Origin of the sequence: Paenibacillus residui (genome assembly GCF_042677205.1) — a bacterium.
Taxonomy (GTDB): Bacteria; Bacillota; Bacilli; order Paenibacillales; family NBRC-103111; genus Paenibacillus_L; species Paenibacillus_L residui.
The window spans coordinates 57,672-101,126 of sequence record NZ_JBHTIU010000106.1 but is presented as its reverse complement, the minus strand read 5'-3'; the positions used below and the strand labels follow the sequence as shown (position 1 = coordinate 101,126).

The 43,455-nt window shown below is 50.5% G+C and carries 41 protein-coding genes, 1 pseudogene and 1 other annotated feature (1 of these 43 cut by a window edge); of the genes and pseudogenes, 31 read left to right on the top strand and 11 right to left on the bottom strand.

What is annotated here, in order from left to right; all coding sequences use genetic code 11:
- Nucleotides 1-226 precede the first annotated feature (226 nt).
- Entirely contained in the window at nucleotides 227-1,231 is a 1,005-nt protein-coding gene (locus ACFQ03_RS24765) for a quinone oxidoreductase family protein (RefSeq protein ID WP_379291667.1), read from the top strand.
- 123 nt (nucleotides 1,232-1,354) lie between these two features.
- Here the strand turns inward: ACFQ03_RS24765 and ACFQ03_RS24760 are convergent, their stop codons facing one another.
- Entirely contained in the window at nucleotides 1,355-2,287 is a 933-nt protein-coding gene (locus ACFQ03_RS24760; protein ID WP_379291665.1) for a helix-turn-helix transcriptional regulator, read from the bottom strand.
- 203 nt (nucleotides 2,288-2,490) lie between these two features.
- Between ACFQ03_RS24760 and ACFQ03_RS24755 the strand changes: the two genes are divergently transcribed.
- Together ACFQ03_RS24755 and ACFQ03_RS24750 are read left to right on the top strand one after the other, a co-directional pair.
- On the top strand, nucleotides 2,491-4,458 hold the full coding sequence (locus ACFQ03_RS24755; protein ID WP_379291663.1) for an ATP-binding cassette domain-containing protein: 1,968 nt from the start codon (nucleotides 2,491-2,493) through the stop codon (nucleotides 4,456-4,458).
- Between the two features lie 51 nt (nucleotides 4,459-4,509).
- A complete protein-coding gene (locus ACFQ03_RS24750; RefSeq protein ID WP_379291661.1) occupies nucleotides 4,510-6,450 on the top strand; it encodes a TOMM precursor leader peptide-binding protein in 1,941 nt (646 codons plus the stop codon).
- 140 nt (nucleotides 6,451-6,590) lie between these two features.
- Here the strand turns inward: ACFQ03_RS24750 and ACFQ03_RS24745 are convergent, their stop codons facing one another.
- Nucleotides 6,591-6,698, bottom strand: coding sequence for a sporulation protein YjcZ (locus ACFQ03_RS24745; RefSeq protein WP_144933403.1), 108 nt, complete (start codon nucleotides 6,696-6,698; stop codon nucleotides 6,591-6,593).
- Nucleotides 6,699-6,990: 292 nt separating this feature from the next.
- Here ACFQ03_RS24745 and ACFQ03_RS24740 point away from each other — a divergent pair, with 292 nt between their 5' ends.
- The 16 genes from ACFQ03_RS24740 to ACFQ03_RS24665 all read left to right on the top strand — a co-directional run bounded on the left by ACFQ03_RS24740 (nucleotide 6,991) and on the right by ACFQ03_RS24665 (nucleotide 24,840).
- Nucleotides 6,991-7,935 carry an aminoglycoside phosphotransferase family protein gene (locus ACFQ03_RS24740; protein WP_379291659.1) on the top strand — a complete coding sequence of 315 codons (945 nt, stop codon included), beginning with the start codon at nucleotides 6,991-6,993 and terminating at the stop codon, nucleotides 7,933-7,935.
- Between the two features lie 281 nt (nucleotides 7,936-8,216).
- Nucleotides 8,217-9,119: an aminoglycoside 6-adenylyltransferase gene (locus ACFQ03_RS24735; RefSeq protein WP_144933510.1), complete on the top strand. Its 903-nt coding sequence runs from the start codon at nucleotides 8,217-8,219 to the stop codon at nucleotides 9,117-9,119.
- A 603-nt stretch (nucleotides 9,120-9,722) separates the two neighbouring features.
- Entirely contained in the window at nucleotides 9,723-10,712 is a 990-nt protein-coding gene (locus ACFQ03_RS24730) for an N-acetylglucosamine kinase (RefSeq protein ID WP_144933405.1), read from the top strand.
- On the top strand, nucleotides 10,702-12,021 hold the full coding sequence (locus ACFQ03_RS24725; RefSeq protein ID WP_144933406.1) for a 6-phospho-beta-glucosidase: 1,320 nt from the start codon (nucleotides 10,702-10,704) through the stop codon (nucleotides 12,019-12,021). Before ACFQ03_RS24730 ends, ACFQ03_RS24725 begins: the two co-directional genes overlap by 11 nt.
- Before the next feature lie 207 nt (nucleotides 12,022-12,228).
- A complete protein-coding gene (locus ACFQ03_RS24720; RefSeq protein WP_144933407.1) occupies nucleotides 12,229-12,699 on the top strand; it encodes a RidA family protein in 471 nt (156 codons plus the stop codon).
- Between the two features lie 40 nt (nucleotides 12,700-12,739).
- Nucleotides 12,740-14,041, top strand: coding sequence for an ABC transporter substrate-binding protein (locus ACFQ03_RS24715; protein WP_379291656.1), 1,302 nt, complete (start codon nucleotides 12,740-12,742; stop codon nucleotides 14,039-14,041).
- 97 nt (nucleotides 14,042-14,138) lie between these two features.
- The gene (locus tag ACFQ03_RS24710) at nucleotides 14,139-15,023 is read left to right on the top strand and encodes a carbohydrate ABC transporter permease (RefSeq protein ID WP_144933409.1); all 885 of its coding nucleotides are present in this window, start codon (nucleotides 14,139-14,141) and stop codon (nucleotides 15,021-15,023) included.
- A gap of 3 nt (nucleotides 15,024-15,026) precedes the next feature.
- A complete protein-coding gene (locus tag ACFQ03_RS24705; protein WP_144933410.1) occupies nucleotides 15,027-15,872 on the top strand; it encodes a carbohydrate ABC transporter permease in 846 nt (281 codons plus the stop codon).
- Nucleotides 15,873-15,906: 34 nt separating this feature from the next.
- Nucleotides 15,907-17,487, top strand: a complete 1,581-nt coding sequence (locus tag ACFQ03_RS24700) for an N-acyl-D-amino-acid deacylase family protein (protein ID WP_379291652.1) — start codon at nucleotides 15,907-15,909, stop codon at nucleotides 17,485-17,487.
- A gap of 18 nt (nucleotides 17,488-17,505) precedes the next feature.
- The gene (locus ACFQ03_RS24695) at nucleotides 17,506-18,714 is read left to right on the top strand and encodes an aminotransferase class V-fold PLP-dependent enzyme (RefSeq protein WP_379291650.1); all 1,209 of its coding nucleotides are present in this window, start codon (nucleotides 17,506-17,508) and stop codon (nucleotides 18,712-18,714) included.
- Nucleotides 18,695-19,714 carry a Gfo/Idh/MocA family protein gene (locus tag ACFQ03_RS24690; protein ID WP_379291648.1) on the top strand — a complete coding sequence of 340 codons (1,020 nt, stop codon included), beginning with the start codon at nucleotides 18,695-18,697 and terminating at the stop codon, nucleotides 19,712-19,714. The genes ACFQ03_RS24695 and ACFQ03_RS24690 overlap by 20 nt, the downstream gene beginning before the upstream one ends.
- Before the next feature lie 57 nt (nucleotides 19,715-19,771).
- On the top strand, nucleotides 19,772-20,788 hold the full coding sequence (locus tag ACFQ03_RS24685; protein WP_379291646.1) for a Gfo/Idh/MocA family protein: 1,017 nt from the start codon (nucleotides 19,772-19,774) through the stop codon (nucleotides 20,786-20,788).
- Entirely contained in the window at nucleotides 20,785-21,747 is a 963-nt protein-coding gene (locus ACFQ03_RS24680) for a Gfo/Idh/MocA family protein (RefSeq protein WP_379291644.1), read from the top strand. The genes ACFQ03_RS24685 and ACFQ03_RS24680 overlap by 4 nt, the downstream gene beginning before the upstream one ends.
- Before the next feature lie 30 nt (nucleotides 21,748-21,777).
- On the top strand, nucleotides 21,778-22,956 hold the full coding sequence (locus tag ACFQ03_RS24675) for a hypothetical protein (protein WP_379291642.1): 1,179 nt from the start codon (nucleotides 21,778-21,780) through the stop codon (nucleotides 22,954-22,956).
- Between the two features lie 12 nt (nucleotides 22,957-22,968).
- On the top strand, nucleotides 22,969-24,204 hold the full coding sequence (locus ACFQ03_RS24670) for an ROK family transcriptional regulator (protein ID WP_379291640.1): 1,236 nt from the start codon (nucleotides 22,969-22,971) through the stop codon (nucleotides 24,202-24,204).
- A 186-nt stretch (nucleotides 24,205-24,390) separates the two neighbouring features.
- A complete protein-coding gene (locus tag ACFQ03_RS24665) occupies nucleotides 24,391-24,840 on the top strand; it encodes a GlcG/HbpS family heme-binding protein (protein WP_144933418.1) in 450 nt (149 codons plus the stop codon).
- 249 nt (nucleotides 24,841-25,089) lie between these two features.
- Here the strand turns inward: ACFQ03_RS24665 and ACFQ03_RS24660 are convergent, their stop codons facing one another.
- On the bottom strand, nucleotides 25,090-25,707 hold the full coding sequence (locus ACFQ03_RS24660; protein WP_379291638.1) for a histidine phosphatase family protein: 618 nt from the start codon (nucleotides 25,705-25,707) through the stop codon (nucleotides 25,090-25,092).
- Nucleotides 25,708-26,280: 573 nt separating this feature from the next.
- Between ACFQ03_RS24660 and ACFQ03_RS24655 the strand changes: the two genes are divergently transcribed.
- Nucleotides 26,281-27,246, top strand: a complete 966-nt coding sequence (locus ACFQ03_RS24655) for a carbon-nitrogen hydrolase family protein (protein WP_144933420.1) — start codon at nucleotides 26,281-26,283, stop codon at nucleotides 27,244-27,246.
- An 81-nt stretch (nucleotides 27,247-27,327) separates the two neighbouring features.
- Here ACFQ03_RS24655 and ACFQ03_RS24650 read toward each other — a convergent pair.
- Together ACFQ03_RS24650 and ACFQ03_RS24645 are read right to left on the bottom strand one after the other, a co-directional pair.
- Nucleotides 27,328-27,678: pseudogene (locus ACFQ03_RS24650) on the bottom strand (aminotransferase class I/II-fold pyridoxal phosphate-dependent enzyme); the annotation flags it as partial.
- Nucleotides 27,654-27,836: a hypothetical protein gene (locus ACFQ03_RS24645; protein WP_379291635.1), complete on the bottom strand. Its 183-nt coding sequence runs from the start codon at nucleotides 27,834-27,836 to the stop codon at nucleotides 27,654-27,656. The gene ACFQ03_RS24645 and the pseudogene ACFQ03_RS24650, both read right to left, overlap by 25 nt.
- A 457-nt stretch (nucleotides 27,837-28,293) precedes the next feature.
- Between ACFQ03_RS24645 and ACFQ03_RS24640 the strand changes: the two genes are divergently transcribed.
- The 4 genes from ACFQ03_RS24640 to ACFQ03_RS24625 all read left to right on the top strand — a co-directional run bounded on the left by ACFQ03_RS24640 (nucleotide 28,294) and on the right by ACFQ03_RS24625 (nucleotide 29,674).
- Nucleotides 28,294-28,560, top strand: a complete 267-nt coding sequence (locus ACFQ03_RS24640; RefSeq protein ID WP_379291633.1) for a cytochrome o ubiquinol oxidase subunit IV — start codon at nucleotides 28,294-28,296, stop codon at nucleotides 28,558-28,560.
- A 47-nt stretch (nucleotides 28,561-28,607) separates the two neighbouring features.
- Nucleotides 28,608-28,748: a hypothetical protein gene (locus ACFQ03_RS24635; RefSeq protein ID WP_186328200.1), complete on the top strand. Its 141-nt coding sequence runs from the start codon at nucleotides 28,608-28,610 to the stop codon at nucleotides 28,746-28,748.
- Nucleotides 28,749-28,773: 25 nt separating this feature from the next.
- Nucleotides 28,774-29,172 carry a FixH family protein gene (locus tag ACFQ03_RS24630; protein ID WP_144933422.1) on the top strand — a complete coding sequence of 133 codons (399 nt, stop codon included), beginning with the start codon at nucleotides 28,774-28,776 and terminating at the stop codon, nucleotides 29,170-29,172.
- Between the two features lie 115 nt (nucleotides 29,173-29,287).
- Complete coding sequence (locus tag ACFQ03_RS24625; RefSeq protein ID WP_379291631.1) at nucleotides 29,288-29,674, top strand: VOC family protein; 387 nt, start codon at nucleotides 29,288-29,290, stop codon at nucleotides 29,672-29,674.
- 119 nt (nucleotides 29,675-29,793) lie between these two features.
- Here ACFQ03_RS24625 and pdxR read toward each other — a convergent pair whose 3' ends face one another.
- Both pdxR and ACFQ03_RS24615 read right to left on the bottom strand, forming a co-directional pair.
- The gene (gene pdxR, locus ACFQ03_RS24620; protein WP_379291629.1) at nucleotides 29,794-31,230 is read right to left on the bottom strand and encodes a MocR-like pyridoxine biosynthesis transcription factor PdxR; all 1,437 of its coding nucleotides are present in this window, start codon (nucleotides 31,228-31,230) and stop codon (nucleotides 29,794-29,796) included.
- 306 nt (nucleotides 31,231-31,536) lie between these two features.
- Nucleotides 31,537-31,977, bottom strand: coding sequence for a GNAT family N-acetyltransferase (locus tag ACFQ03_RS24615; protein WP_379291627.1), 441 nt, complete (start codon nucleotides 31,975-31,977; stop codon nucleotides 31,537-31,539).
- A gap of 1,083 nt (nucleotides 31,978-33,060) precedes the next feature.
- Here ACFQ03_RS24615 and ACFQ03_RS24610 point away from each other — a divergent pair.
- From ACFQ03_RS24610 to ACFQ03_RS24580, 7 genes are all read left to right on the top strand, one after another.
- Entirely contained in the window at nucleotides 33,061-34,101 is a 1,041-nt protein-coding gene (locus ACFQ03_RS24610; protein WP_144933426.1) for a sugar phosphate nucleotidyltransferase, read from the top strand.
- The gene (locus ACFQ03_RS24605) at nucleotides 34,098-35,249 is read left to right on the top strand and encodes a glycosyltransferase (RefSeq protein ID WP_144933427.1); all 1,152 of its coding nucleotides are present in this window, start codon (nucleotides 34,098-34,100) and stop codon (nucleotides 35,247-35,249) included. Before ACFQ03_RS24610 ends, ACFQ03_RS24605 begins: the two co-directional genes overlap by 4 nt.
- On the top strand, nucleotides 35,233-36,318 hold the full coding sequence (locus tag ACFQ03_RS24600) for a glycosyl transferase (protein WP_379291624.1): 1,086 nt from the start codon (nucleotides 35,233-35,235) through the stop codon (nucleotides 36,316-36,318). The genes ACFQ03_RS24605 and ACFQ03_RS24600 overlap by 17 nt, the downstream gene beginning before the upstream one ends.
- A gap of 103 nt (nucleotides 36,319-36,421) precedes the next feature.
- Nucleotides 36,422-36,650, top strand: a binding site (T-box leader).
- A gap of 94 nt (nucleotides 36,651-36,744) precedes the next feature.
- Nucleotides 36,745-38,295 carry a 2-isopropylmalate synthase gene (locus tag ACFQ03_RS24595; RefSeq protein WP_379291622.1) on the top strand — a complete coding sequence of 517 codons (1,551 nt, stop codon included), beginning with the start codon at nucleotides 36,745-36,747 and terminating at the stop codon, nucleotides 38,293-38,295.
- A 31-nt stretch (nucleotides 38,296-38,326) separates the two neighbouring features.
- Nucleotides 38,327-38,593, top strand: coding sequence for a hypothetical protein (locus ACFQ03_RS24590; protein WP_379291620.1), 267 nt, complete (start codon nucleotides 38,327-38,329; stop codon nucleotides 38,591-38,593).
- Nucleotides 38,594-38,742: 149 nt separating this feature from the next.
- The gene (locus ACFQ03_RS24585) at nucleotides 38,743-39,453 is read left to right on the top strand and encodes an alanyl-tRNA editing protein (RefSeq protein ID WP_379291618.1); all 711 of its coding nucleotides are present in this window, start codon (nucleotides 38,743-38,745) and stop codon (nucleotides 39,451-39,453) included.
- A 90-nt stretch (nucleotides 39,454-39,543) separates the two neighbouring features.
- Complete coding sequence (locus tag ACFQ03_RS24580; RefSeq protein ID WP_379291616.1) at nucleotides 39,544-39,681, top strand: hypothetical protein; 138 nt, start codon at nucleotides 39,544-39,546, stop codon at nucleotides 39,679-39,681.
- A gap of 304 nt (nucleotides 39,682-39,985) precedes the next feature.
- On the opposite strand, the gene ACFQ03_RS24575 is transcribed toward ACFQ03_RS24580, so the two are convergent.
- The 4 genes from ACFQ03_RS24575 to ACFQ03_RS24560 form a co-directional block, all read right to left on the bottom strand.
- Nucleotides 39,986-40,627, bottom strand: a complete 642-nt coding sequence (locus ACFQ03_RS24575; RefSeq protein ID WP_379291674.1) for a transcriptional regulator — start codon at nucleotides 40,625-40,627, stop codon at nucleotides 39,986-39,988.
- 398 nt (nucleotides 40,628-41,025) lie between these two features.
- On the bottom strand, nucleotides 41,026-41,760 hold the full coding sequence (locus ACFQ03_RS24570) for an ABC transporter permease (protein ID WP_379291614.1): 735 nt from the start codon (nucleotides 41,758-41,760) through the stop codon (nucleotides 41,026-41,028).
- Nucleotides 41,757-42,692 carry an ABC transporter ATP-binding protein gene (locus tag ACFQ03_RS24565; RefSeq protein WP_379291612.1) on the bottom strand — a complete coding sequence of 312 codons (936 nt, stop codon included), beginning with the start codon at nucleotides 42,690-42,692 and terminating at the stop codon, nucleotides 41,757-41,759. Before ACFQ03_RS24565 ends, ACFQ03_RS24570 begins: the two co-directional genes overlap by 4 nt.
- A 46-nt stretch (nucleotides 42,693-42,738) precedes the next feature.
- On the bottom strand, nucleotides 42,739-43,455 hold the 3' portion of the coding sequence (locus ACFQ03_RS24560; protein WP_379291610.1) for a MerR family transcriptional regulator. The gene runs 45 nt beyond the window's last position; the window shows 717 of its 762 coding nt (coding positions 46-762); the start codon falls outside the window, past its right edge; its stop codon occupies nucleotides 42,739-42,741.

Sequence of the window (43,455 nt, the reverse complement as noted above, 5' to 3'; positions counted from 1 at the left end):
GTACCAGAGGCGCTCCTTTTCATTCAAAGGCTATTTCTTAGCACCAACAGGAATTTTTAGTTTTCAAATTTCAGCCTTCGGGGTTATTTTCAGAATCGAAATTTTCTCATATTAAGTATAGCAAGAAATGGATCGATTACAATGTTTCCAGGAAACATTATTGACAAAGGTTGAAAGGATTGTTAATATTGTTTCCCGGAAACTATTTTGAAGGTGAGGGGAAGAGATGATGAAAATGAAGGCGATTCGTATACATTCCTACGGAGGCCCTGAAGTTATGCAATTGGAAGAGCTCCCCATGCCGGTGCCGGGTCCCGGCCGGGCGCTTGTGCGCGTCCAGGCGGCGAGCGTTAACTTCCTGGATGTTCAGCATCGACGTGGCGATCTTGTGAATCAGGCATTTTACAAAAAGGAAGGGGCCGTGGAATATAAGCTTCCGGCCACTATAGGGAGTCAATGCGTGGGGATTGTGGAGTCGCTGGGCCCTGGTGACAGTCCTGTTCAGGTTGGAGATAGGGTCATCTGCGGAGGAGGCAGCGGAACGTACGCCACCCATGTGATAGCCCCGGTTCAGCGGCTCATTCCCGTCCCGGACGAACTCCGCCTGGAACATGCCGCGGCAGGATTAACCCAGGGCTTTCTCGCTTATGCGCTAACCCATGCCGCGTATCCCGTCAAGCCGGGGGATTGGTGCCTGATCCATGCCGCAGCCGGGGGAATTGGACTGCTGCTGTGCCAAATGGCCAAGCTGCGCGGAGGGAAGGTTATTGGAGTCACCTCGAGCGAGGACAAAGCTCATTCGGTCAGAGAGGCGGGGGCGGGTGAAGTGATTATTTCCACCCAAGCCGATATCGCCAAGGAAGCCCGCCGAATAACGGGGGGCCGAGGGGTGAACGTCGTTTATGACGGGGTGGGCAGGGATACCTTCGAGGCCAGCCTCGACAGTCTTGCCCCCCGGGGATATCTGGAGATTTTCGGGCAGGCAAGCGGGTTCATTCCGCCGTTTGATCTCATGCTCCTTCAAGAGAAAGGTTCGCTTTATATCAACCGTTTTTCCGGGCTATATTTTATGAAGGAATGGCATTCGTATCTCCCGAAATTTTTAGATTGGATCCGGGAAGGCCGTCTTTCGGTCAAAGTAGGGCGCACATATTCGCTGGCCGATGCCGTCAAAGCTCATATTGCTTTTGAACAGAGGCAGGTTACAGGCCGGGTGCTGCTTATTCCGTAATCTTATCCACAGTCCAAAGCATAGAAGAAGATAATATTTTCATAGTGCTCCAGGATAAATCATTCGCAACCCTCGCGATGAGCGTCGAGGGTTCTTTGTCGTGTTTGCGAGTTAGGCTGCGGACTAGCGATATTGATCGAGCAGGCGGGAAGCCTGCTTTTTGATGAGCTCTACAATTTCCTGCGGTTCGATCACTTGGGCCTCCGTCCCTAGCTGGATGAAATAGGAGGACAGAAATTCGACCTCGCTGTAATCAATCATCGTATCGATATACCCGGAATCCTCATCCACAGATACGATATGCGGTTCGAACCAGGGCTTGCTTTGACACTGTCTCATCCCTTCTCTGGTCAGCTTAACATACAGACGGACCGGTGTATGGATCGTATACCCGTCTAACCAATCGGGCAAATTCATTTTCAGCTCGCAGGTTCTTTTGGAATTTTCCAAAGACAGGATTCTGTCCGCCCTGAACAGCCGCACCTTGTCTTTTTCCATGTCCCAGGCCGGCATATACCAGAATCCGTCATTAGCATATAAACCGATGGGTACGACTTCTCTCTTTTTACGGTTGGATTTGGAACGGTATTCGATAATGAGTACGTGATGGTCTAATGCCGCTTCTATAATCTCTTTCAGAAAGGGAGAGGAAACCCTTCTCTTCGGATTCCAAAAAGACAGGACGGATTCCAGGCGGTCTATTTTCTTCTTAATGTCATCGGGAAGGCTGAAATACAATTTTCTGGAGGCGGAGTCCATATCCGTATCAAAGGGCAGGGATGGATAGTATCTCAAGGACTGGAAAGCGAAGAAAATCGCCAGCGCCTCGTGCTCATCCAATAACACGGGCGGAAGAATCCGGTTGTGCAGGATACGGTATCCTCCGTTTCTCCCCTGCTCCGTATACAAAGGAACCCCCATTTCACTAATTTCCATCAGGTACCGATGGGCGGTCCGGACGGATACGTGAAATTCATCGGCAATCTCTTGGGCGGTAAAGCTTCTCTTCGAGTTGACATACATGATCAAGTCGAATAACAGCTTGGCTTTCGACATAAATTTCTCCTCACTTCCGAAGACAGTGATTAAACTGGACAACATTTGGCATGTTTAGAGTGTATCTTATGTAGGAAAGGTCGTCAAAGCCAAATCATTGGATAGACTGAAACTGAAATAGCAGGGGACTGCACGCGGAATTTATGCAGGTTATATGACTTGATTCCGCCTGCGAACTCCGTTAAGGAAGGAGAATGACAGCTATGAGAGAAGAATTTCGGGGAAATCCTATACAGGTTATTGGAGCCAGGGAAAAAAACTTGAAAGGGATAAGTGTGACGATCCCCAAGAAGCAGATCACAGTATTTGCAGGCGTATCCGGTTCCGGGAAATCGGCCCTTGTCTTTGATACCATTGCAGCGGAGTCGCAGCGCCAATTGAACGAAACGTATTCCAGCTTTATCCGCCATCGCCTCCCCCATTACGGACAGCCGGATGCGGACACGTTGAACAATCTTTCCGTGGCGGTGGTCATTAATCAGAAGAGGATAGGGGGAAACGCAAGATCGACCGTTGGAACGATTACGGATATCTACTCCTTGCTGCGCTTGTTATATTCCCGAAACGGTCGGCCCTTCGTCGGATCTATGGACATGTTTTCATTTAACAATCCTCAGGGCATGTGTCCCGAATGCAAGGGATTGGGAAGTGTACAGACGATAAATATAGACCGGCTGATCGACCGGCAGAAATCCCTCAATGAAGGGGCGATCCGCTTCCCTACCTTCCGGCCGGGAGAATATCGTTGGAAGCGGTATGTTTGCACAGGGCTGTTTGACAATGATAAAAAGCTGAAGGATTACACGGATGAGGAATGGGACACGCTCTTGTACAAATCGGGCTTCAAGCCTCCCCATCCGACGGAGGGCTGGCCTCCTACTTCCAAATACGAGGGAATCATTCCGAGGATGGAACGCTCCTTCCTGAGCAAGGAATCGAGGGATGTGAAGCTGTACAAAGAGGCGATTGATTACGTGGTGACCCAGGGGAAATGCCCATTGTGCCGGGGGGCTCGGCTGAATGCCAAAGTGCTGGAGTGCAAAATCAACGGTCAATCGATTGCAGACTGCACGCATATGCAGGTCAGTGATCTGATCGGCTTTGTCCGGACGATCCGGGAGCCTTCGGCCCGTACGGTAGTCGATGCCATCGTCCATCGCCTGGAGCATCTGATCTCCGTAGGATTAGGCTATTTAAGCTTGAATCGGGAGACATCGACCTTGTCCGGCGGCGAATCTCAACGAATTAAAATGGTCCGCCAATTGGGCAGCAGCTTGACGGAGCTGACTTATATTTTTGACGAGCCCAGTATAGGGCTCCATCCTCACGATGTCAGCAGGATCAACCGCCTGCTGCGGCAGTTGCGGGACAAGGGCAATACCGTGCTGATCGTGGAGCATGACCCGGATGTTATTCAAATCGCCGATCATATTATCGAAATGGGGCCTCGGGCCGGGACCGAAGGCGGCAAAGTCGTATATGAGGGGGATTTGCAGGGGCTGGTCCGGGCCGGGACGCTGACCGGACAATTTCTGAATCGCCGGCCGGCTTTGAAGAAAGAACCAAGACAGCCTACCGGCTGGCTCTCGATCAAACATGCGTCCCTTCACAATTTGAAGGACGTTAGCGCCGATATCCCGAAAGGGGTCATGACCGCAGTTACGGGCGTTGCCGGATCGGGGAAGAGCACTCTTATCCGCCAGGTGCTGCCGCAATATTATCCGGAAGCGATTTTCATCGATCAAGGAGCGATTCAGGCCTCCAACCGTTCGAATATGGCCACTTTTATCGGCATTTTCGATTTCATCCGAAGCTTGTTTGCGAGGGAGAACCGGGCCGACGCCTCTCTCTTCAGCTTTAATTCGAAAGGGGCCTGTCCGGAATGCAAAGGCTCCGGGATGATGAATATCGATCTCGCTTTTATGGATACGATTACCAGTATTTGCGATGCCTGCCAGGGGCGCCGATTTAAAGAGGAGGTTCTCGGGTTCACCCTGCGCGGGAGTACGATCAGCGAAGTGCTGGAGATGACGGTGGACGAGGCTGTGGAATTTTTCCGGGAACCGGAAATAAGGCCTGCTCTGCTGCGGTTACAGGACGTAGGAATCGGCGAATTGCATGCCTTCGCTGATGGCGTCATAGAGCTAAGAGCGGCGACATACTTTAAATAATGATTATTAATTGGACCCTATGTCAAGAGTTCCCGGAGAGGAGGAAGCTCCTTGAATCCTGTCGTTATTGTCGGAAATGGGAGGCTTGCAGATGCGGTATGCAAGCAATTATCCGGGCTCCCCATAGTGCACAGACCGGATTTTGGCGATAGCGTACCGGCTGCGGGGCTCGTATGGGTGGTGCAGGATCAGTCTGATTCCGCTCTGAATGTGGAAGCGGAGAAGCTTCTGCGGCCGCGCGGGCTTCCCTGGTCACGGGCCTGCTTATCCAGAGAAGAGGGGGAAGGGAGGATAGGGCCGTTGGTCCTTCCGGGAAAGCCCGGCTGCTTCCAATGTGCGGAGACCCGGCTATCCTTGGCGGGTGGCGGGCGCGAAGAACCGGACGATTCGCTTATGAAACTAATTTCTCCAGATGCGATCGCTCCTTCTCCCCTGGAAGTTCCGCCGGCAGCATTTCGTCATATGGCGCTTATCGTCTCATTGGAAACGGCAAGGCTGCTGCGGGGGGAAATAACGGATTCGGAAGGCCGCATCCATTTAATCAACTTAAGAAGCTTGACCAGCACCGTTCACTACATTCTGCCGGACGGGCTCTGTCCGGTCTGCGGCGAGCTGCCGGACGATTCCCCGGAGGCGGCGGCCATATCCCTGGAGCCGTGCAAGAAGCTCAACAACAGTTACCGCTGCCGTTCAATGGGCGACCTGCGGAAGGTTCTGGCCAAGGATTATCTGGATAACCGGACCGGGCTCATGAACGGCAAGCGGCCGGACCTCGCATCCGCCTTCGCCGGGGTAGCTATGAATCTACCTTTAGGACTGTATAATGAGGTGGTTGGGGGCCATTCGAATTCTTATGCAGATAGCGAAATGGCCGCAATACTGGAGGGGTTGGAACGATTTTGCGGGCTTGCTCCCCGGGGCAAACGAACGATCGTATCCGACAGCTATTCCCGCCTTAAGGAGGTGGCGCTGGACCCTGCTAAGGTAGGCTTTCATGCTAAAGAACTGTTGGAACAACCGGATTTTCCTTTCCAGTCATTCGATCCCGATACTCCGATGGATTGGGTGTGGGGATATTCGTTCCTGCAGGAGCGGCCCATTCTCGTTCCCGAACGATTGGCCTATTACAGCTTGGGCTATGGCGGGGGATTTGTCTATGAAACCTCCAATGGGTGCGCCATAGGGGGCAGCCTTGAGGAGGCGATCCTGCATGGAATTTTCGAGGTTGTCGAGAGGGATTCTTTCCTGATGACCTGGTACACCAGGCTGCCGGTTCCGCAGCTCGATCCCGGCTCAGCGGAGGATCAGGAGCTCTTGTTAATGATTCATCGCTTAAGGGCGGTTACAGGATACGAGGTATGCTTGTACAATACAACGATGGAGAACGGGATTCCGAGCATCTGGGCATTGGCGAAGGGAGGGAAAAAGCCTGGAGTAAATCTGCTCTGTGCCGCCGGAGCTCATCTCGACCCCGTCCGTACGGCCAAGAGCGCCATACACGAGCTGGCGAACATGATCCCGATGGCCGAAGCCCGCTATAAGGAACGCAGGCCGGAGGCCGAGTCGATGTTCAAGGATTCGTTCCTGGTGGAGAGCATGGAGGATCACGCCTTGCTGTACAGCTTGCCGCAGGCGGAGGAAAGACTCCGGTTTTTGCTCGACGAACGGCGTCCCCTGCGTACATTCGCCGAAGAGTTTCAGGCTGCATCGATGAATGATGATCTAACGGAAGATTTGAAACAGGTCCTTCGAACGTTTCGCAGTCTTCGGTTGGATGTTATTGTTATCGATCAATCGTCCGGCGAGACGCTCCGCAACGGCCTGCGCTGTGTGAAAGTGCTGATTCCGGGAATGCTGCCTATGACGTTCGGACACCGGTTTGCCCGGTTGACGGGCCTTGACAGGGTCTTCGAGGTCCCGATGAAGCTGGGTTATGCAGAGCACAAGCTGACACCGGAGGAGCTTAATCCATACCCGCATCCCTTTCCGTAGCCGGGATAGAATGTCAAAAAAAAGAGCGAGGTTAACGGTGCTGGTTCCACCGACACACTCGCTCTTTCTCTTTCGTTGCAGGGACGGCCAGAATCCCTATAGCTTGCTAATCATGCGATAACGTAAAGTATCCCTAGAAATTAGACAAGCCAAGCACGGGAAACAATTACAAGCAGAATGAAAAGAACAAGAATAACCCCTGTAGATGTAAACAATCCGCCACAGCTACCTGCTCCACCAAATCCCATAACGACATCCTCCCTTCTATTTTTTCTGTATTATATGTGTCTGAACGGCCGGAAGATTGGACGCCATGGAAAATGTGCCGTTATAAAGGAAACAAGCGCCTATTTCCTTGAATGGGGAAGGAGGATGGGTTTTCGGACTCCCGTTAAGGAATGACATTCGAAGATCCCGGACTATACTGGAATGAGAGAGTATTCTTTTATTCTTTTTTTACTGCCTATTATGGGTAGAGTTTTAATATACTTATTGTATTAGTAATGTAAGCCGCTTTCCCAAAACGGTCAGGAGGATGTAATGAACAAGCTGAAAACCATTTTGAAGGAGCATTATAGCTTAGAGATCAAGGGAATTTTACCGCAGCAGGGAGGCTGGGCGGCACTCGCTTATAAAGTGTCCGGTGACAGTGGCACCTACTTTTTGAAGGCGTATGAAAAAAGCAGAGCGTCCACCCCCAAGTGGACAGCTCTTATTGACAAGTATGTGCCTATCACCATTTGGCTTCTGCAAAATAGCTACTTGAAAGGCAAACTTCCCGTGCCGCTCGTAACAAAGCAAGGGGAATATAAATGTGAGGACGAGGAAGGAATCTATCTGCTCTATGAGTATATCGATGGCGAAACGATAGGAGACCGAGATTTATCCGGGGAGCAGGTTCGCCAGCTTTCGGAAATGATAGCGGAGCTTCATTCATATGGGGAAGAAATACCGCCGGACACCGATGCCATTAAGGAAGATTTCTGCATCCCGTTTATGCAGCGGCTGAGGAGTACGTTGGGCGGGGAGTATTCCCGTGTTCCTGCCGAAATCAGAGAAGTGACGGACCCTTATCTTGAGCAGGTTAAAGGGTTGATGGACACTGTGGACAAGCTGTCCGCCGGTTTGAAATGCCGTTCGTTAAGGATGGCCCTGTGCCACACAGATATTCATCATTGGAATCTGATGCAAGCCGGACAACAACTGATGTTGCTGGATTGGGAAGGATTGAAATTGGCCCCCGTTGAAGCGGATATCATGTTTATGACAGACAAGCCCTACTATGAAGACTTTGTAAGCATCTACAAGCAGGTTCACAGCGATTATACCGTTGATCCCGATGTTCTGCTCTTTTATCAGGGAAGGCGTAAATTGGAAGATATTTGGGAATGGATGGAACAGCTTCTATTCGATCGGCAAAATGCAAAAGAAAGGGCCGCCTCCATCCAATATTTGGCGAACGAACTGAAAACGATAGGCGGATAATTGTTTGACACAGGTACCGGATGGTTCGGCCCGAAGGAATAATTGTGTTTTCCCTTACGGTTATGTTACTGTAATAACAAATTGTTTTGCATAAAATGGAAATTCCCCTGTTTCCTATTAGAATGTGATCCATTTTTTTGAAAGGAGTACCGTTCATGGGAAAGCTGGATAAGTGGTAACCCCTTCATCTTGTTATTGGCCGGGAAAATCGAATTCGCGGACCGCCTGCCTTTATAGTAAGCAGGAAATCCAATCAAAAATAGGGAGGCCGTGAAACGATGATGAGAAGTGAGAGAGAAATGCTGGATGACATCCTCGCATTCGCCGAGAAGGATGAGCGGATTCGAGCGGTGACCCTGGAAGGATCAAGAACCAATTCGAATGTGCCCAAGGATATGTTTCAAGATTATGACATCAGTTTTCTTGTGACCGAAATGGACTCTTTCGTGCAAGACCCCAATTGGGTCGACCGGTTCGGAGAACGAATCATTATGCAGACTCCTGAGGCGATGGCCATGTTTCCTCCGGACCTGGGCAGGCGTTTCTCTTACTTGATGCTGTTTACGGATGGCAACCGGATCGACCTGACCTTGATTCCGTTGGATGAGAAGGACGAATACTGTAAGGAAGATAAGCTGCTGCTCGTGTTATTGGATAAGGATAACTGCTTGCCGGATATTCCCGCTCCGACGGATGAAGATTACTGGGTGAAAAGGCCATCGGCGGAATTTTTCGCGGATTGCTGCAATGAGTTTTGGTGGGTGTCCACCTATGTAGCTAAAGGTCTATGGAGACAAGAGATTCTATTTGCCCTGGACCATCTTAATCTATATGTCCGGCCGATGCTTCTCAAGATGCTGGAGTGGCAGGTCGGCATTCAAACCGATTTTTCGCTCAGTGTCGGCAAGAACGGCAAATATTTGGAGAACTATCTCCCGGAGAACCGCTGGCAGCAGCTATTGCGCACCTATCCGAGTGGAGATTATGAAGAAGTTTGGAATGCGCTGTTCACAGCGGGCGATCTGTTCCGCAGAACAGCCCGGGAGGTAGCCGAACATCTGAAGTATGAATATCCTGCCGAGGACGACCGGCGTGTCACGGATTATTTGCAGCATGTCCGGGTCTTGCCGCGAGATGCCACTGAAATTTTTCCGAATATGATTAAGGAAAAGCTTTGGGATTAATCACAGTATTCTGCTTGATAGCGATTAACACAACTTTGAGGGGCGGTCCACCAGGCTGAAGCCTGGATGGGGACGCCCCCCTTTTTGTTTATGGTGTTGTTACACGCCAGAGTCGTAACTTTTCGAATTTACGTTCGGATATTCACTCTCTCGCTTGCTCTTGATCTCCATTCCACCGTCCCTTGGACTGTTATCCCCATTGCTCAGAAAGCACGTAATCCGGAAGCCGACAGACTTACTCCGGTTCAGGACGTATAACTAACGGCCAAAGCGGTAAAAGAAATAATTTTTTAAACCGTATGCGGCTGGTTCCCAGGGTTAGTTGGTTTGAAAATCTATATGAGGAGGAAGGAAATTACTTTCGGCTTCGAACTGCATAGGTTCGATTTAACGGGACAGTTTCGGCTGGCCCTAAGCAGTTTTCTGATTAAATGGGATAACAGTCAAAAAGGGGGGAGGAGATAAGGAAGAAGATTATTCTGAAGACGGTTGCAAAAAAACGTTGACATTTGATAGCCGGGAAATTAAGATATCACTATAGTTTATTCTTTGCATAAACTAACTGGCTACATACTTAAATTTTAGTCTTGAGGAGATTGATGGATGGCGTTGATTATGGGAGTGGACGGCGGTGGGAGTAAGACCTATGCGGTAATAACCGACGCCGAGGGGAATTTGCTTGGAGAAGGTCTGGCCGGTGGAGCCAATTACCAGAAGATAGGTCTCGATAGAGCGATGGACCATATTTCAACTGCAATGAAGCATGCACTGGAACAGGCCGGCTTGCAGTATGCGGATCTGGATTTTGTCCAATATACGCTCGCAGGGGCCGACCGCGAAGCAGATATGATCCGGCTGGAATCCGGACTTAAGAAAATACCGGTAACCAGCTGGAACCTGGCTTGTGATACAATGGCCGGGCTGCGCGCGGGTAGTCCGGACAATGTGGGCATTGTGCTTGTCTGCGGAAGCGGAACGAACGCATTCGGCAGAAACAGGGACGGGCAGGTCGTGCAAACAGGGGGATTCGGTTATCTGTACGGCGATTATGCCGGGGGCAATCATATGGCAATCGAAACCTTCAGAGCGGCAGTCCGGTCGTGGGAGCAGCGGGATATCCCTTCTATTCTTACGGAAAGGGTTCCTTCCTACCTCGGCTATTCTTCCATGGAAGCGCTGCTCAACGATTATTTGGACCGGCAGGTAAGGACGGTTCCATCCGAATTGACCATTGTTCTTCATGAAGCGGTCCAGGACGGGGATGCTCTCTCGATCCGTCTGTTGTCCGAGGTCGGGCACGAATTGGGCAATGCGGCACGCTCCGTCATGAGAAGAATAGGAAGCTTCGGTGTGGACAACATTCCGATAGTGTTGATCGGAAGCATTTTCCAGAGGGGCAAGAGCTCCTGCCTGCTGCAAAGTCTCGAAGAGACCCTGCGTGAGGAGCATACTGATTTTACGATTGAAATCCCGGAAATGGAGCCGGTCTTCGGAGCGGTATTGATGGGGATGGATCAGCTTCAGCTTCCTGCGGGGCCGCAAATTACCGAACGATTAAATTCGTACAGGAGGGAGATTATCGTTGAATCCTAAACCGCTTAAAGTGGCCGTTATCGGCGGGGGCTCCTCTTATACCCCCGAGTTGATTGAAGGGTTTATCAAAAATTATGAGCAATTTCCGCTGCAAGAGCTGTACCTCGTGGATATTGAAGCCGGCCGCGAGAAGCTGCAGATCGTCGGTGAACTTGCCCGGAGAATGATTGAGAACGCGGGGGTTCCCATCCGGCTGCATCTGACGTTGGATCGTCGGGAAGCGATTTCCGGGGCCAGCTTTGTACTGACGCAAATTCGCGTTGGCGGCCTGGATGCCCGGGCGGTGGACGAACGGATTCCGCTCCAGTACGGCTGCATCGGCCAGGAAACAACCGGGGCCGGAGGGTTCGCGAAAGCGATCCGAACGATTCCCGTCATCCTGGACATATGCAAAGAGATGGAAGAGCTTGCACCCGAAGCTTTCCTGATTAACTTCACTAACCCGGCAGGCATTATTACGGAAGCGGTATTGAAGCATTCCTCCATTCGTACCATCGGCTTATGCAATTTGCCCATCCATACCAAGATGCAAATTGCCCAGCTGGCGGAGACCGATCCGGCGAATGTCGATATGGAAATGGTCGGCATCAATCATTTGAACTGGACGCGAAATATCAGGATCAACGGCGTCGACCGGACGGAGGACATCGTGCGGATGTTTGACAACGCCAGCGGCCTGTCCGTGAAGAATATCCCCGATTATAAATGGGGGGACGGGTTTCTTGCTTCTCTCGGAATGATCCCCTGCTCTTATCTTCGCTACTATTATTTGAAGGATAAGATGCTCAAGGAGCAGCAGGAAGCGCTGAAGGTCAAAGGAACCAGGGCCGATGCGGTCAAGAAGGTGGAGGCGGAGCTGTTCGAGCTGTATAAGGATCCGGAATTAAAGGTGAAGCCGGCTCAGCTGGAACAACGGGGAGGAGCGTACTACTCGGAAGCGGCGGTTGACCTTATTACATCGATATACAACAATGCCCGCAATATCCAGGTAGTCAACGTTCGCAATAATGGGGTTATTCCGTGTCTGGGAGAGGATGTTTCGGTGGAGGTCAGATGCATCATTTCTTCGGAGGGGGCTACTCCGATGATGCTGAGCGGCGGGCCGCTGCCGGCTGAAATCCGGGGCTTGATCCAGGTCGTTAAAGCCTACGAAGAGCTTACGGTAGAAGCCGGTGTGAACGGGGACTACGGCAGTGCTCTACAAGCGCTTGCCATCCATCCGCTGGTAGGAGGCTCTTCATTGGCCAAAGCTGTACTCGATCAGATTTTGGCGGAGAACAAGCCGTATTTGCCTCAGTTTTTCAAGTAACAAGGCACAGGTATTCCAGACAGATGCAGACAGGACTTCCGCCGGTATAGCGCAGGAACGGGGAAGAATGGAATCTTCGGCAAGGGGATTGCAAGCCGGCCTATGCATTAAGCGGAATTTCCTGAACCGCATTTGGCTGTATTACTATATTTTGTTAGATTATTCGACAAATAAACTAACTAATTATGCAAAAGGGAGGACTTATTCATGAGTTTGGCAGATGAAAGAATTAAAGAGCTAGGTTTGATACTTCCAAAGATCGATTTGCAGGGAAAAGCCATCGTGCCGATCCGTCAGCACGGCAACCTGCTGTACACTTCCGGCCACGGACCGGAACGGGAGGATGACGGCAGTCCGATCTGGACAGGCAAACTCGGCAAAGATCTGACGGTGGAGGAAGGCTATCAGGCAGCCCGGGAATGCGGGATTATCCTGCTGGCCCAGCTCAAGAACTACTTGGGAAGTCTGGATCGTGTCGATGCTTTGGTCAAGGTGCTCGGTCTGGTCGCCAGCAGCGAGGATTTCTATCAGCAGCCTCAAGTAATGAACGGCTTCTCGGACTTGATGGTGGATGTTTTCGGGGAAAGAGGCAAGCATGCCCGTTCCGCAATGGGTACCTATGTGCTGCCTAAAAATATCCCTGTCGAAATCGAAATGATTGTAAGGATCAGAGATTAGTAGAGCATTTAAGCTGAGAGATGAAGGGGAGAGCGTATTAATGAAAAGTCCTTTTCGAGTAATGAAAATGTCGATGGCCGCCGTTATGTCCGTATCCTTGCTGGGTGCCTGCTCCCAGAGCGGCGGCAGTGAAGGATCGTCCTCGGAAGAGAAGGTAGAGCTTGTATTTCAGCATATCGGCGGAACGGTCCCCGCGCAGGTGACCCTGTTGGATGAAATGGCCAAGGAATTCAGCAGCCAAAATCCCGGAGTCACTGTGAAAATCGTCAATGTCGGCTGGGGGGAAGCTTACTCCATGTTCCAGCGCCAGCTAACGGTCGGACAAGCTCCGGACCTGGTCATGCTTAACGGGCAATGGGCCAGCGAGTACCAGCGTTTGGGAGCGTTCGCTCCCGTCAATGATTATGTCTCTCAAGAAATGCTCAATCAGTTCCTGGAATCCGGATTCGATTCGGTGAAGGGGGAAGACGGCAAGTATTACGGCGTCCCTTGGGATGGAAGCGTATGGGGCTTCTTCTACCGCACCGACCTGTTTGAAGAGGCGGGGTTGGATCCCAATAACCCGCCTGAAACCTGGGAAGAACTGCTGGAGTATGCACAGAAGCTCACCAAGGGCGATCAATACGGACTGGCTTTCCCGGCTGCCGGCTGGGAGCCCGATGATTATGTGCTTCCTTTCTTCTGGCAGGCCGGTAATGACGTTATCGTTCGCGAGGGGAACTTCTGGAGACCGACGATTAACAACGAATCCGGACTTGCTGTTGCGAAGTATATCTACGATTTGTCCAATACTTACAACGTGATGCCGAAAACGGTTACAGGTATGGATTGGGAAGCGACCATGAACAGCTTTATTTCCGGAAATACGGCGATGATGTTCAACGGAATGTGGGCGTCGGGCAGCCTGAAGGCCAATCCTAATCTGGATGGGAAATGGGCGACCGCCCCAAGCCCTGCGGGACCGGCCGGGAAAGCCGTGCTTGGTTATCCGAACACGTTAAGCATCACGGAGCAAAGCAAGCATAAGGAAATTGCAGGAAAGTTTCTGGAATTTATCTTTACCGGAGAGAAGCCGACTTACTACGATAAATTTGCCGAAGTGACCAGCGTAGTCGGCTGGACGAAGGATTTTGCGACGACGGAATTTGCCCAGGATCCGATTATGAAACCGTTTGTCGATCAGGTGTCCATTAGCCGCAACCGCCCGTTAGCGCCCAAGTATGAGGAATTTAGGCAGCTGCATTTCAACGCGGCCATCCAAAAGCTTATTCAGGGGCAGCTGACGCCGGAGCAGTTTGTAAGTGATATGCACACGAGACTGGAAGAGCTAATGGGTAAATGATCATTCTTTAGGAGACATTCCGATAGCCCGGCGGCACAAGCATGCTGTAAATGCTGCCGGGCTTAATCTTTAAGGAAGCCTGGAGGTTAACTTAGTTATGAAACTCACTGCGAGTTTGTTTTGGAAGAGGGCGCTACCGTATTTTCTCATAGCACCGGGCGTTATATTTGTCGGACTCATCTTGATATATCCCATGATCTCGGGGATTATCTCCAGCTTTTTCACCCAGCATTCCCTGACCGCTTCCGACCGGACCTTTGCAGGGCTCGATCATTACAGAGCGCTGTTCTCGGACAGTATTTTTACGGGAGCCTTCTGGAATACGGTCATTTGGACGGTAGGAGTAGTTGTCGGCCAGTATTTGATCGGCCTTGCCGTTGCTCTGTTGTTAAATGAAGAAATTCCCGGGAGGGGTATCTTCCGGAGCTTGATCCTTATTCCCTGGATCGTGCCCATGATCGCCGCCGGTCTCACCTGGAAATGGATCTATTCCAGCCAATTCGGGATTTTGAACTATGTGTTAATGAAATTGGGAATTATCTCGGGGCCCATCGACTGGCTCGGAGATTCCGCATATGCCCTTTATTCGGTACTGGCTGTAAGCGTTTGGAAAGGAATCCCTTTCGTCGCTGTTGTTCTGCTTGCCGGACTGCAAGCGATCGACCGTGAAATGTATGAGGCGGCTAACATTAGCGGAGCTAATTTGTGGCAGCGTTTCTGGTATATCACGCTCCCCAGTCTCAAGGGGGTTTCTCTTGTAATTGTAACTTTGACAATCATCTGGTCCTTTAACCAGTTTGACTTGGTCTACCTGATGACTAAAGGCGGACCTTCCAATTCGACGCAGCTCATTCCGGTATACTCGTACCTTAATGCCTTCAATTTCTTTAAAATGAATTACGCTGCGGCCATTTCTACTATTGGCGTACTCATGCTGAGTGTATTCGCCATTTTCTATCTGAAGAAAAACAAGGAGGACTAAAACATGGGGGGGAATGCGAGAAAAAAGTTGCTCGTCAAACGGAGCATCACTTACGTTTTATTGACATTGGCTACGGTGCTGCTCGTGTTTCCGTTTGTATGGATGATTTCCACTTCGTTTAAATCGTCCGCAGAAATTTTTGCCGAAGTGCCCAAGTGGTTTCCGAACGAGCCCACTCTGGAGAACTACCGGACGCTGTTTCAAGAGACCGGATTTCTGCAGTATTTCAAAAACAGTGTCATCGTCGCCATTTCGACAACGATTGTCACTTTATTTATAGCCATCTTCTTTTCTTATGGCCTCTCCCGTTTTAAATTCAGGGGCAGAATGCTGTTTTTGAATTCCTTGCTGGTTTCCCAAATGTTTCCCTTGGTGCTGCTTATTATTCCGATCTTCGCCATCTTTATCAAGCTGGATCTGATCGACAGCTACCTGTCCCTTATTATCGCTTACTGTACGTTTGCGATACCGTTCGCCACATTGATGATGAAAAGCTACTTCGACGGAATCCCGAAGGATATGGAGGAAGCCGCCTTTATCGACGGCTGTACACCGGTAAGCGCGATCTTCCGCGTCGTGATTCCGCTGGCGGCTCCGGGAATCGCCGCCGTAGGCCTGTTCTCTTTCATCCTGTCGTGGCAGGAGTTCATCTTTGCATTGACGCTGACCAGCTCCGACACCATGCGGACTCTGCCCGTCGGCATCTCTCTGATGGTAGGAAACCGCGAAGTGCTGTGGGGACAGCTAATGGCCGCTTCGGCCATGGTGACGACTCCTGTTGTAATCGTCTTTATCTATTTCCAAAAATATTTAATCAGCGGTATGACGATGGGCGGCGTGAAGGGCTAGCCGTCGCCGGTATACCCGGTATGGAGGAATCTTGATGAGCTTTGATGTTTGCATTAGAAATGGAATGATTATTGACGGAACCGGGAACGAACGCTACAAGGCGGATATTGTGATCAAGGACGGCAAAATCGCCGGAATCGGCAGCTTCCCCGACGCGGAGGCGCGTTACACGATCGATGCGAGCGGCCGCGTCGTCAGTCCCGGCTTTATTGATACACATGTCCATTCGGACGTGATGCTGCTGTGGGACAGGCAGCATGCTTGCGGATTATATCAGGGAGTCACGACCGAAATCCTCGGTCAGGACGGGTTGTCCTACGCTCCGTTATCCAAGGACAATTTGGAAATGTACTTTAAGTATTTGGGCGGATTGAACGGAACACCGGATATTCCGCTGGACTGGTCGACGGTAGAGGAATACCGCAGCAAATTCGACGGAACCGTGGCCATTAATACGGCCTACCAGGTTCCTCATGGCGTTCTGCGCCTGGAAACGGTCGGCTTCCGAGATGTGCCGCTAACCGGCGCTCATCTGGAGAAGGCCAAGCGCTTGCTGGCTGATGGAATCGATCAGGGAGCCGTTGCTTTCTCCACAGGCCTTAGTTATTTCCCGGGCTCCTATGGAGATACGCAGGAACTGATTGAGCTGTCCCGTGTCCTTGCGGAGAAGGACAGCATCTATGTCACTCATTTGCGCACCGTGTTCAAAGGTGAGAAATTCGATGCGATTCAGGAAGCGCTGGATATCGGATGGCAATCCGGCTGTAAAATCCACTATTCCCATTTCCGAACGGGGCCCAACAACGCGGGCAAGGTGGATGAGCTGATGGGGCCGATCGATGACGCCTACCAGAAAGGACTTGACGTCAGCCTCGAATTGTATCCTTATGCCTTCGGAAGCAGCACAGGCGTCATTCACCTGCCGCCTTGGACCGTGGAAGGGGGCTACGAATCGACCCTGGAGAGGCTGGCGGACAAGAAGCTGCGCCCGGCTATTGTGCGGGACATTCAGAAGGATTTCCCGAATATTGACGGCACTTTCTCCTACCTGCCTTCGGGCCGCAATGATGAATTGCTTGGATTAACGTTCCAGCAAGCGGCGGACTTGCGCGGTCAGACGGTGTACGAGGTGCTGTGCGACCTGCTCCTTGAAGAGAAGCTGGCTGTGGGGATCTTAGGGGAGCGTCCCGAGGACGAGTCTGTAGTGAAGCAAATTGAGGACGACCTGTTCGAGCTGCTGTCCCGCCCTTACTATATGGTAGGAAGCGATGCGATTTATCTCGGGCAGAACCCGCATCCTAGGGCATTCGGAAGCTTTCCCAAGCTGCTCAGGCTGGCCAGGGAGAAGAATTTCTCGCTGGAAGTGCTTATCAATCGGATGACTATGGTGCCTGCCGAGCGTTTCGGACTTAAGGACAGGGGGGTTATCCTGGAAGGGAAAGCGGCTGATCTTGTCGTTTTTGACGCGGAGACCGTCACGGATACATCCGTAGTTCAGCAGGCCAGAACAGGCCCGTCAGGTATTTCGCACGTATTGGTTAACGGAGAAATTGCGGTGTGGAACGAGAAGGTTACCGGAGTATTCGCGGGCAGGGCGTTGCCGGTTATGCGATAAGGAAAGGGGAGCAGGATTATGCAATCATTCTATGACCGATTCGGGTTAAGAAAAGTAATTAATGCCAGGGGGCCGGCAACCGTATTGGGCGCATCGCGGGTCAAAGACGGCATACGGCAGGATATTTATGACATGCTCGGCCTGTCCGTGGAAATGTGGGAGCTGCAGAGAAGAGCGAACGAAGCGATCGTTAAGCTGACCGGCGCCGAAGCCGGTGTCGCTGCAGGCTGTACGGCCGCCGGGATGGCCATCAGCATCGCCGCCACGCTGACCGGAGACGATATGGGCAAGATCAAGGAGCTGCCGATTATCCGGGGGCCGAAGCATAAAGTAGTCATTCAGAAAGGCCATGTTATCGGAATCGGCGATACGCCGGCCAACCAATTGATAAGGCTGACCGGTGCGGAGCCCGTGGAAATCGGCGAGGCGCTCGATTGTGCCTCCTATCATCTGGAGGCCGCACTCACCCCCGATGTAGCCGCGGCCGTCTATGTGATGATGGATGTGTTTCCTCCCAATCTACTGCCGTTCGATAAATTCGTGGAGATCTGTAAGTCCAAGGGTGTTCCCGTCATTGTCGACGCCGCTTACGACACCGATTTCCGCCATTCCATCGCCAAAGGGGCGGATTTGGTCGTTCACAGCGGGCAGAAATGGCTCGGGGGAGCGACTTCAGCTCTCGTCGCCGGGCGCAAGGATCTGGTACACGCCTGTTTCCTGCAGGAGTTGGGCATCGGGCGGCCGATGAAGGTGGGCAAGGAAGGCGTGCTCGGATTGATCTCGGCCATCGAGCATTGGCTGGCCAGGGACGAAGAGGCGATTATCCGGCAGCAGGAGGCGTTTGCCGAGCGTTTTATTGCGGCCATGGCCGAAGTTCCGGGTTTGACGGGGTCGATCAAGCGTACCCGCTTCTCGCCGTCCGTCAGAGTCGTCATGGAGATCGATGAAGAACAGACCGGGGTTCCGGCATGGGAGATCAACATGAAGCTGGGAACCGGCGATCCGGTCATTAAAATGGACGATTACGCCGTATACCACGGGAAAATGGAATTCGATCTGTCCTTTCTTGACGATGGGGACGAGAGAACGATCATTAAAGCTATTGCCTCTATTGTAGAGGAGAAGAAGAAGAACGGCGGCGCAGTTCGGCAGCCGGAGCCGATGAATCGTCTGGATCTACAGTATCACACATTGAGGCGGTGGTTGGATGACAACCCGAGGGCATAAGCTGCGGTTCGGACTGATTGGTTTTTCCCAAGGGTTCTACGCAACCACCTATACCCGGCACTTGGCGAAGCTCAAGGAGGTTGAAGTGGTTGCCTGCTGTGATCTGGGCCAATCACCGGAGTATGTGGAGGAGTGTGCGGGAACGACGGCAAGCCGGTTTTGCGAAGAGATCGGCTGCCGTCTGGTTCATCAGCCCGAGGAGCTGTTTGAGCTTGGCGTAGATGCGGTGATGGTCGCTTGTGAGGTATGGGAGCATGCGAAATACGCGGACATGGCGCTCCGGCATGGCTGCCATGTCTTCGTCGGCAAGCCGTTATCGCTGGAACCGGATGAAATCCGTTCCCTGATGCGGACGGCGGAAGCCGGAAGACGCATCGTCCTGCCGGGCAACCCTCTACGTTATGAGGGATCGATCATCTCCATAGCCGATCGGATTCGCCGGGGAGAGATCGGCCGGCCTACGAATTTGCGGCTGTTCATCCATCATGAGGCGATGATTCATCAGGAATGGGAGCGGGACCCTGCACGAAGCGGAGGTCCTCTCGGCACCTTCGGTGTCTATCTTATCGATACGGTCCGCTGGATGACCGGAGATGATTTGACGGAGCTTTATGCGGCGGGCGGACAATATGTATTCCGGCAAATCGGCACCTGGGATACCGTTCAGGCCATGGGCAAAACGTCGGGAGGCGCACTCGTGCAATTAAATCTTGTCTCCTCGATGGATTGGGATTTCCCGTTCTATATGTTGGACATTGTCGGAACCAAAGGAGTAATCCGGACCGATCACGACCGTTTCTCCTATGTTATGCAAAATCCGAAAACCGAGCTGGGTCCGATCCGTTATGATCCTATGGGAAGCCTGGAAATCGAGCATTTTCTGAACTGCTGTCTGGGAAGAGAGGAGCAGTGCATGACATTGGAGGATATGCTGCATGCGGCCAACGGAATCAAGGCCATGGAGCAGAGCATTCGGACCGGCCAGCCTGTTCTGTTGTAAGTGCATAACGGTAATGCACACTAAGAGCGAGCAAGATTGCAGAGGAGGAACTTCAGGGTGAAGAAGAGGATCATTATCATTGGTGCGGGCTGGGCCGGCCAGCATCACGCCCGCGCGGTATACGAGCATCCGGACACCGAGCTTGCGGCCATTATCGACCGGAGGGAAGAAGCGGCGGGAGCATTGGCACAGAAGCTCGGAGGCGTCCCTTATTATCAGTCGCTGGAGGAGCTGGAGCGGCAGGGAACCGGCTACGATGCGGCGGTCATCTGCACATTGCCGGATACCCACGCTTCCTTCTGCAAGGCGCTTCTGCAACGCGGCAAGCATCTGTTCTGTGAGAAGCCGGCCGGCAAAAACTCCGGCGAAATCGCCTGGTTGCTCGCGCTCTCCAGAACAACGGAGGCGATTGCGGGCGTCAACTACAACCAGAGATACTCTCCTTGCTACCGGAAGCTGAAGGATAAAATCAGCGGCGAGAAGCCGCATTTAATCGCCATATCCATGCAGCAGCAGGGCCCGGTGAAGCAGTCCGACCTGGCCCATCCTTACTTTATTGTGACGGATTCCTGCTGCCATATGATTGATACCTTAAGATATATTAACGGGGAGATCCGCAGCGTCTATGCTGTCGGCAAGCGGATTGACAGCGAAATCCTGTCCGACGTGGCCGTCAGCCTCGAATTCCGCAACGGCAGCATCGGAGTCATGACCCATACGTTCGTCGGCGGCGTCCATGAAAGCCAACATCCGTTCCAGCATTTCGAGCTGTCTACGGACAAGGCCAGGTATGAGGTGACGAACATGCTGGAAGGTCTTCACACCTATCCTCACCATTCGATGGAAAGAACGACCTGGTCGCCCTCCGTCTTCGAAAGCTGCAATTATGCAGAGACGCTGAAGAGTTCGATTCACGCTTGGATAGAGAGCTTGACCGGTTCTTCACCGGCACCCGTCGCCCTCCTGGATGCCTACCGCAATGCATTGGTTGTCGAAGCCTGCATTAAATCCCTGGAAACCGGACTGAGAGTTCAATTGCAAGATGATATTGAGACAGGGGGCGGGTTAATATGAAGAAAATCGGCTTTATTGGCTGTGGCGAAATTGCCCATATCCATGCCGCATGCATACTGCGGCATGGAGGAACGGTTGCCGGAGGCTTCGATCTTGCGGAGTCTTCGGCCGGCAAGCTGACTGCAGCTTACGGAGGAAAAATCTACCTCTCGGCGGAAGAGCTCTGCGCGGACCCTGATGTCGATGCCGTCTATATCTGCACCCGGCATGATTCGCATATTGCCTATATCGCGATGGCCGCGGGCCATGGCAAAGCCGTCTTCTGCGAGAAGCCGATCGGGCTTCGGCTGGCGGATGCGGAACAGGCAGCGGACATTGTCGCGAGCAGCGGCATCCGTTTCGCAATGGGATTTAATCACCGTTACTCTCCCGGAATGCAGAGATTGAAACGATTTATTGACCAGGCCGGATCGAAGGTCGATGCTCTGAATGCCCAATTCGTTACGGCCCCGTTCATGCAGGGATGGGCAGGGGGCGCTGAGCAGGGAGGCGGCGTTTTTGTCTGTCTGGGAAGTCATATATTTGATCTGGTCCATTACCTAATCCCGGGCGAGATTCAAGAGGTCAGGGGGGTTTCCTCCCGAATCCGGCTGGGCCCGGAATATGAGGATGACGCTTTTGCGGCGATTCTGATGACAGAGGCCGGGCAAATGCTGACGCTCAATGCCCATGAATTCGGAAATGCTTCTTATTCCACCGATCCCGGGCACCGCATCAATACCATAACGGTATTTAAAGGTCATGAAGCGGCTTCCGCAGGCACCGGCCATTTCGAAAGCTTCTCTGCCGGCGGAAGCACGATGGAGCGGTTTCCGGCAGATCATTTGTCTTTATGGGGATACTCCGAGCTTAACCGCAGATTTTTGCTGACCTTACAAGGAAAAGCGGTGGAAATTCCGGGAGTGGACGCGGGCTTGTTCGCGGCCCAACTTATCGAACGCTGTAAGGAAGACTTATAAGATAGATCCAACATGGCGGAGGTAATCGTTTTGAACAAAAGAACCATTTTCATATATGCATGGGACTTGCTGGATGAAGGGATCGAGCCTGTACTGAACAAGTTGAAGGAAATGGGTGTAACCGGCATTGCGGTGACGGCCGCCTATCATTCCGGAAAGTTTTTGCTGCCCCATAATCCGCATAGAAAAATATACTATCACCCTTACAGTTCCGTATACTATAATGTAAATACTACCAAATATGGGCAGCTCCTGCCCCGGACGGGGGAAGCATTCGAGCAGCACCGCAGCGCGTCGCGAGGAACGGGTACATCCGGCGACTTATTGACATTGATATGTCATCACGCCAAAGCACTTCAGATGGAAGTTTACGCATGGGTTGTAGGCTTCCACAATTCATATCTCGGAGAGGCCTTCCCTGAATTTACGGTTCGCAATGCGTTCGGGGAGTCTTACCGGCATGCCTTATGTCCGGCGCACAAGGAAACGCAGCAGTATGTGAAGGCAATCCTTTCGGATTTGGCCGAAGGCTATGATTTAGACGGCTTTGTGCTGGAATCATTCGATTATCCCGGTATGCTTCATGGCGACCATCATGAGTTGATCTGCTCTGCCCGCAAGGATGAGCTTGAACGGCTGCTGGGGCTTTGTTTCTGTAATCAATGCATGGCCAATGCCCGGGCTGCAGGAATAGATGCGGACCGGTTCCGGCAGGAAATCGCACATGCGGCGGAAACGGTGGCCAACAGCCGGGAGCCCGTAACTGCGACGTCTCTCCCTCAATATATGCAATTCATTCAAATGAGGGAAGACACGGTGGACGCTGTTTTCGCACAGTGCCGCAGTATCGTTGACGGCTCCGGGAAGCCTCTGCAGATGCTTAGCACCCTGTGGATGGCCTATGGAGCCGAGCCGGGACTGTATGGCATGAATCCACGAAGGCTCGACCGGTATATAGATCAATGGGTAGCCTGCTATCCGTCTTCCGCTGAGGATACGGTACCGTTCGTGGACAGAGCCCTGCAATCCGTCCCGCGGCATAAGCTGGCGGCAGGCGTCAGAATGATCGAGCCTGAAATCACGGCCCCGGAACATCTGGACGGCTATTTGAACGCTTATGCCAAAGCGGGGGTTAACGATTTGTTTTTCTATAATTACGGCTTGGCGTCCAGAGAAATAGTCGAGCGGCTTGGGATAAGCCTCGAATAAAGAGGAGGACACATGGTCAAATTTGCCAAAGCGGGTGACCAGAGGTTTCTGCAAACTTTAAACAGAACGCTGGTCTTGAATACTATACATCATTTTAAGACGATATCTCGAATCGATATAGCCAAAAAAACAAAATTGAGTCAAAGCACCGTCTCCAACGTGGTGGATGCCTTGGAGAAAGAAGGCTACATTGTCGAGGTCGGAACGGGCAATTCGACCAAGGCGGGAGGCCGGCGCCCAACATTGCTCACCATAAACGCAGCCGGCGGATATATGGCTACTCTTGCTGTCGTCACGGAAGCTTTTCATATTACGCTGCAGGTCTGCCTGTTCGATCTGCATCTGACGATGGTGGACGAGCAGGAAATAGAGGTCAAGGAAAAAGGCGCGGAGTTAGTCGAAACGATCAAAGCTTGCGTCCACAGCTTCCTTCAGAAGCATGCCGACAAAAATATTATCGGCCTCGGGTTTTCCATGCCTACGGTATTGGACCGGGCAGGCGTCGTATATAGAGGACACTTGTTGGAACTGGAAGATTATCCGTTTGAGGAAGAGATGCGCAAAGCGTTCCCGTCCTTGTTTCTCGTTGTGGAGCAGGAACAGCATGCAGCCATTCTCGGGGAGCGGGCGATCGGTCCGGCCAAGGATGTTAACAACCTAATCTATGTGACGGTGGGCAGGGGGATCGGATCCTCGGTCATCGTCAATAACGAACTGATTCGTGGAGAATATGGCGGGGCCGGAGAAATCGGGCACATGTCCATTAATAAATACGGCCCCAAATGCATATGCGGCAAGAAAGGCTGTCTGCGCTTGTATGCAACGGAGCTGGCGTTCATTAATAAAATCAATGAGGCTGCCCAGAACGGGTTTCCGCTGCCCCCCAAAATCTACAATCCTGTGCTGGATCAATGCAATATCCGCGAAGTGTATAATCTGGCGATGGAGGGGGATGAATTTTGCAGAGAAATGCTGACCAGCTTGCTTGACGATCTGTCCATCGGCTTAAGCAATTTAATTTACCTGATCAATCCGAAGATGATTATCATTGGCGGAAATTTATTGTTTGCCAAGCCTTTCGTGCTTCCTTATATTACGGACAAGCTTAAGGAAATTATGGATTCACCGACTGCGGATATAGAAATTGTTGGAGCCGCCTTGGGCAATAAATCATCGGTTTACGGAATGGCCTCATTAATTCTGGATAAGCATTTTTTGAAGAAGGAATTAATGTTTCACAGTGCGTGAGCGATGATAGACAAAGAGGAAGGGGCCCCTTCATTTTTTTGAAAATACAGCGATTAATTCAGGCGGGTTTGCGTGGTTACGTAAACCCGCCTGTTTGTGCTGCGACGGGGTCCGGGCATAACCATGATTCACCGATTCTGGGTCAGTGTCATATGTTGTAGCAGTATGGGGAAGGGGGGTAAAAGCTTGGTAAAGCTTACTTTAGAGACCGCGAAGAGATTACTGGCAGCCGCCGAACAAAAATCCCGCCAGATGGGACTCTCCAGCAATATAGCGATTGTGGATGACGGTGGGAACCTGGTTGCTTTTCAGCGTATGGATAATGCTCGAATTGCGGGAATCGAAATTTCGAAGAATAAGGCTTGGACGAGTGTAAGCATGCAAATGCCGACGGCAAATTTGGCGCAAACCGCTCAGCCGGGTGGCCCTACGTTTGGTATAAATACCACGAACTTTGGCAGAATTGTTATCCTGGGAGGAGGCATTCCATTAGTCAGTAACGGACATATTGTTGGCGGTATTGGCGTAAGCGGAGGGACCAGCGCCCAAGACATCGAAATTGCCAACGCGGCGGTTCAAGCCTTCGAGGGGAAGGTCAACGCTCGTATTGGGTCCTTGCAGCAGTCATACAGTTAATCGGGGGCAATGGACGTTTCAGCATGACGGTCATGACCGACTGGTAATCCTTAGATTTTCCGCCGGAGGGCAACCAAGAGGATGATACGATTAGCAGGGGAGCTTTCGACTTTGAACTCCTTGAACATTCGCCTGGTTGCCCAACGCTGTCATAGCGGAAATTTCGGAGAAACTTGCATCCTATTTTCGTAAAAAAGCCGCATTAAGGTTTGCTACAGAACGCCCTGAAGGGTGAGACAGCCTTTTCATTTATTCTCGGTAATGAGAGATGTCCCCGTACAGATCTACTATCGGTCTGCCGTCATCCATTGTAATCTTACATAATGCAGTAGGATAGATGTCGGGCATGCTTGCTATTTCATGAAGCTTTTTATGCAAAAAATGACTCATGACCGCTTTCAAAGTAATTCGGTGAGTAACAATAAGCACCTGCTCGCCTTTATGCTCTGTCAGAATATTTTCGATGACGGGGAGTGTTCTTTCCAGTAATTCTGTATAAGTTTCTCCATGACCTGCGGGCCTGTATACATGCGGCTCATTGAAAAATTGATCATATTGAAGGGGATATTGCTGCTGAATGTGTTCTATCTGTCGGCCTTCCCACAGCCCCATGTTAATTTCCTTAAGTGAATCATCCTCCAAAATATCCAATGAGCGGTTTCCCAGGAGAATTCGGGCTGTGTTTAGCGCCCTTGGACTGGTACTGGAATAGATCGCATCCAAACGGATATTCTCCAAACGTTCCTTTAGCCATCCGGCTTGCTGAATACCGTATTCGGTTAGAGGGGAATCTTTATGCCCTTGCATTTTCTTCTGCAAATTCCATTCCGTTTGACCGTGACGGGTTAAGTACAGAGTTGTTTTCATTGTGGAAAGCCTCCGATCGATGTGCGATTGAAACTATGAATCATTTTCCCATGTCTACTTTTATCAGGTTAGTCCCCTTCTTGGCCCTCCATTTCCCCTATATTATTGAGTTCAACATATTCATTTTTATGAATGTAATGCATTTCCTGCAAAAAGTAACCACCCAATTGGATAGCAATAGGAACAATCCGCTTTAACCGCGAAGTGGTTGGCGCACAATAGATGGAAATGGATGGTTACTAACGGATTCATAGCTGCTATATTGGAGTTGAGCTGGGGGTAAGATAAAAGGGACTGTTCATTTAGAACATCCGAATTATATATAGACTGATGATTAGGAATTCTAGTACTGCTACTAAGTTTAGGGGGGATTTCAATGGAAGTGCCAGCGGGTGTGTGGATTATATCGGCCGTAGTCACTTTTATCGTCTGCTATATCACTTTCTGGATAACGAGGAAGGCCTACTCCAAAAAATGGGAAGATGATGAATAGCATTCAAAAAAGAGCTTCAACCGTCTATTGGAGAAGATCGTAAATCTCCCAAATAAATCTAACTTTGCGAGGAATGGTCGATGAGAAATCGTAATATTAAGGCAGCCGTTGTTCAGTCCGCGCCTATCCTGTTCGATAAACAATCGGCCATGGACAAGATTGCAGCCATGACGAGAGAGGCGGCCGGCCAAGGGGCCGAATTGATTGTTTTTCCGGAGGTGTTTCTTCCGGGTTATCCGCGGGGATTAAGCTTCGGTACGCGAGTCGGAAGCCGCAATGACGGCGGGAGAACAGACTGGGGACGCTATTGGGCGAACGCAATCGAGATCCCGGGTGCCGAAATCGAAACTATTGGCGAATGGGCCAAGGAGCTGGGAGTTTATCTAATCATTGGCGTTGTGGAGCGGGATCAGGAATTCAGCACCGGAACGCTATATAACTCAATGGTATACATCGGGCCGGACGGGCGTCTAATGGGGAAACACCGCAAGCTTGTTCCGACCGGTTCCGAACGACTCTTGTGGGGACAAGGGGACGGCAGTACGCTTACGGTTATCGATACTCCCGCGGGAAGAATCGGCGGTTTGATCTGCTGGGAAAATTACATGCCGCTTGCCCGAATGGCCATGTATGTACAAGGCATAGACATTTATGTTGCTCCGACGGCGGATGCCCGGGATACGTGGCAAGCGACGATGCGGCATATCGCCTGTGAAGGCCGCTGCTATGTCATTTCCTGCAATCAGTTTGCAACCAAGGCCTCTTATCCTGCCGATTTGGCTTGCTATGAAGATATTAGGGAAGACGAGGATATTCTATGCAGAGGAGGAAGCGCCATCATAGGACCGCTTGGCGAATATGTCGTCGAGCCGCTCTATAACCAGGAAGGCATTCTGGTGGCCGATCTGGATCTTACCCGGGTTACCCAAAGCCGGTATGATTTTGATGTTGCCGGTCATTACAGCCGGCCGGATGTATTTCAATTGATCGTTAACGATAAAAAACAGGAAATTGTAAGAACTACAGACATGAATACATTGGTTTAAAATGAGACACGATCTTGGGTCGTGTTTTTTTGTTGTCTGTATTAGGTGATGCAGGACCGATTTCGGCAGATAGGTGCCGGTAGGGTTGTTGGGAGAACAGAGACAAATCATTTTGGTTCGTTCTGTCACCGCTTCGATAATCGCATCCAAATCGAAGGTGTATTGTTCCCCGAGCGGTACGGAAATGACGCTCGCCCCCATAAGATACGCCCCGAATTCATACTCGCTGAATGAAGGGGAGATTACGATGATTTCATCGCCAGGTTCCAGGAATGTCTCGGAGATGAGTGTAATCAGTTCATCCCCGCCGTTTGTAAGGATGAGCTGCTCCGGTTTCATGTCCAGTTTGGAGGCAATTACCTGCTTCAATTTCAACGCACCTGCATCCGGATAACGGTGAATGTCCGCTAAAGAGCGTTGTACGGCTTCCAATGCTTTAGAGAAGGTCCCAATGGGTTTTCGTTAGACGCCAATTTAATGACTTGCAATAAGCCAAGCTCGATCTGAAGCTCCCAAATCGGCTTTCCCGGAGTATAAGGGCGGATATTTTGTATTGTCTTCCTTGCTGTCACTTTCATATTTTCAGACATAAGCAATCTCCTCGCAGTATTAATATTCCTCGACTAGTCCATTCATTTCAAATGTAAATCTTCTTCCAGGTTTAGTAACCATCCAATTCCTTGTCTTTGGACCAGTCCGGTGCCCATAAATCCATCTTGCCTGCCGTTATCTTGTTCGGCAATGCACTAAGGTTGAGCTCTTCATTTTCTATGGGGGGGCATTTTCTTTTCCACAGAAAGTTTATATGGCTCCGTTGGGTGCTTTTTTTATGGAAAGGAGATTCGTCAATGGGTAAATATTGCCTATTTTGTTTCATTTTATTGAACATGGTCGGTTCATTGACTTCGGTATCGGTTGGTGACAGATATCACATTCACCCTTAAAGTAAGGCGTGATGATATACCCGCAATTCGATAGGAGATGAGAAAGAAATGAAGACCCCCAAAGCACTCCGCCGGTTGGCTTCCTGGTCCAGGATTTCTATATTTGGGGGATACAGGTTTCTCCATTATTTTGACGATCATTCCCGTTGCAGTCGTCGTATACGGCTGGCTGGAGGGGATGGCGAACACAATCGTTCTGATGACGGCAGCCGTGCTGCAGTTCGTCGTTCAACTGATTTATTTCATGCATCTGCGGGAGGAAAAAAAGCCTCGTTACAACCTGGTGACCCTGATTCTTGGTCTGTTCATTTTACTTCTTATCGTTATCGGCTCCATGTGGATCATGATGTTTAATATGGTGGCAACATGAGCCGGTCTTCCGCAAGTTTATCGGCTTCTGACAGGAGGAAGGAGGTGATGATCAAAGATTGGATTCAATTGACCAAGCCGCGAATCCTTCAATTGAATCTCGTTACCGCCTTTGGCCGGTATTGGTTGGCTTCCCGGAACTTCGTCTTGCTCATCCTGATCTTGGACACCGCCGGTAGTTCATTTTAATAATAAAAATTTGGAGGGATCGTTTATGAAAAAAACTAGTTTGCTGCTGATTGGTCTTATGTTTATCTTATTCACCGCAGCCTGCACAAATAGCGATATTGCCGAAGATTCCGGGCCGCTTCAGGTCGAAATAAAGACGGTTCAGGACACTCTGCAGCCGGGACGGGCCATTCTTATTGACGCATCTGTTACTCAGGGCGCGGAAAAGGTGACAGATGCCCAGGAAGTCAAGTTTGAAATTTGGAAGAAGGATCAAGCAAAACATGAGACGGTCACCGCGAAGCATTGGCAAGATGGAACTTATCGAATCAAAACGATGTTCCCGGAAGACGGCATCTACTATGTAGTTGCTCACGTTACGGCCGGAGATATGCAGGCCATGCCGAGAAAAGAACTGGTTGTGGGGAAAGTAATAGCGAGTTAATTTGGCTCGCCTTGAATGAATGTAAGATATCTTTATTTTGGGAGTGGAGTGGTTGTTTTGAAGGCAAGCCTGCTCTGCTTTGATATAGAATGGTATAACAAGGAGGGGCGAAAGGATGATCCAAAGACTCGATCACCTTGTTCTGACCGTAACCGATATGGAAAAGACCATCCGGTTTTATACGCGTATTCTCGGGATGGAGGAAGAAACGTTCGGTTCAGGAAGAAAAGCACTGCGATTCGGCCAGCAAAAAATCAATTTGCATGAGGCCGGCAAAGAATTTGAACCGAAAGCGAAACATCCTATGCCCGGATCGGCAGATCTGTGTTTTATTTTCGATGGGATGACTATGGGGCAGCTTATAAATCATCTTGGAAATAATGATGTGGAGATTGAGGAGGGACCGGTCAGAAGGACCGGGGCGCTCGGCCCGATTGTGTCCGTATATGTTCGGGACCCGGATCAAAATTTAATCGAAATCTCCCGGTATCTTGAGGAGTAATTGGCTGCCGGGCAAGGAATCCGCTTGAGTGATACAAGGGATCAAGAATCTGCAAACGGATTCTTGATCCCTTTATAGGTCGATTTCGAAATGGCTCCTTTAGGGGCTTTTTTACCGTATTAACCAAGAATGGTCCGAAGTGCTGAGGCGAATTTGGAAATGCCCGGAACGATTTCATCCGGCTTCGGTCTAGCAAATGTGAATCGCACATAGCCCGAATCCGAACCGTAGACGCTGCCGGGCACAAAGATGACTCCATGGCGGATAGCCTCCTCCAACAGCTTGCTATCGTTCACCTCGGGGATAATTCTGCACCACAGATGCAAGCCTCCCTGCGGAATCGAGAAGCGGACCAGGTCCGGCAGTTCTTTCTGAAGCGCTTCTATCAATAAATCCCTCTTATAAAGCAGATTCGTTCGCAAACGTTCCAAATGCGGCCGGATATACTTGGACTTCAAGAACTGGGCAGCAACCTGCTGGGGGACAACGCTAAGCCCGAAATCCATCTGCTGTCTGGCATCGGCAAGCCGCTCGACCACGGAATGAGGAGCGACCATCCAGCCCACCCGCAGCCCGGATGCGGCCATTTTGGAGAAAGAGCCGATGTAGAGGACCGAGCCGATGGCATCCATCGATTTCAGCGGTGTCGGCGGCGTTCCGTCGTAGGCCGTCAGGCTGAAGGGATCGTCCTCCACAATCGGGAGGCCCAGCTCGCTCGCAACGTCAAGCAGTTCGGTCCGGCGTTTGGCATCAAGGACGACGCCGGTCGGATTCTGGTAATTCGGATTGATGAAAACCATCTTGATGCGGTGTTTTTTATATAAAGAGCGGACGTCTTCGGGACGGATTCCTTTAGAGTCAACGGGGAGACGGAACAATCGCAAGCCTGCCGATTGAAACATGGGCAGCGAGTAGCAGTAAGAAGGATCTTCAATGGCGACCGCATCTCCGGGGGTCAGCAAACACTGGGTAATTAAATACAAGGATTGCTGGGAGCCGGATGTGATGAGGATCGACGATTCCGTCGTTTGAATGCCCCGATATTGTTTTAAATACGAGACAACTGTTTCCCTAAGCGGAACAAATCCTTGCGGATTGTCATATCCGAGATATCCCGTATAGTGATTCTCGTCAAGAAGAGTATTGATCTCTTTCACGGGAGAGAGGTCCGCACCCAGTTCGCCGCTGGCAAAATCAATCAGCGCTTTGTCTTTCTGCAATGCTTCCCGAATTCGGCGCAAAAAAGGCAGATTAGGCAGGAAGCTGCCGCCTTCAACGTACCGGTGCCAGTTGGGGGTATGCTTCGGCATGGCTCCCCATTTATACTTGCTGACCCGGGTTCCGCTTCCCGTACGGCTTTCGATGATCCCTAACGAGCGAAGCTCCGCATACGCAAGAATGACCGTGCTTCGATTTACTCCCAATTGTTCGGCCAGTTTTCGTTCGGACGGCAGCAGGCTGCCCGGCGGAAATTCCCCGTATGAAATTCTCCGTTCGATGTCATCCGCAATTTGTTGATACAGAGGTTGGCTGCTGAGACGATCGGGCTTCCGCATCTTGGTCACCTCCTGCATGATGTAATGGAATGGATTGCGTCATAGGATTATTTTCATCATAACATTGGCTTGTAAATCATAGGCCATTCTTTTTATCAAAAAAATGACGAATCTATTTCAATCCGTTGAACATGGAGGGTGATTGGGCTGACAAATTGGATGGTGTACTCGGCAGTTAAGTCCCGAAGTCTCGATTACCGTTATTCCGCGAGTTTAAGCAGGGCCGGGGAGTAACGGTCGTGCTGTGAACGGCCTTCGGAGCCTCTTTGTTGCTTGGACCCCCGACAAGTAAAAAAAGCAGAAGACTTACTTCTGCTTCCCGCTATATTGCAAATGCAATATCGGATAAGGACGGCCTGCACTGTCCGTCGCATCCTCGCTGACCATCGAAAAGCCGCTTTTCAAGTAGAACATGACGGCATTCTCGTTTTGCTTGTTTACATCAACGGACGTCACGCCATAATCATGAATTAATGACCGGATGATTTGTTTTCCGTATCCTTTGCCGATTTGGCCGGGATCCAGAAACAACATCTCCAAGTGATATCCGTTTGTGGCTGAAAATCCTATTAAAGAGCTTTCGGCGTACCATAGCCGTACATCGAGATGAGGAAAATACGAAGGAATTTCTATCTTCATATCCTGTATATCGTTGAAACTTACAAAATGATGAGTGGCCGCTACAGATTGTTCCCACAGATTTAAAATCGCGGCATAGTCGTTGGTTGTTGCTTTTCTATTGTGCATAAAAGTCTCTCCTTTTCTTTGCTTGGTTATCACGCTCCTTTCCAGGTCTAATTGAAGATGGTAATCGTGTATCTCCAGTCCGTATATAATTTCATATTTTTCGCTCTTTTCATTTAAAATTTTCCCCTAGTATATCAATAGTTCCGATTTTCAGTCTACATATCCATTTTGCGAAACATGGGTATTCCTTTCACTGCTTACCACAAATTCGGGTAAAAAGTCCGCCGACGATTTCTTCCCGGTCACTTATAATAAAGCGTTCGCGGAAAAGGCGCCCGCTGATCTTGAGGAACGGATTCGCGATTACAATTCAATCCTCCTCTTGTACGGCAACGATTCTCCATATGGAGCCGTGAATGAAGAGTTGTTTCCATTCGTCAGGACGGGCCGTCCCGACGGTTCCCCGGCTGTTCTGATTAACTGCATCATGTACGAAACTCGGGAGCGGTAAATCCGGAGACACCAGGTCCGTTACGATCTCGTTGCTGGACTTTTCACTAGTAAAACATCCCGTTGAACGTCTTTCCCACAATGAATCGACAGTCTTTCATATCCGTTACAATTTGTATCGCGCGCGGTACCCGCATATGGGCAAGGTTCGTCGAAACCTGAAATGTTAACGGTCGTCATCATGCTTTTAACAAAAGTGGATCAGGTCTTGAAAGCAGCGGGCGGATATATTAATATAAAATTGTTAGCACTCCACTAAATTGAGTGCTAAAACGCCAAAAGTGAAAGGAGAGAAAATAACAATGAGGAGATTGCGTAGAACCATTATCCGAGGTCTGAAAAAATCCGCCGGGTTATGGCCGAGAACGCGGCTCCGGAATGCTTCGTAATCAGCGAAGCCGGCAGCATTAGAACAATTTCATATCTGAAAATAGGAAGAAGCTTTTAAAAAACCATTGATTTTTTCTGAACAAGCTGCAAAGGCACGTTATCTGCAACCTGTTCACAATCAAATTGCGCAATACGTTGTTGCTTTCAAGGGACCGCGTATTACGGAGTTTTTTTGGCCCTATGGCGTGAGGATCCCTGGCTTTTCAAAACTTCTTTTTTATTTTTCAGGAGGGTGGTTCACAGATGAATGCACTTCTGCTAGCGGGAGGACTGGGTACTCGGCTGAGACCGTTAACGGAAAGCTTGCCTAAACCGATGGCTCTGGTGGGCAACAGCCCATGGCTGGAGCGTCTGGTCATTCATTTGCGGGAACAAAACATCCGGGAGATTGTTATGGCCGTCAAGCATTATTCGGAGGTTATCCAAGACTATTTTGGCACAGGGGAGAAATGGGGCGTCACCATTCAATATGCGGCGGAGTCATCGCCGTTGGGCACGGCCGGAGCGATCAAAAACGCAGAGCCTCTGCTGCACGACACGTTTTTAGTGATCAATGCGGATATTGTCCATGACATAGATTTGCAATCGCTGCTGTCGTACCATAAACGGCACGGCGGGGCCGTAACGATCGGATTAACCGAAGTAGACGATCCGACCTCTTATGGCGTCGTTGAACAGGACGGTGACGGCCGCATTGTCCGTTTTGTGGAAAAACCGGCGCGGGAAGAAGCGCCTTCCTGCAGGATCAATGCGGGAATTTATGTCATGGACAAAAAGGCGCTGCAGCATATTCCGTCAAACCGGGAAGTGTCCATTGAACGGGAAACGTTCCCTTTACTTATTGAAAAGCAGTTGGGCGTTTACGGCAAAGTGGTGGACGGCTACTGGATGGATATGGGGACGAAAGAGCGCTATCGGCAAATTCACTGGGATTTGTTAAATCGGGTATATACGCTGCCGCTTCCGGGGGAGCAGAGAGGAAACGGCATCTGGATTGGAAGCAGCTGCAGCATTCCGTCCAGCGTTCTATTGATTCCGCCTGTGTTGATCGGCGACCGCGTAAACATTGGGGAGCGAGCGATAATCGGGCCGTTCAGTGTCATTGGAGATGACTGCATCATCGGAAGAAATGTTCGCTGCGCGGAAACGATCATGTGGCACCGCTGCCTGACCCATAACGAAGTCGTCCTGAACAACTGCATATTCGGGTATGATCTGGAAATCGGATCGGAGCATATTTTGCATGAAGCCGTCATGAGCCGAATGGAGGTGCTGCAGTCTTGACCCGAGTCGCCTATGTCAGTACTTATGTGCCGCAAAAATGCGGTTTGGCCACCTTTACCTTTCATTTAAGACAGGCAGTTAACGAAGCGAAAGGGAGACAGGATCGGGACCCGGTTGTCGTTCCCGTCCAGCCTGCCGGCGAATGGCATGAGGATGCGATCTTGTGGCCGCTGCGCCGCGACCGGCTGGAAGACTACGCAAAAATGGCGAGAAGAATAAACCGTTCCGGCATTGACGTCGTCTCGCTGCAGCATGAATTTGGCATATTCGGAGGAGAGGCCGGGGCTTATGTATTGAATTTCGTGAGGCAACTGGAGAAGCCGCTGGTGACCACCTTCCATACGGTGTTCGAGCATCCCCGCCCGCCTTATGATTCGATACAGAAGGAAATTGCGGAGCGAAGCGATAAAATCGTGGTCATGAACCGTAAAGCCATTGATTATTTACATGAAGCGTTCGGGGTGCCCCGCAGCAAGATCGTATTCATCCCGCACGGCACACCCGAGCCGAATCCGGAATTAAGGCAGGAGTGGCGCAGCACATTGAACTGGAGCGACCGCAAGGTACTGATGACCTTCGGATTGCTGAGCCGGGGCAAAGGGCTGGAATGGATCATAGAAATTCTGCCGGAGATCGTGAAGAGGGTTCCCCAAGCGCTGTATGCCATTGTCGGGCAAACCCATCCGGAGGTAAAGCGGCAGGAGGGTGAACGGTACCGGGAGCAGTTACGGGGGCGGATAGAGGAGCTCGGGCTCGAGCAGCACGTCATCATGATCGATCGCTATATGGATGAGCCCGAATTGGTTAAGCATCTGACGGCTTGTGATATCTATGTCACGCCTTATCCGGGACTGCAGCAAATTACGAGCGGTACATTGGCTTATGCGGTCGGGCTGGGCAGACCGGTTGTCTCGTCTCCCTATTCTTATGCGACCGATTTGCTGGCAGATTATCCGGAGCTTCTGCTGGATCCCGGGGATTCGGACGCCTGGATTAACAAAATAACCGAGCTTCTGGCGGACGATGCAGAGCTGGAGAAATGGAGCCGGAAGATCGGTTTCATTGGTCAAAATATGCATTGGCCGGAAGTCGGCAGGCGCCATGCCGAGCTGTTTTCCGAGGTGAGGGCTCTTGAGTACGTCCGTTGACGCGCTTAAGCATCTCTTCCGGTTAACAGATGATACCGGAATTATGGAGCATGCTTGCGGTATCGTTCCCCGGAGACAAGAAGGATACAGCACCGATGACCAGGCCAGAGCGCTTTGGGTTTGTCTGGAGTGGCTGGACATCGTCAGCGAGAGAGAGTCGGGAAGAATATATGCGCTCATCGACAAGTATTTGTCCTTTATGCTGTGGGCTCAGACGGAAGACGGCCATTTCCACAATAATTTCGCTTACGATCGCTCGCGAGAGGCCGAATCTCCGTCAGAGGATTGTCTAAGCCGCTGCCTGTGGGCCTGCGCACGGCTTATGGTTCGCCTGCCGGATACGAACCGGTTCATTGCTGCGGAGACGATGCTGAGGCAAGCGCGGAAATACATAGCCGGTATGAACTCTCCCCGCGGCTGTGCGTATGCGCTGGCATCATTCAGTCTGCTGGCCAAGCATCGTTATCCTGTCGATTACGAGAGCGAAGTCGCAGCTCTGGCGAATAAACTTGTGAGCCATTACCGGCGGCATGCAAGGGAGGATTGGCATTGGTATGAGCCCGCGGCGACCTATAGCAACGGGCTGCTGCCATGGGGCCTGCTGTGCGCATATGAGGTTACTCCGAACCGGCAATGGCTTGACGTTGCGGTCGAAAGTCTGGACTTCTTAATTCGTCTTATGACGAATGAACGGGGACAAATCCGCCCGATAGGGAACCGGGGATGGTGTACCCGCGAGGGGAGGGCGAAATGGGATCAGCAGCCGATCGATGTCATGAAGCTTGGCCTGGCGGCGGCCAAAGCTTATGAGATCGTGGGGCGCTCCCAATATTACGATGCTGCCGCGAAATGCCGGGCCTGGTTTCACGGTGACAATGACGCCCGCACGGCTATGGTGGACCCGAAGACAGGAGGCTGCTACGACGGGATTGGCGAACGGGGAGTCAATTATAACCAGGGAGCGGAAGCGGTCATTTCTTATCTGTTGACAGAAGCGATCATGATGAAATTAACCCATTCCGGAGATGAGGCGAAGGAACATGCAAGCTGCGTAGGAGCGAAATTTTGAACCCCGGAGCAAGAAGTACGGAAGGTTATGAGTGAAATGGTTGTGTAAATTTAGGTTTGACAAAAAAATTCCAATCCCCTATAATAGCCAATAAATTAATACTCCAAATGTTGCGATTAGAAATAGTAGGAGTGAAATGGCCTTCCAGAGAGCCGTTGGTTGGTGCGAAACGGCAGCGTCGATCACTTTGAACTCGTCTATGAACAGCTGCCCGATAATGTAGGGTATGACGGAATTCCCCCGTTACAGGGATAGATGGTGATGGCCATCGAAAGAGATCATTTCGCATGAAATGAATTAGAGTGGTACCGCGGGTTAACCTCGTCTCTATACGTAGAGACGGGGTTTTTTTGTTGATTAAAGTCCGGGTTTAATCAACCCCGCTTGACATATAGATATCCAAAAAGGTTTAGGGAGGAAACAGAGATGAACCGAAATATCATCGTGCTGGATACCACATTGCGTGACGGCGAACAAGTGCCGGGCGCCAAGCTGAACGTCAATCAAAAAGTCGAGTTCGCTCAGCAATTGAAGCGGCTAAATGTAGATATCATTGAAGCGGGATTCCCGGCTTCTTCCGCCGGGGATTTCAACGCGGTCCGGGAAATTGTCCGTACCGTAGGAGATTCCGTATCGATTACCGCTCTTGCGCGGGCGGTTAAGAGCGATATCGATGCCGTATATGAGAGCATCAAGCTTGCGCAAAATCCGTTCATTCATATCGTGCTGGGTACCTCAAACATCCATGTCGACAAAAAATTTAACCGTTCCAAGGAAGCCGTTCTGCAGATGGGAGTAGATGCGGTCAAGTACGCCAAAACTTTGCTTCCTGAAGTGCAGTACTCCACGGAAGACGCGTCGCGATCGGACTTCGAATACTTGTGGCAGACGATCGAGGCCGTAGTCAAAGCGGGGGCCACCATCATCAACGTGCCCGATACGGTGGGCTATGCCGTTCCGGAGGAATTCGGCGATCTGATCCGGCGCATTAACGAGCGTTTAAAAAATTTGAACGAAAACGTAATCCTTAGCGTTCACTGCCATAACGACCTGGGGCTGGCGACGGCCAATACACTCAGTGCGATCCATAACGGAGCCGATAAAGTCGAGTGCACCATCAACGGTTTGGGAGAACGGGCAGGCAATACATCGCTGGAAGAGGTTGTGATGGGGCTCAAAGTGAGGGAAAACCATTATCACTGCTCCACCCGGATCAAGACGACAGAGCTGCTCAGAACTTCCAGATTGCTGACCCATTTGACGGGACTTGATGTGCAGGTGAACAAAGCGATTACCGGCGAGAACGCTTTTGCCCATTCTTCCGGCATACATCAGGACGGACTGCTGAAAGACCGTCAGGTCTATGAGATCATGTCGCCCGAGGAGGTCGGGGCGGAAAGCATGGAGCTGATCCTGACGGCCCGTTCCGGAAGGCATGCCTTCAAGAACGCAGTTGAGAAGATGGGCTTCGATCCGGGCGATGCCGAAGATTTCGAAGCGCTGTTCGCCAAATTTCTTACTTTGGCCGATGCCAAGAAAGAAGTTTACGACCACGATGTGTTTTACCTGGTGACCAGTCACCGCACCTTGAATGAAAACAGCAGCCATCTGTACGAACTGGAATCCTTTCAAGTAGTAACGAACGATCTGTATCCTACCGCTACGGCCAAATTGAAGAAGGGCTCCGAGACGTTCAAAGGCAGCGCGGTTGGCGACGGTCCGATCGATGCCCTCTACAGTGTGTTGAAAACATTGACGGGGCTGGAGGTCCAATTGAAGGATTACAAAATAAACAGCCTGTCCCGGGGCAAAGAAGCGGTCGGCCGGGTCAATATCCGTATCGAGTACCAAGGCAAAATCTACTCCGGACGCGCCATGGACACGGATATCATCAAGGCCAGCGCAGTAGCTTTCCTGAACGGCATCAATGCCGCATTGCTGGATGCAGGCAGTGACAGCCCTAACCCGCAAAGCTAATTTCTATTTTGTAGAGAAGAGGAGCGTAGGAATGAATCTGTTAAAAGAAAGCGCGAGGCGAGTACAGAACCTGTTGTCTGAAATGGGGTATCACAATCAGGTTATGGAACTGCCGGATAGCACCCGAACGGCCCAAGAAGCGGCAGAAGCTATAGGGTGCGAGGTGTCGCAAATTGCCAAATCGCTTATCTACCCGGATTCACTGTCCGAAGCGGATGGTGAACCCGGGGTGAGACTGTGCCGCCCGAGGAAAAGCACTACGTCAAGAATGGAAATATTGACATATTCAAAATCCTGAATTATAGTAGGTAGAAATATAACTACGTAAGTAGGATGCTCTCCTCGGAGGGATATCCCACATGAACGGTTCACTTCGTGTCGAACCGTTTTTCTTCCGTTTATTTGAAGTAGTTAGTGAAATAACTTCTATAGGGAGGAAGATGAGCTTTGAAGGAATTATTTTTGGCGGACAGCTATCTCAAGGAATGCGAGGTGGAGATAGTAGACATCGAAGAGGACAAAGTTATTCTGGACCGAACCGTGTTCTATCCGACAGGCGGCGGGCAGGAGCATGACACAGGCGTGCTGGTGCAAGGGGAGCAAGCCTTCGAGGTTTACCAGGTGAAGCGGGAGAAGGGACAAATCGTCCACTATGTGAAAGAGGCCGGGAAGCTGGACAAAGGCCTCGCGCTTGCCCGAATCGACTGGGAGCGCCGGTATGGACTGATGCGGCACCATACGCTGCTGCATGTGCTCGGTTCGGTGGTCTATCAGAAGTTCGAAGCGTTATGCAGCGGCAATCAGATTTATCCCGACCGGGCCCGCATAGACTTTAACCAGTTTCATGATCTGACGCCGGAGCAGCTGGCCGACATTGTCAGTGAAACCAATCGTCTGATCGAAGAGGACCATCCGATTTCGTACCGTACGGTAAGCAGGGAAGAGGCGGAGAATATCGCCGGCTTGATTAAGACCATGGTCAGTCTGCTGCCGCCTTCCGTTACTCATGTCCGCCTGGTCTCTATCGATTCTGTTGATGAACAGGCCTGTGGAGGAACCCATGTGCAGCGGACCGGAGAGATCGGCCGAATGGAGATCACCGACGTGAAGAGCAAAGGCAAAAACAACAAGCGTCTGGAAGTAAGAATAATACATTGAAAAATTCAGCGTATTAAGCAATTCATTCGCATACTACTTTCTCTATCTCTATGAATATGATTAACTATCAACCTGATGGAGGTGAGAGAGATGATTTTAAGAGAAATCCGCCGTGAAGTCAGAAGAATCGAAAGAAAGTTGGATAACCCCAGATTCGGTTTAAGAGAAATCAAACGGGAAGTCAGAAATATTGAAAGAAAAGTTGATAGACTTCTTAATAGAAGATAATCATCTTCAATTTTTTGATCCGCATGATCATGTGATTCCACTCGCATTCCAATCTTTGACTCTAGTATCAGTCGAGCCATCCGGGCTGCCGCTCGGGTGGCTCTCCATTTTATTTATTGAATGTCGCTAACGAAACTGAGAACCGCTACTGCCGCAAAATTAATGCCATTTCCAAAATAACGAAACTCAGAATCGTTATCAGGACGAAAGAAGGCTTCAATACCTTTTATTTTGACGAATAGCGATTTCTGGTTTCGTTAGAAAATGTAGAAGCTCCATTTTGCCCGAATAACGGTTGTATGTTTCATAAGCAATATTTGCGATATCGCTTATTCCCGCTCGTCACTTCCAAATGCTTCAGTTCCACGAGCTTATGCAGAATCCGTCTGGCGTATTGGTCAGATATTCGCAGGTGAGCCGCCAATTCCATAGGTGTGAACGGCCGCATCTGGCGCCGGGCAAAGCGAACGGCTTCCGCCTCAAGGCAAGCCAACTCGGACGGTACATCCGTTGCCATGAATTTGCCAATGAAGGAAAGAACAAGCTGCTGGCAGCGACGAGGCTCATCCTTAATAGAAAGATAAGCGATAGGCAAGAAAATCCAATTGTCGAGGGCCAGCAGGCAATGCCGCCAGCACAGGTCCTTGAAACGCTTGACATCAAGATCCCTGGCGTGAGGCCCGTATCCCTGAATTTCAATCCCGCCTTTCATTCCCCCGGGCATATAAGCTAGATCGACGTAGCGGTATCCGTCATGAAAATCACGCACCTCCCATTCGGGATACAAATGATCGAAATGTTGAACAGCGGGAAACCAAACGGAACGCAGAAATTCCGTAGTTCCGTGCCCCAGCCCCTTCTCAAGTAATTCGCGCCTTCTCGGATTTGTCTCCTGCACAATGTTCGATTCCAGCCATTCCTCATATTTCTGCTCGAATGCCGGCATCATGCCCACCACCTTTTTCGAGATTATAACAATAAAAAACCGCCCCGATACATAAGTATCGAAGCGGCGTGTGCTTCACGACCCGATTATCTCAAGTGTAACTCTAAAGCAAGATTTTGGCAACGTCTATACGAAAAAGACATTCATTCCGATCAATATCTAGAAGAGGAAATTCATTGCCCGTGCTGAGGCTGGGGACAGATTGGTACGGAAAGTATTGGCCGATCTTGGGAGTAAATCGGCAAAGTTGGGTTAGTCATTGAAGAAATAAGATGGAGTGCTAAGAACAGGGCAGGGGCTATTAGTTGAGAAAGGCATGTATTGTGCCGGACAGCAGGTTGTCTGAAGCAGTAGGGGAATGTGATAAAGAATTCTATCGCTAGGAGAACATGTCGTCCTTACTTCTTATTTAAAATATAAATAGCGCCTCCATAACCCGCCACGCACCACAGGAGTAAATTGATGTAATTTCCTGTACTTGCCGTGAAAGTGGATGCCGCCAAAGAGGAGCGCATCACTTCGGCCATGGAGTATATGGGCAAAACTTGATGAAGGGCCTGAAGCCATTCCGGCAATCGCTCCATCGGGAAATTGACGGGCGAGAACATGAGAGCGCCAAACACGATGACTTGGGAAACCGATAGAGAAGCTTCCGGAGACAGCAAGTAGGAAAGTCCGTATCCCACGCCAATGGACGTTAATGCAATCATTAGCAGCGCCGGAATAACGGTCCACGACACGTCATACCCGGGTTGAAACATGAAGTGGGCAACGGCTGAAGAAACAGCGATAGCCGGAACGGTGATACATAACCATAACGTCGTATCTGCTCCGAGAATGACTGCACGATGGATAGGCCACGTCCGTATAAATTCCATATAACCGTCTGATTTGGCAGTGCCAACTTGTTGGGGGAGAATAACCAGGCCCGTTACGATCAGAATGAGAGTAGGCGCACCGGTTGCCAGAAAAAGGATACTGTCCGGATCCGGGTTTGGGATTAAATATGTAAAACCGATCACAATCCCTATAGCCAGCAGGATCTGAATCAAAGCGAAGAAAATCAAATAACCGGAATTTCTAAGAAATTGCATTTGGAAAACGTATTTATACTGATTAAATATCTGGTTCATTGGACCTGCCCCTTTCTTGAAGTTAATTCGATATAAACATCTTCAATCGTTGTAGGGGACAAGGAGTAGTCCGCAACAAGTCCTTTATCAACCTGTTCGCCTGCCCAATTAATCGCCAGCGGCGCGGAATTCGGATGAATGGAAAATAGCAGCTGGCTGCCTTTACGATGCGACAGATGCACCCAATTCGGCAGTTCGGAATCCGTAAACTCCCTGTTTAGAGTGATCTCCATGCGCATTAGATTACTTATGCTGCTCTTTATTTCAGAGGGTGTCCCTTGTACAAGGAACTTTCCTTTATCCAATATAGCTATTCGGTCAACCGCTTTTTCCGCTTCAACGACATTATGGGTCACCAATATGACGGAGGTTCCATCATTGGTTAATTCCCGGATCACTTGCCAAAGATAGCGCCTGCGAACGGGATCCACATCATTGGTCGGTTCATCCAGTATGACCAGCTTTCCCGGGGAAATAACCCCCATACAAAAAGCCGTTAACCTGCGAACGCCGCCTGACAGCTTTTGTCCTTCTTTGTTTATCCACTCACCCATATCCAAGCTTTCAAAGAGCATTTCCATCCGCTTCGGATCAAACCTTTTTCCGGCCCGCATTTTACCCATCAGCGTAACCGCCTGCGCCGGAGTAAGAAATCCCAAGGGAACCTGAGATTGAGGCTGTACGGAACAAAGCGATCTTGCCCGAGTAGGCGATTCTTGAACGGATTTTCCCAATAAAGTAACTTCACCTTCATCAGGAGTCAATAAACCTATAATTTGATTGACGATCGTCGTCTTTCCCGCCCCGTTATGACCTAACAGTCCGAATATTTCCCCTTCCTTAATATGAAAGGTTAGCCGGTCGTTCGCCTTTATCTTGGTTTTGTCAGGACCGGGAAACACCTTCGTCATCCCGTTCACATCCAGGATCATCCTGCACCTCCGAATGCTAAGTTATATGTTTCCAGATAATAAAAGTTTATTTGGAAAGCGAATCTAACCCACCGCTTGTTTGTCTCTCATGCATAATCGCAGCCGCACGTTCGAGAAATTGAACGACCTCCGCATTCATTGGATAAAAAGCGATGCCATCCTGCTGGTCCTTCACAACCTCCCACATTTTATCCAGGCGCGACTCATCCGTTCCAAACATGCTCCGGACCTGCTCCAACCACCGATTAGCCAAGGATTGGGATATATCCGAGCCGGGGTCCTCATCGAGATGAGCTTGAATCTCAAGAATAATATCATGCCATTTGCGCAGATCTTCTTTGCCCAATCGGACATTCAAGCGAACAATCTCTTTGGCCTCTTCGTTATTAAAATGCTTTTCAAACATACGGAAGGCGCATTCCGGGTCATGCTGAAACAGGCGGATCATTTCAAAAATTATGGACCAATTCACTTCCCCCTCAAATTCAATGGAGTACAGCACGCCTTCCAAAGCTTTTTCAAGAGCCTGTAATCGTATCTGCTGCTGCTTGACCATGGCTAATTGCTGATCTATCGATTGCTGCCAGGATACGGTAGACTCTTTTAAAATCTTTTTAATCTGCTGCAGGGAAAAGCCCATATATTTAAGAGCCAACACTTGTTCCAACCGCAAAACATCGTTCTCGCTGTACAAACGGTGCCCCCCATCCGTAGCGGAAGATGGGACGACCAAACCAACCTCATCATAATAATCCAGCGTTCT

Excerpts from the sequence above, each read along its gene's own strand:
- ACFQ03_RS24705 (WP_144933410.1), top strand. The coding sequence starts at position 15,027 with ATGGGGGGGAATGCGAGAAAAAAGTTGCTCGTCAAACGGAGCATCACT.
- ACFQ03_RS24740 (WP_379291659.1), top strand. The coding sequence starts at position 6,991 with ATGAACAAGCTGAAAACCATTTTGAAGGAGCATTATAGCTTAGAGATC.
- ACFQ03_RS24730 (WP_144933405.1), top strand. The coding sequence starts at position 9,723 with ATGGCGTTGATTATGGGAGTGGACGGCGGTGGGAGTAAGACCTATGCG.
- pdxR (WP_379291629.1), bottom strand. The coding sequence starts at position 31,230 with ATGCGGAAGCCCGATCGTCTCAGCAGCCAACCTCTGTATCAACAAATT.
- ACFQ03_RS24755 (WP_379291663.1), top strand. The coding sequence starts at position 2,491 with ATGAGAGAAGAATTTCGGGGAAATCCTATACAGGTTATTGGAGCCAGG.
- ACFQ03_RS24680 (WP_379291644.1), top strand. The coding sequence starts at position 20,785 with ATGAAGAAAATCGGCTTTATTGGCTGTGGCGAAATTGCCCATATCCAT.
- ACFQ03_RS24595 (WP_379291622.1), top strand. The coding sequence starts at position 36,745 with ATGAACCGAAATATCATCGTGCTGGATACCACATTGCGTGACGGCGAA.
- ACFQ03_RS24625 (WP_379291631.1), top strand. The coding sequence starts at position 29,288 with ATGATCCAAAGACTCGATCACCTTGTTCTGACCGTAACCGATATGGAA.
- ACFQ03_RS24660 (WP_379291638.1), bottom strand. The coding sequence starts at position 25,707 with ATGAAAACAACTCTGTACTTAACCCGTCACGGTCAAACGGAATGGAAT.
- ACFQ03_RS24570 (WP_379291614.1), bottom strand. The coding sequence starts at position 41,760 with ATGAACCAGATATTTAATCAGTATAAATACGTTTTCCAAATGCAATTT.
- ACFQ03_RS24700 (WP_379291652.1), top strand. The coding sequence starts at position 15,907 with ATGAGCTTTGATGTTTGCATTAGAAATGGAATGATTATTGACGGAACC.
- ACFQ03_RS24645 (WP_379291635.1), bottom strand. The coding sequence starts at position 27,836 with ATGTCTGAAAATATGAAAGTGACAGCAAGGAAGACAATACAAAATATC.
- ACFQ03_RS24610 (WP_144933426.1), top strand. The coding sequence starts at position 33,061 with ATGAATGCACTTCTGCTAGCGGGAGGACTGGGTACTCGGCTGAGACCG.
- ACFQ03_RS24670 (WP_379291640.1), top strand. The coding sequence starts at position 22,969 with ATGGTCAAATTTGCCAAAGCGGGTGACCAGAGGTTTCTGCAAACTTTA.
- ACFQ03_RS24715 (WP_379291656.1), top strand. The coding sequence starts at position 12,740 with ATGAAAAGTCCTTTTCGAGTAATGAAAATGTCGATGGCCGCCGTTATG.
- ACFQ03_RS24580 (WP_379291616.1), top strand. The coding sequence starts at position 39,544 with ATGATTTTAAGAGAAATCCGCCGTGAAGTCAGAAGAATCGAAAGAAAG.
- ACFQ03_RS24695 (WP_379291650.1), top strand. The coding sequence starts at position 17,506 with ATGCAATCATTCTATGACCGATTCGGGTTAAGAAAAGTAATTAATGCC.
- ACFQ03_RS24710 (WP_144933409.1), top strand. The coding sequence starts at position 14,139 with ATGAAACTCACTGCGAGTTTGTTTTGGAAGAGGGCGCTACCGTATTTT.
- ACFQ03_RS24765 (WP_379291667.1), top strand. The coding sequence starts at position 227 with ATGATGAAAATGAAGGCGATTCGTATACATTCCTACGGAGGCCCTGAA.
- ACFQ03_RS24615 (WP_379291627.1), bottom strand. The coding sequence starts at position 31,977 with ATGCACAATAGAAAAGCAACAACCAACGACTATGCCGCGATTTTAAAT.
- ACFQ03_RS24590 (WP_379291620.1), top strand. The coding sequence starts at position 38,327 with ATGAATCTGTTAAAAGAAAGCGCGAGGCGAGTACAGAACCTGTTGTCT.
- ACFQ03_RS24630 (WP_144933422.1), top strand. The coding sequence starts at position 28,774 with ATGAAAAAAACTAGTTTGCTGCTGATTGGTCTTATGTTTATCTTATTC.
- ACFQ03_RS24655 (WP_144933420.1), top strand. The coding sequence starts at position 26,281 with ATGAGAAATCGTAATATTAAGGCAGCCGTTGTTCAGTCCGCGCCTATC.
- ACFQ03_RS24565 (WP_379291612.1), bottom strand. The coding sequence starts at position 42,692 with ATGATCCTGGATGTGAACGGGATGACGAAGGTGTTTCCCGGTCCTGAC.
- ACFQ03_RS24720 (WP_144933407.1), top strand. The coding sequence starts at position 12,229 with ATGAGTTTGGCAGATGAAAGAATTAAAGAGCTAGGTTTGATACTTCCA.
- ACFQ03_RS24760 (WP_379291665.1), bottom strand. The coding sequence starts at position 2,287 with ATGTCGAAAGCCAAGCTGTTATTCGACTTGATCATGTATGTCAACTCG.
- ACFQ03_RS24575 (WP_379291674.1), bottom strand. The coding sequence starts at position 40,627 with ATGCCGGCATTCGAGCAGAAATATGAGGAATGGCTGGAATCGAACATT.
- ACFQ03_RS24635 (WP_186328200.1), top strand. The coding sequence starts at position 28,608 with ATGATCAAAGATTGGATTCAATTGACCAAGCCGCGAATCCTTCAATTG.
- ACFQ03_RS24745 (WP_144933403.1), bottom strand. The coding sequence starts at position 6,698 with ATGGGATTTGGTGGAGCAGGTAGCTGTGGCGGATTGTTTACATCTACA.
- ACFQ03_RS24690 (WP_379291648.1), top strand. The coding sequence starts at position 18,695 with ATGACAACCCGAGGGCATAAGCTGCGGTTCGGACTGATTGGTTTTTCC.
- ACFQ03_RS24735 (WP_144933510.1), top strand. The coding sequence starts at position 8,217 with ATGAGAAGTGAGAGAGAAATGCTGGATGACATCCTCGCATTCGCCGAG.